Annotated in this window: 52 protein-coding genes and 1 pseudogene (1 of these 53 running past the window's edge); 29 read left to right on the forward strand and 24 right to left on the reverse strand. The window is 39.1% G+C overall.

The window, feature by feature from the left end; all coding sequences use genetic code 11:
- From odhB to sucD, 3 genes are all read left to right on the forward strand, one after another.
- A protein-coding gene (gene odhB, locus I6E82_RS09335; RefSeq protein WP_007586871.1) for a 2-oxoglutarate dehydrogenase complex dihydrolipoyllysine-residue succinyltransferase crosses the window boundary here: on the forward strand, window positions 1-1,102 show its 3' portion. It extends 416 nt beyond the left edge of the window; the window shows 1,102 of its 1,518 coding nt (coding positions 417-1,518); its start codon lies beyond the left edge, outside the window; the stop codon is at window positions 1,100-1,102.
- 177 nt (window positions 1,103-1,279) lie between these two features.
- Complete coding sequence (sucC, locus tag I6E82_RS09340; RefSeq protein WP_007586870.1) at window positions 1,280-2,446, forward strand: ADP-forming succinate--CoA ligase subunit beta; 1,167 nt, start codon at window positions 1,280-1,282, stop codon at window positions 2,444-2,446.
- A complete protein-coding gene (gene sucD / locus I6E82_RS09345; protein ID WP_010552674.1) occupies window positions 2,446-3,318 on the forward strand; it encodes a succinate--CoA ligase subunit alpha in 873 nt (290 codons plus the stop codon). Before sucC ends, sucD begins: the two co-directional genes overlap by 1 nt.
- 60 nt (window positions 3,319-3,378) lie before the next feature.
- Here sucD and I6E82_RS09350 read toward each other — a convergent pair whose 3' ends face one another.
- Complete coding sequence (locus I6E82_RS09350; protein WP_024592581.1) at window positions 3,379-4,449, reverse strand: DUF3083 family protein; 1,071 nt, start codon at window positions 4,447-4,449, stop codon at window positions 3,379-3,381.
- Between the two features lie 218 nt (window positions 4,450-4,667).
- Between I6E82_RS09350 and glnS the strand changes: the two genes are divergently transcribed.
- Window positions 4,668-6,326 (forward strand): glutamine--tRNA ligase, encoded by a 1,659-nt coding sequence (gene glnS / locus I6E82_RS09355; RefSeq protein ID WP_197117672.1) that lies wholly within the window; start codon window positions 4,668-4,670, stop codon window positions 6,324-6,326.
- A gap of 306 nt (window positions 6,327-6,632) precedes the next feature.
- Here glnS and fur read toward each other — a convergent pair whose 3' ends face one another.
- The 5 genes from fur to I6E82_RS09380 all read right to left on the reverse strand — a co-directional run bounded on the left by fur (window position 6,633) and on the right by I6E82_RS09380 (window position 9,170).
- Complete coding sequence (gene fur, locus I6E82_RS09360; RefSeq protein ID WP_197117674.1) at window positions 6,633-7,076, reverse strand: ferric iron uptake transcriptional regulator; 444 nt, start codon at window positions 7,074-7,076, stop codon at window positions 6,633-6,635.
- Between the two features lie 186 nt (window positions 7,077-7,262).
- Complete coding sequence (fldA, locus tag I6E82_RS09365; RefSeq protein WP_007586856.1) at window positions 7,263-7,790, reverse strand: flavodoxin FldA; 528 nt, start codon at window positions 7,788-7,790, stop codon at window positions 7,263-7,265.
- A gap of 14 nt (window positions 7,791-7,804) precedes the next feature.
- Window positions 7,805-8,083 (reverse strand): LexA regulated protein, encoded by a 279-nt coding sequence (gene ybfE, locus I6E82_RS09370; protein WP_002962928.1) that lies wholly within the window; start codon window positions 8,081-8,083, stop codon window positions 7,805-7,807.
- 2 nt (window positions 8,084-8,085) lie between these two features.
- On the reverse strand, window positions 8,086-8,307 hold the full coding sequence (locus I6E82_RS09375) for a DUF2788 domain-containing protein (RefSeq protein WP_002962930.1): 222 nt from the start codon (window positions 8,305-8,307) through the stop codon (window positions 8,086-8,088).
- Between the two features lie 95 nt (window positions 8,308-8,402).
- Window positions 8,403-9,170, reverse strand: a complete 768-nt coding sequence (locus I6E82_RS09380; protein ID WP_197117676.1) for an alpha/beta fold hydrolase — start codon at window positions 9,168-9,170, stop codon at window positions 8,403-8,405.
- 220 nt (window positions 9,171-9,390) lie between these two features.
- On the opposite strand from I6E82_RS09380, the gene seqA reads away from it, so the two are divergent.
- From seqA to I6E82_RS09415, 7 genes are all read left to right on the forward strand, one after another.
- The gene (seqA, locus tag I6E82_RS09385; RefSeq protein ID WP_165721944.1) at window positions 9,391-9,987 is read left to right on the forward strand and encodes a replication initiation negative regulator SeqA; all 597 of its coding nucleotides are present in this window, start codon (window positions 9,391-9,393) and stop codon (window positions 9,985-9,987) included.
- Between the two features lie 9 nt (window positions 9,988-9,996).
- On the forward strand, window positions 9,997-11,634 hold the full coding sequence (pgm, locus tag I6E82_RS09390) for a phosphoglucomutase (alpha-D-glucose-1,6-bisphosphate-dependent) (RefSeq protein WP_197117677.1): 1,638 nt from the start codon (window positions 9,997-9,999) through the stop codon (window positions 11,632-11,634).
- Between the two features lie 119 nt (window positions 11,635-11,753).
- The gene (gene astE / locus I6E82_RS09395; RefSeq protein ID WP_197117679.1) at window positions 11,754-12,806 is read left to right on the forward strand and encodes a succinylglutamate desuccinylase; all 1,053 of its coding nucleotides are present in this window, start codon (window positions 11,754-11,756) and stop codon (window positions 12,804-12,806) included.
- 265 nt (window positions 12,807-13,071) lie between these two features.
- Window positions 13,072-14,286, forward strand: a complete 1,215-nt coding sequence (locus I6E82_RS09400) for a thiamine pyrophosphate-dependent dehydrogenase E1 component subunit alpha (RefSeq protein WP_197117681.1) — start codon at window positions 13,072-13,074, stop codon at window positions 14,284-14,286.
- Window positions 14,286-15,263, forward strand: a complete 978-nt coding sequence (locus tag I6E82_RS09405; RefSeq protein ID WP_166419620.1) for an alpha-ketoacid dehydrogenase subunit beta — start codon at window positions 14,286-14,288, stop codon at window positions 15,261-15,263. The genes I6E82_RS09400 and I6E82_RS09405 overlap by 1 nt, the downstream gene beginning before the upstream one ends.
- A gap of 8 nt (window positions 15,264-15,271) precedes the next feature.
- The gene (locus I6E82_RS09410) at window positions 15,272-16,855 is read left to right on the forward strand and encodes a dihydrolipoyllysine-residue acetyltransferase (protein WP_197117684.1); all 1,584 of its coding nucleotides are present in this window, start codon (window positions 15,272-15,274) and stop codon (window positions 16,853-16,855) included.
- Between the two features lie 149 nt (window positions 16,856-17,004).
- Window positions 17,005-17,370 (forward strand): DUF805 domain-containing protein, encoded by a 366-nt coding sequence (locus tag I6E82_RS09415; RefSeq protein ID WP_010552684.1) that lies wholly within the window; start codon window positions 17,005-17,007, stop codon window positions 17,368-17,370.
- A gap of 69 nt (window positions 17,371-17,439) precedes the next feature.
- Here the strand turns inward: I6E82_RS09415 and I6E82_RS09420 are convergent, their stop codons facing one another.
- A complete protein-coding gene (locus I6E82_RS09420) occupies window positions 17,440-18,615 on the reverse strand; it encodes a putative manganese transporter (protein ID WP_197117686.1) in 1,176 nt (391 codons plus the stop codon).
- A gap of 160 nt (window positions 18,616-18,775) precedes the next feature.
- Window positions 18,776-20,401: a M28 family metallopeptidase gene (locus I6E82_RS09425; protein ID WP_197117688.1), complete on the reverse strand. Its 1,626-nt coding sequence runs from the start codon at window positions 20,399-20,401 to the stop codon at window positions 18,776-18,778.
- A gap of 113 nt (window positions 20,402-20,514) precedes the next feature.
- On the opposite strand from I6E82_RS09425, the gene I6E82_RS09430 reads away from it, so the two are divergent.
- From I6E82_RS09430 to I6E82_RS09445, 4 genes are all read left to right on the forward strand, one after another.
- Window positions 20,515-21,327 (forward strand): DUF3025 domain-containing protein, encoded by an 813-nt coding sequence (locus tag I6E82_RS09430; protein ID WP_197117690.1) that lies wholly within the window; start codon window positions 20,515-20,517, stop codon window positions 21,325-21,327.
- The gene (locus I6E82_RS09435; protein ID WP_165735190.1) at window positions 21,324-22,112 is read left to right on the forward strand and encodes an ABC transporter ATP-binding protein; all 789 of its coding nucleotides are present in this window, start codon (window positions 21,324-21,326) and stop codon (window positions 22,110-22,112) included. Before I6E82_RS09430 ends, I6E82_RS09435 begins: the two co-directional genes overlap by 4 nt.
- Entirely contained in the window at window positions 22,105-23,313 is a 1,209-nt protein-coding gene (locus I6E82_RS09440; RefSeq protein WP_197117732.1) for an ABC transporter permease, read from the forward strand. The genes I6E82_RS09435 and I6E82_RS09440 overlap by 8 nt, the downstream gene beginning before the upstream one ends.
- 326 nt (window positions 23,314-23,639) lie before the next feature.
- The gene (locus I6E82_RS09445; protein WP_442960253.1) at window positions 23,640-26,651 is read left to right on the forward strand and encodes an ATP-binding protein; all 3,012 of its coding nucleotides are present in this window, start codon (window positions 23,640-23,642) and stop codon (window positions 26,649-26,651) included.
- Window positions 26,652-26,676: 25 nt separating this feature from the next.
- On the opposite strand, the gene I6E82_RS09450 is transcribed toward I6E82_RS09445, so the two are convergent.
- The 6 genes from I6E82_RS09450 to I6E82_RS09475 form a co-directional block, all read right to left on the reverse strand.
- Window positions 26,677-27,510, reverse strand: coding sequence for a UDP-2,3-diacylglucosamine diphosphatase (locus I6E82_RS09450; RefSeq protein ID WP_076924604.1), 834 nt, complete (start codon window positions 27,508-27,510; stop codon window positions 26,677-26,679).
- Between the two features lie 590 nt (window positions 27,511-28,100).
- The gene (locus I6E82_RS09455) at window positions 28,101-29,825 is read right to left on the reverse strand and encodes a proline--tRNA ligase (protein ID WP_024599556.1); all 1,725 of its coding nucleotides are present in this window, start codon (window positions 29,823-29,825) and stop codon (window positions 28,101-28,103) included.
- Window positions 29,826-29,914: 89 nt separating this feature from the next.
- Window positions 29,915-30,619 carry a tRNA (N6-threonylcarbamoyladenosine(37)-N6)-methyltransferase TrmO gene (gene tsaA, locus I6E82_RS09460; RefSeq protein ID WP_197117694.1) on the reverse strand — a complete coding sequence of 235 codons (705 nt, stop codon included), beginning with the start codon at window positions 30,617-30,619 and terminating at the stop codon, window positions 29,915-29,917.
- Window positions 30,620-30,824: 205 nt separating this feature from the next.
- Complete coding sequence (locus I6E82_RS09465) at window positions 30,825-31,394, reverse strand: outer membrane beta-barrel protein (RefSeq protein WP_197117696.1); 570 nt, start codon at window positions 31,392-31,394, stop codon at window positions 30,825-30,827.
- Between the two features lie 259 nt (window positions 31,395-31,653).
- Window positions 31,654-32,118, reverse strand: coding sequence for an acyl-CoA thioesterase (locus I6E82_RS09470; RefSeq protein WP_007586808.1), 465 nt, complete (start codon window positions 32,116-32,118; stop codon window positions 31,654-31,656).
- A gap of 132 nt (window positions 32,119-32,250) precedes the next feature.
- Window positions 32,251-33,897, reverse strand: coding sequence for an electron transfer flavoprotein-ubiquinone oxidoreductase (locus I6E82_RS09475; RefSeq protein ID WP_197117699.1), 1,647 nt, complete (start codon window positions 33,895-33,897; stop codon window positions 32,251-32,253).
- 221 nt (window positions 33,898-34,118) lie between these two features.
- Between I6E82_RS09475 and I6E82_RS09480 the strand changes: the two genes are divergently transcribed.
- Together I6E82_RS09480 and I6E82_RS09485 are read left to right on the forward strand one after the other, a co-directional pair.
- A complete protein-coding gene (locus tag I6E82_RS09480) occupies window positions 34,119-34,868 on the forward strand; it encodes an electron transfer flavoprotein subunit beta/FixA family protein (protein WP_076924607.1) in 750 nt (249 codons plus the stop codon).
- On the forward strand, window positions 34,869-35,795 hold the full coding sequence (locus I6E82_RS09485; protein WP_197117701.1) for an electron transfer flavoprotein subunit alpha/FixB family protein: 927 nt from the start codon (window positions 34,869-34,871) through the stop codon (window positions 35,793-35,795).
- A 140-nt stretch (window positions 35,796-35,935) separates the two neighbouring features.
- Here I6E82_RS09485 and asnS read toward each other — a convergent pair whose 3' ends face one another.
- The gene (asnS, locus tag I6E82_RS09490; RefSeq protein ID WP_010552735.1) at window positions 35,936-37,333 is read right to left on the reverse strand and encodes an asparagine--tRNA ligase; all 1,398 of its coding nucleotides are present in this window, start codon (window positions 37,331-37,333) and stop codon (window positions 35,936-35,938) included.
- 297 nt (window positions 37,334-37,630) lie between these two features.
- On the opposite strand from asnS, the gene I6E82_RS09495 reads away from it, so the two are divergent.
- The gene (locus tag I6E82_RS09495) at window positions 37,631-38,065 is read left to right on the forward strand and encodes an ATP-binding protein (RefSeq protein WP_007586798.1); all 435 of its coding nucleotides are present in this window, start codon (window positions 37,631-37,633) and stop codon (window positions 38,063-38,065) included.
- Window positions 38,066-38,153: 88 nt separating this feature from the next.
- On the opposite strand, the gene I6E82_RS09500 is transcribed toward I6E82_RS09495, so the two are convergent.
- From I6E82_RS09500 to bioA, 5 genes are all read right to left on the reverse strand, one after another.
- Entirely contained in the window at window positions 38,154-39,170 is a 1,017-nt protein-coding gene (locus tag I6E82_RS09500; protein ID WP_197117703.1) for an ABC transporter ATP-binding protein, read from the reverse strand.
- Window positions 39,171-39,184: 14 nt separating this feature from the next.
- The gene (locus I6E82_RS09505; protein ID WP_197112880.1) at window positions 39,185-40,684 is read right to left on the reverse strand and encodes an ABC transporter permease; all 1,500 of its coding nucleotides are present in this window, start codon (window positions 40,682-40,684) and stop codon (window positions 39,185-39,187) included.
- Window positions 40,684-41,724, reverse strand: a complete 1,041-nt coding sequence (locus I6E82_RS09510) for an extracellular solute-binding protein (protein ID WP_024593496.1) — start codon at window positions 41,722-41,724, stop codon at window positions 40,684-40,686. The genes I6E82_RS09505 and I6E82_RS09510 overlap by 1 nt, the downstream gene beginning before the upstream one ends.
- Window positions 41,725-42,537, reverse strand: a complete 813-nt coding sequence (locus I6E82_RS09515; protein ID WP_197117704.1) for a hypothetical protein — start codon at window positions 42,535-42,537, stop codon at window positions 41,725-41,727.
- Window positions 42,538-42,683: 146 nt separating this feature from the next.
- The gene (gene bioA, locus I6E82_RS09520; RefSeq protein ID WP_197117705.1) at window positions 42,684-43,988 is read right to left on the reverse strand and encodes an adenosylmethionine--8-amino-7-oxononanoate transaminase; all 1,305 of its coding nucleotides are present in this window, start codon (window positions 43,986-43,988) and stop codon (window positions 42,684-42,686) included.
- A gap of 94 nt (window positions 43,989-44,082) precedes the next feature.
- Between bioA and bioB the strand changes: the two genes are divergently transcribed.
- The 7 genes from bioB to I6E82_RS09555 all read left to right on the forward strand — a co-directional run bounded on the left by bioB (window position 44,083) and on the right by I6E82_RS09555 (window position 51,439).
- Window positions 44,083-45,123, forward strand: coding sequence for a biotin synthase BioB (gene bioB, locus I6E82_RS09525; RefSeq protein WP_169043691.1), 1,041 nt, complete (start codon window positions 44,083-44,085; stop codon window positions 45,121-45,123).
- A 12-nt stretch (window positions 45,124-45,135) separates the two neighbouring features.
- On the forward strand, window positions 45,136-46,293 hold the full coding sequence (locus I6E82_RS09530) for an aminotransferase class I/II-fold pyridoxal phosphate-dependent enzyme (protein WP_197117706.1): 1,158 nt from the start codon (window positions 45,136-45,138) through the stop codon (window positions 46,291-46,293).
- Window positions 46,290-47,165: a methyltransferase domain-containing protein gene (locus I6E82_RS09535; protein ID WP_197117707.1), complete on the forward strand. Its 876-nt coding sequence runs from the start codon at window positions 46,290-46,292 to the stop codon at window positions 47,163-47,165. Before I6E82_RS09530 ends, I6E82_RS09535 begins: the two co-directional genes overlap by 4 nt.
- A 28-nt stretch (window positions 47,166-47,193) precedes the next feature.
- Window positions 47,194-47,877 (forward strand): dethiobiotin synthase, encoded by a 684-nt coding sequence (gene bioD / locus I6E82_RS09540; RefSeq protein WP_197117708.1) that lies wholly within the window; start codon window positions 47,194-47,196, stop codon window positions 47,875-47,877.
- Window positions 47,878-47,999: 122 nt separating this feature from the next.
- A complete protein-coding gene (locus I6E82_RS09545) occupies window positions 48,000-49,583 on the forward strand; it encodes an FAD-dependent oxidoreductase (RefSeq protein WP_197117709.1) in 1,584 nt (527 codons plus the stop codon).
- A gap of 213 nt (window positions 49,584-49,796) precedes the next feature.
- The gene (gene htpX, locus I6E82_RS09550; protein WP_197117710.1) at window positions 49,797-50,660 is read left to right on the forward strand and encodes a protease HtpX; all 864 of its coding nucleotides are present in this window, start codon (window positions 49,797-49,799) and stop codon (window positions 50,658-50,660) included.
- 269 nt (window positions 50,661-50,929) lie between these two features.
- On the forward strand, window positions 50,930-51,439 hold the full coding sequence (locus I6E82_RS09555) for a hypothetical protein (RefSeq protein WP_231616910.1): 510 nt from the start codon (window positions 50,930-50,932) through the stop codon (window positions 51,437-51,439).
- A gap of 63 nt (window positions 51,440-51,502) precedes the next feature.
- Here I6E82_RS09555 and gloA read toward each other — a convergent pair whose 3' ends face one another.
- Window positions 51,503-52,030 (reverse strand): lactoylglutathione lyase, encoded by a 528-nt coding sequence (gene gloA / locus I6E82_RS09560; protein WP_197117711.1) that lies wholly within the window; start codon window positions 52,028-52,030, stop codon window positions 51,503-51,505.
- A gap of 255 nt (window positions 52,031-52,285) precedes the next feature.
- Here gloA and I6E82_RS09565 point away from each other — a divergent pair, with 255 nt between their 5' ends.
- The gene (locus I6E82_RS09565; RefSeq protein WP_165735173.1) at window positions 52,286-52,828 is read left to right on the forward strand and encodes a hypothetical protein; all 543 of its coding nucleotides are present in this window, start codon (window positions 52,286-52,288) and stop codon (window positions 52,826-52,828) included.
- A 5-nt stretch (window positions 52,829-52,833) separates the two neighbouring features.
- Here the strand turns inward: I6E82_RS09565 and I6E82_RS09570 are convergent, their stop codons facing one another.
- Together I6E82_RS09570 and I6E82_RS09575 are read right to left on the reverse strand one after the other, a co-directional pair.
- On the reverse strand, window positions 52,834-54,423 hold the full coding sequence (locus I6E82_RS09570) for an MASE1 domain-containing protein (RefSeq protein WP_197117713.1): 1,590 nt from the start codon (window positions 54,421-54,423) through the stop codon (window positions 52,834-52,836).
- Window positions 54,410-55,039 (reverse strand): response regulator transcription factor, encoded by a 630-nt coding sequence (locus I6E82_RS09575; protein ID WP_197117715.1) that lies wholly within the window; start codon window positions 55,037-55,039, stop codon window positions 54,410-54,412. The genes I6E82_RS09570 and I6E82_RS09575 overlap by 14 nt, the downstream gene beginning before the upstream one ends.
- 258 nt (window positions 55,040-55,297) lie before the next feature.
- Here I6E82_RS09575 and I6E82_RS19930 point away from each other — a divergent pair.
- The 3 genes and pseudogenes from I6E82_RS19930 to I6E82_RS09590 all read left to right on the forward strand — a co-directional run bounded on the left by I6E82_RS19930 (window position 55,298) and on the right by I6E82_RS09590 (window position 56,573).
- Window positions 55,298-55,629, forward strand: a pseudogene (locus tag I6E82_RS19930) (DUF302 domain-containing protein).
- A gap of 97 nt (window positions 55,630-55,726) precedes the next feature.
- Complete coding sequence (locus I6E82_RS09585) at window positions 55,727-56,026, forward strand: hypothetical protein (RefSeq protein ID WP_231616913.1); 300 nt, start codon at window positions 55,727-55,729, stop codon at window positions 56,024-56,026.
- Window positions 56,027-56,060: 34 nt separating this feature from the next.
- Window positions 56,061-56,573 carry a DUF421 domain-containing protein gene (locus tag I6E82_RS09590; RefSeq protein WP_197117717.1) on the forward strand — a complete coding sequence of 171 codons (513 nt, stop codon included), beginning with the start codon at window positions 56,061-56,063 and terminating at the stop codon, window positions 56,571-56,573.
- A gap of 90 nt (window positions 56,574-56,663) precedes the next feature.
- On the opposite strand, the gene I6E82_RS09595 is transcribed toward I6E82_RS09590, so the two are convergent.
- Window positions 56,664-57,281 carry a trimeric intracellular cation channel family protein gene (locus I6E82_RS09595; RefSeq protein ID WP_076924633.1) on the reverse strand — a complete coding sequence of 206 codons (618 nt, stop codon included), beginning with the start codon at window positions 57,279-57,281 and terminating at the stop codon, window positions 56,664-56,666.
- Window positions 57,282-57,671: the final 390 nt, after the last annotated feature.

The following is a 57,671-nucleotide window of genomic DNA, read 5'->3' on the forward strand; positions in this document are numbered from 1 at the left end:
TGACGCGGTAACACGCGACCAAAACTTGGTAGATATTGAAACAGATAAAGTTGTTCTTGAAGTAGTAGCTCAAGAAGATGGCATCATGGGTGATATCATTCATGGCGAAGGCGATACTGTATTAGGCGAGCAAGTAATTGGTTCGGTTAAAGCAGGCGGTGCACCAGCGGCTCCAGCTGCAAAAGCAGACGCAGCGCCAGCAGCAGATTCAAGCGAAAGTTCAGATGTGTTAACACCATCAGTTCGTCGTTTAATTGCTGAGAAAGGCCTAGACGCTTCTAAAATTAAAGGCACGGGTAAAAATGGTCGTGTAACTAAAGAAGACGTTGATACTTTCTTAAAAGCACCAGCGCCAGCGGCTAAAAAAGCAGAAGCTTCTGCTCCAGCTGCACCGATGGGCGATCGTACTCAAAAACGTGTACCTATGACTCGTTTACGTAAAACGATTGCGACACGCCTTCTTGAAGCTAAAAACTCAACTGCAATGTTAACAACATTCAACGAAGTGAACATGGGACCAATCATGAGCCTTCGTAAGCAGTATCAAGAAACGTTTGAAAAGCGTCACGGCATTCGTTTAGGTTTCATGTCTTTCTATGTGAAAGCTGTAACTGAAGCTCTTAAGCGTTTTCCAGATGTAAATGCTTCAATTGATGGTGACGATATTGTTTACCATAACTATTTCGATATCAGCATTGCAGTATCTACTCCACGTGGCTTAGTTACTCCAGTACTTAAAGATTGTGACAAACTATCTGTTGCTGAAATCGAAAAAGGTATTCGTGAGTTAGCACTTAAAGGTCGTGATGGTAAGCTTACGCTTGCTGATATGACGGGTGGTAATTTCACTATTACTAATGGTGGCGTATTTGGTTCATTGCTATCTACACCTATCATTAACTTGCCACAGTCTTCAATCTTGGGTATGCATAAAATTCAAGACCGTCCGATGGCTGTAAATGGTAAAGTTGAAATACTACCTATGATGTATTTAGCACTTTCTTATGACCACCGTATCATTGATGGTAAAGAATCTGTTGGTTTCTTAGTAACTATTAAAGAGTTACTTGAAGATCCAACTCGCTTATTGCTAGATGTTTAATCTAGTTGTATGAAATGTAAGCTGTGAATGAACATTCACAGCTTTTTTTTTGCGCCTTTGGTCGTACTGGGGTTTTCATGTTAAGCCTTGGGATCTATACTAGGTGCGCAATTTGGGATAGTTGTTTATTTGAAAAAATATTCAGCTCTTTTAGTATAAAAAATTGGATAAAGCATCATGAATTTGCATGAGTATCAGGCAAAACAACTTTTTGCCGAATATGGTTTACCCGTTTCTACAGGTTACGCTTGCGATACACCTGAAGAAGCTGCTGCAGCTGCTGAAAAAATTGGCGGCGATATGTGGGTTGTTAAAACTCAGGTTCACGCAGGTGGGCGTGGTAAAGCTGGCGGTGTAAAGCTAGTTAAAACTATCGAAGAAGTAAAAGCGTTTGCAGCTAACTGGTTAGGTAAAAACCTAGTTACTTACCAAACAGACGAGAAAGGCCAGCCAGTAGCTAAAATTTTAGTAGAAAGCTGTACTGACATTGCTAACGAATTGTACCTAGGTGCAGTAGTTGACCGTGCATCTCGTAAAGTAGTTTTCATGGCGTCTACTGAAGGCGGCGTTGAAATTGAAACTGTTGCTGAAGAAACACCAGAGCTTATCCACAAAGCAGAGATCGACCCGTTAGTAGGTCCTCAAGCTTACCAAGCACGTGAACTAGGTTTCAAATTGGGTCTTAACCCAGTACAAATGAAACAGTTTGTTAAGATCTTTATGGGTCTTGGTAAAATGTTCACTGATTTTGATTTCGCACTACTTGAAATCAACCCGTTAGTAATTACAGATGAAGGCAACCTTCACTGTCTTGACGGCAAAATCGGTATTGATGGTAATGCACTTTACCGTCAACCTAAAATCCGTGAATTCCACGATCCATCTCAAGAAGATGCTCGTGAAGCACATGCAGCAAGCTTCGAACTTAACTACGTTGCCCTAGACGGTAATGTTGGTTGTATGGTTAACGGTGCAGGCCTAGCAATGGGTACTATGGACATCGTAAACCTACACGGCGGCAAGCCGGCTAACTTCTTGGATGTTGGTGGCGGTGCTACTAAAGAACGTGTTTCTGAAGCATTCAAAATCATTCTTTCTGACGACAATGTTAAAGCTGTTTTAGTAAACATCTTTGGCGGCATCGTTCGTTGTGACATGATTGCTGAAGGCATCATTGGCGCAGTTAAAGAAGTTGGCGTAACCGTACCAGTAGTTGTACGTTTAGAAGGTACTAATGCTGAATTAGGTCGTGAAGTTCTTAAGAACTCTGGTCTAGATATCATTGCTGCTGAATCACTAACAGACGCTGCTGAAAAAGTTGTTGCTGCTGCGGAGGGCAAATAATGTCTGTATTAATCAATAAAGATACAAAAGTTATCTGTCAAGGTTTCACTGGTGGCCAAGGTACTTTCCACTCAGAGCAAGCGCTTGAGTACGGTACACAAATGGTTGGTGGTGTTAGCCCAGGTAAAGGCGGTCAAACGCACCTTGGTCTTCCTGTATTCAACACAGTTCGTGATGCTGTAAAAGAAACTGGCGCAACTGCTTCAGTTATCTACGTACCAGCTCCTTTCTGTAAAGATGCAATCTTAGAAGCTATCGATGCTGGCATCGAGCTAATAGTTTGTATTACTGAAGGTATCCCTACACTTGATATGGTTGATGTTAAAATCAAACTAGATCAAACAGGTACTCGTATGATCGGTCCTAACTGCCCAGGTGTTATTACTCCTGGTCAAACTAAGATTGGTATCATGCCTGGTCATATCCACAAACCTGGTAAAGTAGGTATTGTTTCTCGCTCTGGTACTTTAACGTACGAAGCAGTTAAGCAAACTACTGATGCTGGTTTTGGTCAGTCTACGTGTGTTGGTATTGGTGGTGATCCAATTCCAGGTACTAACTTTATCGACGTTCTAGAAATGTTCGAAAAAGATCCACAAACTGAAGCAATCGTAATGATTGGTGAAATTGGTGGTACTGCAGAAGAAGAAGCTGCAGAGTACATCAAAGCTCACGTAACTAAACCTGTAGTATCTTACATTGCTGGTGTTACTGCACCAGAAGGTAAGCGTATGGGTCACGCTGGCGCAATCATTGCCGGCGGTAAAGGTACTGCTGATGAGAAATTTGCTGCATTAGAAGCTGCGGGCGTAAAAACTGTACGTTCACTTGCTGATATCGGTAAAGCACTTAAAGAGAAAACAGGCTGGTAATCGCTTGTTTTTCTTTAAAAAGGCCCGCATATGCGGGCCTTTTTGTTATTAGATGAAAATTTAGAAAGGGTAACTAATATGCTGGAAAAAACGTACAGATAAGTCTTGGCGTTGTTTATTTATAGCCAGCTCATTACACAGAGTATAGATTGTTTTTTCTACTTGGTTCATAAATCGACCGTAGCCCATTTCATGTTTATCCTGCTGCGTTGCGACTACTACAAAATGCAGCGTTTCTACCAATTTACTTGCTTCATAAAAGTGCTTAATTTGATTTTCATTAGATTCAATATCAAAACTTAACTTTTGAAGTTCATCATTGCCTTCACTTTTATCTATTTTACTGTTGCGTATAATAGGCGTTGCACCGTTAGCAACCATAGCGCCATGGTTTAAGTTATTATTTTGACACGCCCGTATAAATGCATAAGCAAAGTAGTCATAAAATTTAGCATAATCGTTTGTGTTCATTAGTGTTTGAAACTGCGTTTTAATAGCGCGCGAAACCGGTATAGTAAAAGTGGCGTAAGTCATCTCTGCATAATCATTGGGTATGCTGCATTGTCTTGATTGGTAGCGAGGGTAGAGACTTCTTAATTTGTAACCATAGCTTTCCTTGTTGCCTTTTTCTTTAGCAAATAGGTCATACGTTAAGTGTTGATGGTCGCGTAGTTTAAACTGGGGCTGATTTATTAAGAGTTGTCCTTGTAAAGTGTCTAACACTTTTTGGACTTTATTATGAAATTCTGCAGAATTGGCTCGTAAATCATCGCCTGTTGCTAAAAATAGAATGCGTATTTTTTTACTTGGTGTACCTTCAGTGTAATAAATCTTATGCGCTTCGTGATAACGGGGATTATAAAAAAAGAGCATTTGTTTATCTGTTTCTAATTGATAAGACTCATCATTAAATCTTACAACGGGTAGTTTATCATTTGCTAATAAGTGCACATTATAAAGCTCATACTCATCACAAGAAGCAAACAGCTGGCGTGCAATACGTTCATAGCAGCAATTTATATCACTAAAGCTTTTATAAAAATCGTGATTAGGGGTTATTTCAGCTAAAAGGTAGTGGTTAGCGCGTGCATTAGTTGGAATATATACACGATGTTGATTAAGTGTCGCCATCTTTAAATCCTTATAATGTAGGTTATTTACCTACTATAAACTGTTTAGATGACTTAAATATTGCGTTAAAACAAATTTTATTCATAAACAATGGTTCAGCTGAATTAAAGTTAAGCAATATCAAAAATAAACCTTAATCTAGTGCTGTATGTTAGTGTATGTTTTTGTAATAATGCATTAGTTTTGTTATTACGTAATATTTAGAGGACTGCACTCCTATGGCGGAAATTGAGAATCGCCCAAGTAACTTTATTAGAACCCGAATTGATGAAGACTTAGCAAGTAAAAAGCATGCAACAACGCATACACGTTTTCCACCTGAACCAAATGGCTTTTTGCATATTGGTCATGCCAAATCAATTTGTTTAAATTTTGGCATCGCAAAAGATTATAACGGTTTATGTAACTTACGTTTTGACGATACAAACCCAGAAAAAGAAGACATTAACTACGTTAATTCTATAAAAGAAGACGTACAGTGGTTAGGTTTTAACTGGGATGGCGATATAAAGTATTCTTCTAACTATTTTGATACTTTATATGGTTACGCTGTTGAGCTTATAAATAAAGGCTTAGCGTACGTTTGCTTTTTAACAGCAGACGAAGCACGCCAATACCGTGGTACATTGAAAGAGCCAGGTAAAAATAGCCCGTACAGAGATACATCAGTTGAAGAAAACCTAGCGTTATTTGAAAAAATGCGTGCTGGCGAATTCAAAGAAGGCGAATGTGTCCTGCGTGCTAAAATTGATATGGCTAGCTCATTTATGGTGCTTCGCGATCCAATTATTTATCGCGTACGTTTTGCTCATCATCATCAAACAGCAGACAAGTGGTGCATTTACCCAATGTATGACTTCACGCACTGTATTTCTGATGCACTCGAAGGTATTACACATTCATTATGCACACTCGAGTTTCAAGATAACCGTCGTTTGTACGACTGGGTACTTGATAACATTAGTTTAGAGTGTCACCCACAGCAAATTGAGTTTTCACGTTTAAATCTTGAATACACAATTATGTCTAAGCGTAAGCTAAGCGATTTAGTGGTAAATAACCATGTAGAAGGGTGGGATGACCCACGCATGCCTACAATTGCAGGCCTACGTCGCCGTGGTTATACACCAGGTTCAATCCGTGAGTTTTGTTTGCGTATTGGTGTAACAAAACAAGAGAATATGGTTGAAATGGGTATGCTTGAAGCATGTATCCGTGAAGATCTAAACGAAAATGCACCACGTGCAATGGCCGTACTCGATCCTGTTAAAGTTGTTATTGAAAACTACGATGCAGACAAGGTTGAGGTTTTATCTGTGGCTAACCACCCAAATAAAGAAGAAATGGGTCGTCGTGATGTACCGTTTACTCGCGAAATCTATATAGAACGAGAAGACTTTAAAGAAGAAGCAAATAACAAGTTTAAACGTTTAGTGCTTGATAAAGAAGTACGTTTGCGTGGCGCTTATGTTATTAAAGCACAGCGTGTTGAGAAAGACGAAAATGGCGAAATTACAACTATATTCTGTACTTACGATACTGAAACATTTGGTAAAAATCCAAGTGATGGACGTAAAGTAAAAGGTGTTATTCACTGGGTTTCAGCACCAGAGTGTATTACGGCAGAAGTTCGTTTATACGATCGTTTGTTTAGTGTTCCAAACCCAGCAGCCGCTGATGAGTTTGAAACAACATTAAATCCAGAGTCACTGGTTGTTTTATCAAACGCTAAATTAGAGCCATCGCTTGCTAATTCACAAGCAGAGCAGGGCTTTCAGTTTGAGCGTACGGGTTATTTCTCTCGTGATTCTAAATCAGAGAACGTTGTATTTAACCAAACAGTGGGTCTTCGTGATTCATGGTCTAAGACTCAATAAGTAATATCTAAAAACCTGAACCCTGGATAATAAATCTATCTCGAGCAGCTATTTTCAGCGCTAACTGCGTTGAATTTACTTGCAATAGGCCAGCTATTGACGCGTGAATTCGCCTTGTTTTTACTTAAAATCTCTGGCTAGAGAAATAAATTTAAATATCACCATGATTCAATACGTTGGTAAATCTCTTAACCAGAGTTCAGGTTTAATATCCCCAGTATTTACTGGGTATATTCATTACAAGCGTATTTTAGACACAAAAAAACCTGCACTTAGCAGGTTTTTTATTGCTTTTTAAAAGCGGTATTAGCTGTTAGCGTCGCTAAATTCTTTACACGCTGCTTTATCATTACACTCACCGTATAAATATAAAGAATGGTTTGTAAGTGTAATACCATTTTCTTCAGAAATTTCAAGTTGACGACGTTCAATCATCTCATCTTCAAACTCTACAACTTTGCCACACTTCAAACATACTAAATGATCGTGGTGTGTGCTTCCTGAAAGTTCAAATACTGATTTGCCACCTTCAAAGTGATGACGGTTTACAATACCCGCATCATCAAATTGGTTAAGTACGCGATATACAGTTGCAAGACCAATTTCTTCACCTAGATCCAAAAGAATTTTGTAAACATCTTCAGCACTGATGTGTTGGTTATCTGGAGATTGTAAAATCTCTAATATTTTAATACGCGGTAAAGTTACTTTTAAACCGGCTTTTTTAAGTTCCAAGTTATGATCAGTCATTAAATCTGTCTCAATTTTATTTGGTTATACTAGACATCTTGCAAAGATGTACACGACACATTAGCAACAAACAGGATAACGTGCCTAAGCGTTAAGTGCAAAGAACAATTGATTTATATTGCCACTAAAGCTTAAAACGCTAACTGTTTGATAATTATTTAAACAGCTAGCGATATATGCAGTAAATTAGTCAGCTAATTCACTTAAACACATTTCTTCATATACTTGAGCAGACCATGCTTTAACACGTTGTTCTGTAAGCTCTGGTTGACGGTCTTCGTCGATACCCAAACCTACAAAATGCTTATCATCAGCCATGCCTTTAGATGCTTCAAAGTCATAGCTTTCGCTCGGCCAATGACCAACAACAATAGCGCCACGTTCAGTAACGATATCGTTGATCATGCCCATCGCATCTAAAAAGTACTCAGCGTAATCTTCTTGGTCTCCACAACCAAAAATAGCAACAAGTTTACCTTCAAAGTCTACTTCTTCAAGTTCTGGAAAAAAGTCATCCCAGTCACATTGTGCTTCGCCGTAGTACCAAGTAGGGATACCGAATAAGATTAAATCAAATTCAGCAATCTCTTCTTTAGAGCTTTTTGCAATATCATGAACAGCCACTAGCTTTTTACCCAATTCTTTTTGGATCATTTTTGCTACGTGTTCTGTGTTACCTGTGTCACTTCCGAAAAAAATGCCTACACTTGCCATGGATTTAAAACCTTTTATGTATCAATAGCCAATCTTTCTTGTAAAATCGTTTCAATCAGCGCACTGCGGCTAATATTTTGTGCATCTGCCATATCACTCAATGCTTGATATAACTGCGATGAAACTTTAAATTCAACACGCTTTAAGCCACGTGCTTTATCTCTTTTTATTTGATTACGTTTATTTACCTTTAACTGCATATCCCGTGAAAGGGGATTGGTTTTAGGTCTGCCTGGGCGTTTTTCGTATTCAAATAAATCGAGTGTAGTTCTATCTGTTTCTGACTTCGCCATGCTTAACCTACACCTGCGCCTTGCCAAAATACTTGAATAAGACCTTTAGCAATAAAGCCTGAACAACCTAAAAAGAGCACACCCCAGACAATGTATTGTCCGAACTTAGGCACATTGCCACTTTTTAGTACGTCTTTAATTGCCATGCCGATGAATATGAAAATACCGGCTAAGCCAAAATACAACCCTAGGGTATCAAATTCGTTAATTAACTGACTGACCATCAACGTATAACCTTTAAATTAAACGGCGCGTACTATAGCATATAATTATTCATATATTTAGTGCGCAAAATCAAAAACACGCGATTAAAATTGCTTTAAACCGCAGTTAAAAAGTCGTTTACCGCTTTATTTACGGCAAGTGGCTTTTGAGCATGAAGCCAATGGCCTGCGCCATGAATTATTTTAGCCTTGGTATTTTTAAAGCGGGCTTTAATTGCAGTACGATGCTCGGGCAAAATATAGTCAGAATCATTACCTTTAATGAAAAGAGTATCGCATAAACAAGAATTGTTTTCATTAACATTGGATGTAATTGTAGAATATTTTTCGTCAAGCACATTTAAATTAAATCGCCATGCAAAATGACCTTCCTCATTTTTAGCGAGGCTTTTAAGTAGAAACTGTCGAACTCCCAGTTCTTCTATGTAAGGCTGCATTAGAGCATCAGCTTGTTTTCTATCGTCAATTGATTGTGCTGAAACCGCTTTTAATGCCTGTAATATTTTTGTGTGCCGAGCAGGGTAACTAACAGGTGCTATATCAAGTACAACAAGCTTATTTACAAGTTCAGGATGTGTAAGCGCTAATTCCATTGCCACTTTACCACCCATAGAGTGCCCAACTAAATGTGCTTTATCTATGTTCAAATGTGCTAATAACTCAACAATATCTTGTGCCATTGCCGGGTAGTTCATTTCATCACTATGAGGAGAAAGCCCGTGGTTACGTAAATCAACGTTAATAACAGTAAAGTGTTCACTTAATGGCTTTGCTATTACATTTAGGTTTTCTAATGATCCAAAAAGCCCATGTATCAAAATAACATTAGGACCTTGCCCTTGTTGCTTGTAATTTAACTGCATACTCGCCTCCTGAAAATTTCGCCATAGTTTGCCGAGCATTGCTCTAAAAAGCAAAAAATACAGCGACTATTTATTAAATTGGGCTTTTGTTTGTTAAATCAACAACAATGAGGTAAATATTAATATGTTTACGGGAGTGCTTGTTGTAACTCGCATTTCTGATTGGTTTGGGTATAATCACACGGGAGAAAAAAATGTGACCCGTAATGACAGGAAGAACATGAAACAAATCGACATAGACGACGAGTTATATCAATATATTGCAAGCAATACGCAAAGTATTGGTGAAAGTGCATCCACTATTTTACGTCGTTTATTAAATCTGAGCGGCGAAAAAATTCAAACCGCAAACGTAGAACTAACTCAAAATAATCAAACTGCGACTACGTCTACCGCCACATTAAAAAGCTCAGAGCCATCTGCTGCTGAGACTTCAAAAAAACAAACGCCTGTAGCTCATGCACTCGTGAAGCAAAAAAGCGATAATGTTTTTAATGTATTAAATAAAGAAGAGCTGGCAATGCAAAAAGGTGTTGTTGGACGCTTTTTGTTTATTTTAAGTGCATTTTACCGCACACATAAAACTGATTTTTCTGCGGTATTAGACATAAAAGGGCGTGACCGTGTTTACTTTGCTACTAGTAAAGAAGCTTTAGTAAATAGCGGTAGTAGTATGAATCCTAAAAACATAACCGATAGTGAATATTGGGTTATGACTAATTCTAATACAACGCGTAAAAAAATGATGCTTCATGAAGTTGCTCTTTGCCTTGGATATAGTGCAGAGCAAGCTGAAAAAATTCGCGATTACCTGTAAGGAAATATAATGGCTATTCACTCAGGCGCAGGCAAAACTGCTCCACAATCGGCACTGGTTAACGTACCTAAATTAGTATCTGCGTATTACTTAAATGAACCTGATCTTGAACAAAATCCAGAGCATTGTGTTGCCTTTGGTACCTCAGGGCACCGTGGTTGTTCTTACGATGTTAAATTTAACGAGTCACACATTTTAGCGATTACTCAGGCTATTTGTGATTACAGAAAACAAAATGACATATTTGGTCCGTTATTTTTAGGCAAAGACACACACGCATTGAGTGAAGCGGCATTTAACTCGGCTATTGAAGTATTAGTTGCTAACGAAGTGCAAGTGATAACGCAAGAAAACGGTGATTTTACACCAACGCCAGTTATCAGCCACGCTATAGTGAGCCACAATAAACTACACCCAAATGAATTAGCAGACGGGATTGTTGTTACGCCTTCGCATAACCCTCCTGAAGATGGTGGCTTTAAATACAATCCACCTAATGGCGGACCAGCTGATACCGACGTAACTAAGTGGATTGAAGACAGAGCTAATCAACTTTTATTAGAAGATTTAGTTGAAGTTGAGTTATTCCCATTCGCTAAAGCATCGCGTTCGGGCTTTATCCGCTACGAAGATTTAATGACTCCTTATATTGATGACTTAGCAAATATCGTTAATCTAAAAGCAATCAGCGATGCAGGTATTAAAATTGGTATTGATCCATTAGGTGGTTCAGGTATTAATTTTTGGCCAGTCATTGCAAAAAAATATAATTTAGATTTAACCGTAGTTAATGATGTTGTTGATCCACGTTTTGCTTTTATGCCACTTGATAAAGACGGCAAAATTCGTATGGATTGTTCATCACCTTATTCAATGGCAAATCTTATTGCACTAAAAGATGATTTTGATGTGTCTATTGGTAATGACCCTGACTACGATCGTCACGGTATTGTAACGCCAGATGGCTTAATGAATCCAAACCACTTTTTAGCAGTGGCAATCGATTACTTACTTAAACACCGTGATTGGAATGAAACCGTAGAAATTGGCAAAACATTGGTTTCTAGCTCTATGATCGACAAAGTAGCTGCTCGCAACAACCGTAAGGTTAAAGAAGTACCAGTAGGCTTTAAATGGTTTGTTGAAGGCTTAAGCAAAGGCAAGCTTGCCTTTGGTGGCGAAGAAAGCGCAGGTGCTGCATTCCTACGTTTTGATGGCTCTGTATGGTGTACAGATAAAGATGGCTTCATTATGGGTCTATTAGCCGCAGAGATTTTGGCTGTGACAGGTAAAACGCCATCAGTGCTTTATAAAGAATTAGAACAAGAGTTTGGTTCTCCAATTTATAAACGCCTAGATGCACCAGCCACAAGCGGTCAAAAAGCACGTTTAAAAGCATTGAGTGCTTCTGATGTTAAAGCAGATACACTTGCTGGCGAGCCTATTTTGCAAAAATTGACTCATGCACCAGGTAACGATGCCGCCATTGGTGGTTTAAAAGTGGTAACTGAGAACGGCTGGTTTGCAGCGCGTCCATCAGGCACTGAAGATATTTATAAAATATACCTTGAATCATTTAAAGGTGAAGAGCATTTAGCATTACTTGAAAAAGAAGCTAAAAAGCTTGTAGATTCAGTTATAAGCTAACTTAATCTAATAATTTTAAAACGGCTGATTTATTCAGCCGTTTTCGTTTCTATACCTTGTGTATATAAAAATATATTCATAAGAGTCTACTCTCACATTATTTTTTAAGGGCTTATTATATGTCAGCCAATCCATCTTACTTAAATGAATTAAAACACACTGGCGATTTTTTAACGCTTAGTTGTAATAACGAATGGCATTTAGATGCAGGTGAGTTTGTTTTAGATAATGGGACTCGTGTAAATATACACGATACCGGTGTAATCGAGTTTCAACCTGCTGTTACAACGTCGAAAGATGTAGTTTATTCAAGCGCCGTACACGGTAACGAAACTGCGCCAATTGAAATTTGTGATGCACTTATTAAACAAATTATAAAAGGCGAGTTGATACTTAAGCAGCGCGCTTTGTTTATTTATGGTAATCCACAATCAATTAATATTGGCCTGCGTTTTGTAGAAGAAAACTTAAATAGATTATTTAATGGTCACCATACAGTTGAAGGTGTACCAATGAATAATGAGCGTACCCGTGCTGCAAAGCTTGAGCAATACGTAAGCGATTTTTATACGCGTGGCGAGCAAGGCAGTAGCCGGTGTCACTACGACTTACACACTGCAATTAGAGGCTCTAAAAACGAAAAATTTGCTGTGTATCCATTTTTACATGGTAAGCCTTGGAAAAAGTCTCAGTTACAATTTTTATTGAGTTGTGGTGTAAATACCGTACTTATGATGAAATCTCCTGCAACAACATTTAGCTATTATTCGTCATTTGTACATGGAGCTGATTCATTTACCGTAGAGCTAGGTCAAGTTAAACCATTTGGTCAAAACGATATGGCTCGCTTTGAAAAAACAAAGCAAACCTTAACTGCATTAATTAGTCAAAATGAAGTTGAATATCCTGAATTTAATGCAAACGATTTTGAGTTATTTGCTGTCCATCGCACAATTAATAGAACACAGAACGATTTTAGTTTTCCTTTTTCTGATAATGCTGAGAACTTTACTGGCTTTGCGAAAGGTGAACTACTTGCAACCGACGGTGATAAAGCGATTTACGCTGACGTTGAAGGAGAGGCTATTATTTTCCCAAATGCGAGCGTAGCATTAGGGCAAAGAGCACTCCTTACTGTTATTCCAATGGATATTGATAGCAATTTCGTCTAATTTAACTCATCAGACCACTATTAACTTAAAGTTAACTATATGATTACTATTAAGTAAAGTGATCGTATCGTTAACTTGCCACTTATTTAACCAGTATTTGCTTTTGTTTCGTCCCAGATCTGTTGAATAACACTTTACGTTAACGTAAAGTGTTGGCAGCTTTAATTAAAGATAGTGCAGATGTTGCAAAGTTTAACCAGCAACAATCACCCACAATAATAATTTAAAGGGGCACTGTTTTACCGACAACAAAAGAAGGTAGGTTATGAGTAATCCAAATAACGTATCGCTGAATATTAACCACGAGCTTGAATTTATTGATGGTCAAGCACTTAATATTCCAACCCTTAGTATTTTAACTGAGGACGGCGACATTCATCCTAGTGCAACCGCACCTGACATTTCAAAACATACCGCTATTAAGTTATATGAAACAATGCGTTTTATACGTTTGTTAGATGAACGTATGCAAGGCGCGCAGCGCCAAGGCCGTGTTAGTTTTTATATGCAATGCCTAGGCGAAGAAGCCGCAGTTACAGCCTCTGCTGCTGCACTTGATCAAGACGATATGATCATGGCTCAATATCGTGAACAGGCAGCCCTGCATTATCGTGGCTTTACGCTTGATCAATTTATGAACCAAATGTTTTCAAATGAATTGGATTTAGGCAAAGGCCGTCAAATGCCAATTCATTATGGTTCTAAAGCGCTAAACTACATGACGATTTCATCGCCATTGGGTACGCAAATACCACAGGCAACGGGTTATGCATATGGCCAAAAAATAAAGCACATCGACGTTAAAACAGGCGAGCTTGCCAGCACAATTGACAATGTGACTATTTGTTACTTTGGTGAAGGTGCTGCATCTGAAGGTGACTTTCATGCCGGTTTAAATATGGCCGCTGTTCACAGAGCGCCGGTTATATTTTTTGCACGTAATAACGGCTATGCAATATCAACCCCTGCTGATGAGCAATTTAAAGGCGATGGTATTGCCTCGCGTGGTGTGGGTTATGGCATTAAAACAATTCGTGTTGATGGCACAGATGCACTTGCTGTGTATGCGGCAACTAAAAAAGCACGCGAAATAGCTTCAACACAAGGTGAGCCTGTACTTATTGAATCGATTGCTTATCGTTTAGGAGCGCATTCTACGTCAGACGATCCAAGTGGTTATCGTTCTAAAGATGAAGAAGCGAATCATCAAACGTGTCCTATTGATAAATTTAGAAAATGGCTGGTCAAGCAAGACTGGTTAAACGAAGAAGACGATTTAAAAGCAAAAGAGTCGATTCGTGAAGAAATTTTAGCAGCGCTTAAACGTGCTGAAGTTGTTGCGAAGCCCGCTTTAGAAGAACTGGTATCTGACGTTTACGATACACCAATTCCATTATTGCAACGCCAGTACGAGCAACTAAAAGAACATATAAAACAGCATCCAGATGCTTACCCAGTAACCGCAGGGAGAATTAAGTAATGGCTAAAATGAACATGCTCCACGCAATTAACTCTGCTCTCGATATTACGATGAATGAACACCCTCAAGCCTGTATTTTTGGTGAGGATGTTGGTTACTTTGGTGGTGTATTTAGAGCAACATCGGGCTTGCAAGAGAAGTACGGTAAACATCGTGTTTTTAATACGCCTTTAACCGAGCAAGGTATTTTAGGCTTTGCTAATGGTTTAGCGGCATTTGGTGCACCTGCATTGGCAGAAATTCAATTTGCGGATTATATTTTCCCAGCGTTTGATCAAATAGTAAATGAAGCCGCTAAATTTCGTTATCGCAGTGGTAATGAATTTAATGTAGGTAACTTAACTATTCGTACACCTTATGGTGGCGGTATTGCCGGTGGTTTATACCATTCACAATCACCCGAAGCGTATTTTGCGCACACACCGGGTTTGAAAGTAGTTGTACCGCGTAACCCTTATCAAGCTAAAGGTTTATTACGTGCATCAATTAAAGACGATAACCCGGTCATATTTTTTGAGCCTAAGCGTTTATATCGTGCATCAACAGGCGAAGTGCCAGAAGAAGATTATAGTATCGAATTAGGCACGGCTGAAGTAGTACAAGAGGGTACCGATATTACGCTTTTAGCGTGGGGTGCTCAAATGGAGATTATTGAAGATGCAGCAAAGCAAGCAAGTGAGCAAGGTATAAGCTGTGAAGTTATTGACCTTCGTAGTATTTTACCATGGGATGTTGAAACGATTGCTAAATCGGTTATTAAAACCGGCCGTTTAATCGTGAGTCATGAAGCGCCTATAACCAATGGCTTTGGTGCAGAGATAGCCGCGACAATACAACAAGAGTGTTTCTTGCACTTAGAGTCGCCAATTTTACGTGTATGTGGTCTAGATACCCCATACCCGCTGGCACTTGAAAAAGAATACGTACCGGATGCACTAAAAGTGTTGGCTGCAATTAAACAATCAATGGATTTTTAGGGGTTACCATGGCTAAAGATTTTATATTACCCGATATTGGTGAAGGCATTGTTGAATGCGAAGTAGTTGAATGGCTAGTACAAGAAGGCGATACCGTATCTGAGGATCAACCAATTTGCGATGTTATGACAGACAAAGCATTAGTACAAATTCCGGCAGTGCATGATGGCGTAATTTCAAAGTTATATTATCAAAAAGGAGAGATTGCTAAGGTACACGCTCCTTTATTTGCTATGGATGTAGCCGGTGAAAGCATTAGCAATGAAGTAGTACAAGAGCCAGTACAAGCTGAAAATAAAACTAATGATGCAGCTGATGTGGTTGAGGACTTTATATTACCGGATATTGGAGAAGGTATTGTTGAGTGTGAGATTGTTGATTGGTTAGTTGCTGAAGGCGACGAAATAGAAGAAGACCAAGCGGTTTGTGACGTAATGACCGACAAAGCATTAGTACAAATTCCGGCAAAATATACAGGCACTGTACAAAAGTTATATTATCAAAAAGGCGAAATAGCCAAAGTACATAGCCCGTTGTTTCAAATGACAATTGCAGGCAGTGCAGTAAAACCAAGTGTTGATATAAACCAAGCGGTCGTAAAGGCTCAAACTAATGCCGTCGCTGAAAAAGTTGCCCCAGTTAAAACAGAGCAAGCTGCTAAAATTATCAATCAAAAAGCGGTGGCATCGCCTGCGGTTCGTCGTAAAGCACGTGAACTAGATGTTGATTTAACCTGTGTACCAGGTAGTGGTAAAAATGGACGTATTTACAAGCAAGATATTGAAGAGTTTGTAAAAGGCGAAGTGCCAAATACTATTGATACTTCACCGCTTGATAGCGATGCTTCTCAAAGTGCAGTACAAAACCAAACGCAGAATCAAAGCGGTGGCGTAAGAGTCGAGCAAATTAAAGGCATTAAAGCGGCCATGGCCAAGCAAATGGTAGCGTCGGTTTCAACTATTCCGCACTTTACGTTTAGTGATGAAATAGACTTAACGCAGCTTATAGCTTTGCGTAGTTCTTTAAAAGAGCAGTACAAAGCACAAGGCGTAAAGCTCACTATGATGCCATTTTTTGTAAAAGCATTGTCGCTAGCAATGAAAGAGTACCCTGTACTTAATTCAAAAGTGAACGATGAATGCTCAGAGCTTACCTATTATAACGATCATAATATCGGTATAGCGGTTGATTCTAAAATTGGCTTGTTAGTGCCTAATATTAAATCGTGCCAGAGTAAGAGCATTGTTGATGTGGCAAATGATTTAACCCGGTTAACTCATTCAGCGCGAGAAGGGCGTGTTGCACCGGATGATTTAAAAGGTGGGACAATTAGCATCTCTAACATTGGTGCGATTGGCGGCACTATTGCGACCCCTATAATTAATAAACCAGAAGTGGCTATTGTTGCGCTTGGTAAACTACAGCATTTACCGCGTTTTGACGAAAGTGGGCAAGTTGTAAGTAAAGCTATTATGCAAGTGAGCTGGTCTGGCGATCATCGCGTTATTGATGGGGGCACTATTGCTCGTTTTAATAACCTATGGAAATCGTACTTAGAAAATCCATCAGCAATGATGATGGCTATGAGTTAATAGCTAAATTGTTAATATGTAATAAAAACCAGCTTTTAGCTGGTTTTTTGTTTTAATTTGAGCTGTTTTTAATTAAGATACAAATGTTACTAAAAAGTAATAAAGTTAACCCCGTTAGGGAATATAAAAAATAACACTAAGGAAATTTCATGGAACATTATATGAACGCGTTGCGTAGCTACGCAGATTTTTCAGGTCGTAATCGTCGTAAAGCATATTGGATGTTTATATTATTTAACTTCATTTTTTCAGTAGTTTGTAATGCGATTGATGGTGTACTAGGTACAATGTTCATTGGCTCTATTTATAGCTTAGCGCTATTAATTCCTGGCTTAAGTGCGGGTGCACGTCGTCTTCATGACACAGGCCGTTCAGGCTGGTGGCAGTTACTTTGGTTAGTACCAATCATCGGTTGGATTGTTTTAATTGTTTTTCTTGCGCAAGATTCGCACGAAGGCGAGAACGATTTTGGTCCAAATCCAAAAGAATTAGCAGCAGAACCAACTACTGTATAAGTAAGAATAACTTAACATGTTAAAAGCTCAGCAATTGCTGAGCTTTTTTGTATTTTTAAATCTCATTTTTTAAATTTCAGCAAAAAAATATAACCCATAACCAACTATTAATGCGGGAATAGACGTATAAAGTGTAGCTATAACTGCAGCTTTAGGCGCCATTGCTATTGCTGGGAATAACGCATCACCATCGTTAGAAATTGCGTTTCCTGCTAAAGCACTAAAGGGAATAATGCCTTGAATATAAAGCGTTGTAACAATTATTTGCGGGCCACAGCCAGGTAAAAAACCAATAAGCACTGCAATTAATGGGGCTAAATAGGCGTAATGTACAAACCACGTTTTTAAATCAAGCCCTGCAATGTTAACCAAAATCTCAAATAGCATAAAAGAGGCTACAACCCATGCCGTAACAAAATGGGTATCTTGTAATACTTTTATTATTTTAGAAGGAGGGTGACATGTATCGTCTTCTGACGTTACTTCTTGATAGCTTTCACCTCTTGACGAAAGTGCCCAAATACTAACAATAAATAAAGCCATTAATGCACCAAATAGTGTAATTACAGTGCTTGTGTTTGAACCAAACTGTGAAAAATCAACATTTAACGCAATCAAAAAGGCAATTATAAGGCTTGGGATAATTGCTACCATCCAAACCGGTTTACTGATTTTAATAATGTTAGTTGAGAGTATTTTAATTTGATGCTTTTGTTCTTGCACTGTTGGGCGTAAAAAATCTTTTTTGTGTATTGTATTAACCAGTAAACCACTGAATGTACCCACAACTAACCCTATCCCCATAATTAACAAACCTTCAGTAGGTCGGGTAGCAAGTAATAAAAACGCTGCATCGCCCATTGTAGCTGTTAGCACAGCAACAATAGCACCAAAGCTTGCTTGGCCTTTTGTAAATTGAGTAACCACAATAATAGCCCCACCACAGCCAGGTAATGCACCTAAAAGCGCTGCAAAGCTAATTTCTAAAATAGGGGACTTGGCACTTAAATAACTAAGCTCTAATTGAGGTAAGTGTTCTATAGCGTAGTAATAAATTAAAAGGGTAGCAGCAACAAACACACTTACTTGAAAAAATGCATCACTGAGTGCGGTCATTGTTATTTCGCGTAATTGCGGTATTGCAAGGCAAGTTAAAATAAATAAAGGCAGCAGTAAGCGTTTATTTTGGCTCAAAAATCGTTTTGAGGCAGGAGTAATAAAACCAATGTGAGGAAGTGAAATCATACAATGCGACCTAATAAATTAACTAGGTCACACTGTATATTTTAATTAAATGATAATCAATATCATTTGCATCTATTTAAATCGATTACTCTGTTTGAGTTTTTCGATAGCCAAATCTAAGTTAGTTTAAATTTGAATTAAAGGCTGTGATTAAATTGGGCTACTTACGCTGAAATTCAGAGTTTGTATTCCAGGTTGGCCACTGTTCTGTTTCAGAAATATCAAAACCTACCTTATAAAATAATTGTAAGTCTTGAACAGCACCCGATAAATCCCATTCATCACGGTAACGGTCACATGGTTGATGGTAACAACCGCGAAGTACTAAGCTCATACGTTTACGGTAATTAGCCGTTTCTTCATCAGCAGCCACGGTGCCGCCACCTGCGTACATAGCCGGAATACCCATGTTAGCGAATGCAAAGTGATCAGAGCGGTAATAGCCACCAGATGACGGTTTAGGATCGCCTGATATTGTTCTGCCTTGCTCTTTAGCTGCAGTTTCTAAAAACTCATCCATTTGTGATTTACCTATACCAACCACATTCATGTCTTTTACTTTGCCTAATAAATTTAAGCTATCCATGTTTATGTTAGCGACTGTTTTATCCGCTGCAATTACTGGGTTTGCCGCATAGTATTTAGAACCTAATAAGCCTTGCTCTTCAGCAGTTACCGCTAAAAATGTCATTGAACGGCTAGGGTGCTTAGGTAGTTTAGTAAAGGCTTCAGCTACTTCAATTAGCCCAGCGGTACCCGTTGCATTGTCGTGAGCACCGTTATAAATTTGATCGCCTTTACGTGTTTTGTCTGTACCTAAGTGATCCCAATGAGCCGAGTAAATAACATGCTCATCTGGTTGCTCGCTTCCTGGTAACGTAGCGATAAAGTTATACGACACCGATTTTTTAATCGTGTTTTTAATACTAACAGAAGCAGTTAAATCGCCCATATCAACATGGTAAGCACCTTTAGCAGCATTCGTTTTAACGGTATCAAAATCTAAACCTGCTTTAGTAAAAAGCTCTTTTGCTACGTCAGTTGTAACCCAGCCTTCAACGGCTACGCGGTCCATATTGTTGTTTTCTTTTTGAAAACCAAACTGCTCGCCGCTCCACGAGTTTTCAACAACCGACCACGGATAAGATGCAGGTGCTGTTTCATGAATAATAATTGCACCTGCGGCACCACGGCGACTCGCTTCTTCGTATTTGTATGTCCAACGCCCATAATAGGTCATTGCGTCGCCAGTAAATAAAGCAGGGTCTTTTGTTGCAAAACCCGGATCGTTAACCAGCATTACAACCGTTTTGCCCTTTACGTCTAAACCTTCGTAATCATTCCAATTGTATTCAGGTGCGTTAACGCCGTAGCCCACAAATACAAGTTCAGAGTTTTCTATGCCTTCTTGAGCACTTATCCGACTGCTACCCATAACCATGTCTTTTTTGTATTGGTAGTCTTTACCGCCAATACTAAGCACCATGTTCGAATCAGCTTCTAAAGAAACTAATGGCACTTCTTGTAAGTAACTGTCGCCATTACCTGGTTTTAAACCTAAAGCTTTAAACTGCGCAGTTAAATAATCAAGCGTTAGCTTTTCGCCTGGTGATGAAGGAGCACGACCACCAAATTCGTCCGATGCGAGTACTTTTACATGTTTAGCCAGTTTATCAGCTTGAATACTGTTATAACCATTTGTTACATCAGTAGGTGTAATACTTGTTGTTGCGCAACCTGCTAAAACAGCAGTGGCAAGGAGTGTGAGAGAGAAATAATGTTTCATGTCAGCTCTTTTTTTGTTTTAAGTTGTGATTAGTATATTAACTTCTATTAAGTAGAACCAGTTTTTGCGGTAAACTTCTCGTAAATTATAGGCATAAATAGTTAAAGGTTTAAATGAAGCGTTTTACTCCCCCCGAGCAGTGGCAAATCAGTAGTTTAGAAACAGGTGCATTTGCGCATTTACGTGAGCTGTTTAAAGTTAACGAACTAACAGATTGGCCGGTGCCGCAGTGGTTTTCTCCATTTTTAAACGCTATTAATGCGAATAATATACCTATTACTTTTAAAGATGATGCAAAAGTAGATTTTGGCGATCGTTATTACGAACAAGTTATTTTTGAAACGGGTGTTGTACCTACACGCAGTGAGAATTGGCATGACTTATTTGGAGGCTTTATTTGGTGTTTATTTCCTAAAACCAAAGCACTTATAAACCAGCGGCATGTACAAGATATAGCTGAGCATGGTTTGCAAAAGCGTACCAAGCATCGTAATGCACTAACGCTCTTTGATGAATGTGGTGTTGTACTTGCAATAAGCGATACTAAATGGCAAGAGTTGCTTCGCGATCATCAATGGAAAACAGCATTTGTTGAACACAAACATGAGTGGGGTAAAACAATAAAACCTTTTATGTTTGGTCATGCAAATTACGAAATGCTTACTAAACCTTATATAGGCTTAACAGGTAAAGCGTTATTTGTTTGTGTACCTAATGAAATATTTTGTAAAGATTTAGTAACTCAATACCAGTACCTTGACCAAGCCCTTTATGAGATGATTAATACAGATAACTGCTTAGCTGATAACAAACAGCTTTCACCACTGCCTTTATTAGGTGTGCCTGGCTGGCATGACGAAAACAAAGACGACTCTTTTTACAACAATACAGATTATTTTAGAGCGAAACGAAGGATACGAACATGATAGAAGTTGCTGGGCTTAAAAAGAAATTTAAGCTAACTAAAGATCACAAAAAAAATAAAATAGACGACATCGACCCTCGTGAAGATAAAGATTATTTTCACTCAGTACGAGATGTGAGTTTTAGCTGCGCAAAGGGTGAAGTACTTGGATTGCTAGGCCCAAATGGTGCGGGTAAAACAACGACACTTAGAATGATTTCAACCGCGTTAAAGCCCGATGAAGGCTCAATAACAATTGCCGGAAACGACATTGTAAAAAAACCGCTACTGGGGCGTAAGTCTATCGGTTTTTTATCGGGCTCTACCGGTTTGTATGGCCGCTTAACTGTAAAAGAAAACATAGAGTATTTTGCAAAGCTCCACGGTATGAGCAAAAGCGATATAGCAACGCGTTGTGATGAGCTATTTACATTGCTTGATATGCATAAGTTTGTAGATAAACGCGCAGAAAATCTATCAACAGGTATGAAGCAAAAAGCAAATATTGCGCGTGCTGTTGTGCATCGCCCAGCAGTTGTTGTGCTTGATGAGCCAACAACGGGTCTCGATATAATGACCACGCAAACCGTTATTCAATTTATTAAAGGCTTAAAGGCGCAAGGTACACCTGTTATTTTTTCGACCCATCATTTAGATGAAGTTGCACTTTTATGTGACCGAGTCGCTGTAATTAACGAAGGTATTAGCTGCTTTGATGGAACAGTAGATGAATTTAAACAAGCAGGTAATAGTGATGAGCTTAATCAAGCGTTTATGAACATATTAACGGAGAAACATGATGTTTGAAGTATATAAAAAGGAATTAAAAGAGCTCCTTCGCGACAAAAAAACCCTTATGTTTGTTGTGTTGCTGCCAGTACTTATCTTCCCAATAATATTTGCTATTGTTGCTTTTATTGGCACCCAAGCTGCACTTGACGCCGATCAAAAAGTAAATACATACGTAATTATTAACGGCGAATATGCACAAGAATTTACTGACAAAGTGTTTTACCATAAAAGCTTTGAACTTTATAATGGCAGTAAAACCTTTAATACAATAGAAGATCTCAAAGCAGGTGTTACCGCCGGCGACATAGATATGGGGATTTACTTGCCAAGTAATGCCGTAAAAACTCTCGACAATGGTGAGCAAAGCAAATGGCAAGTTGTATTTAACGATGCTAAATCAATAAACTATTTATTCGATCGGGTTAAAGAACTTGCTCAGGAATACAGTGACGTACTGCAAGCTGATAAGTTAAAAAGCTTTGGGATAAAAGAGTCTGCGCATAAAGCTATTCTTGACCCTATTGAAGTTGTTAAAGTAGATACAGCCGATAAACGTGAAAACTTAGGTGAAAAAATAGGCGCCTATTTACCTTATTTACTTATCCCATTGGTTTTAATGGGGGCTACTTACCCAGCAATAGATTTAGGTGCAGGCGAAAAAGAGCGCGGCACGCTAGAAACACTCCTACTAACACCCATTACACGTACAGAATTGGTGCTCGGTAAATTTATAACATTACTTACTACCTCTATTGCATCAACCACTATTACGATTGTGAGTATGGGGTGTTGGGTTGCAGTTGCATTAGCATTTGCTGACTTAGATTTCATTAAAACGGCCTTCGGTACGCTAGCGGTTAGTGATTTACTGATGATTTTTTTACTTTTACTTCCGCTGGCTGCCATATTCTCTTCTTTAGCGTTAGCTATTTCAATTTATGCGCGTACATTTAAAGAGGCACAAAATTATATGCAGCCTTTAAGTATGGTCGTATTTTTCCCTATCATTATTTCAATAATGCCAAATATGGAATTGACTGCTAAAACCGCGTTTATCCCGGTAACAAACGTTGCATTAGCCATTAAAGACATAATTAAAGGCACTGTTGATTATACCTTTGTAGGGCTAATATTTTTAGCAACCGTACTTATTGCAGGTGCGTTACTAGCATTTTGTGTTAAATGGTTTAACCGAGAAGATGTATTATTTAGATAATTATATAGATTTAGCATTCTGAAAAAATATAAAAGGTAGCATTGGCTACCTTTTATATTTTAAAGGGACGATTGGTTGAAACAACTATTTTATAGTCTGTGTAAGTCGATATGGTTACTCTCATTCATTTATAATTCATATAGAGAGAGTGCTCTAAATAAAACTAATGATTTAGTCTTTTTATTATAAAAATTATAACGATAACCGATTAGTTAGATGGTCCAATTCTTTCGTTAATGCTCTATACTAATAACAATAAAAATTTATGGTGAAGGTAAATGTTGAAAAAGAATAATTTTTTGAATGTGACAAAAAATAATAGACTAATGCTCGTTGCAACAATAATATTTGTTCTTATAGCTTTACCATCTCTGTATTTGTTTGACCAAAAAGTAAGAAGTGATGTTTATAATTCAGCCCAAATAGAATTAAAACGTGAGCTTGAAACAAAAAGCCTTTCACTAAAAAACCATCTTAAAGATAGTGTTACCGCTATTCGCTTTTTAGACGCAACGCCCCCGATTAAAGGCATTACTCGCGCCACTGAAAACAAGAAAATAGATCCCTTGTTAGGCACGCACATTGACGTTTGGGAAGAGCGCTTAGCGAGTATTTTTAGTGGTTTTATGCGCACAGACGACAGCATACTTCAGGCTCGCTATATTATTCTCGCAGATGGTGGGCAAGAAGTTGTCAGGGTTGATAGAAACCAACTTGGAGAAATTAATCGACTGCAAGGCCTGCAATTACAAAAGAAAGGCCAACGCGATTACATGATAAAAGCGAGTATGCTCGATAATAAAAGTGTTTATATTTCTCCTATTAACTACAACCGTGAAAATGGGCAGATACAAGAACCTTATATAAGCACTTTTCGTGTAGCTAAACCTGTTTTTGATGAAAAAAATAAAATTTTTGCAATATTAGTCACTAACTACTTTGCTGATAAATTAATAAAAAGTTTAACGGTTGAATCTCCACAAGGAACACAAATTTACCTAATGAATAATGAAGGTGAATTTTTATATCATCCAAACCCTCAATTACGCTTCGGTTTTGAATTTAATAAAGCAAAAACATGGACTGAAGAATTTTCTACTGCAAGCACAATGGCAGAGCAAGGCACTTTACCGCTAAGTAATTACCCAATTGCTTACACGTTAAAAAAACGTATTTCGCTTGATGGTGATATTGCGATGTTACCTTTGGAGCTTGGTGTAAGTGTTGATACTAAAACGTTGTTTGCAAAGGTGAACGAAAGGCGTCAAAACTTTATTGCAATGCTAGTGGTATTCTTTAGCGTATTTTTAGTTATTGCCTTTTTATACCAACGTTTTATAAACCGTAAGTTGTTAATTAATTCTCTAAAAGAGCAAAACAATAAAGTAATAGAAAATTCTTTGGATGCTATTTTTACAATTGAGCAAAACGGCGAAATTGTTCACTTTAATAATACAGCTAAAGAGGTTTTCGGTAATTCAATCTCAGGCACTAGCCCTGACTTTGTTTCTTTATTTAACTTAAATGAAGCCGATAATAACTGTATAGAAGAGACTATTTCAAACGGATCAAAAATGCCGTTTGAAGCTATCTACACAGATGGTTATGGCAACAAACAATACTTTTCAATTACACTCAGTAGTATTTTTGATGTCTACAATAACCGTTATCAGGTAGCGGCTATTTTAAGAAATATTAGCTCATTAAAAAATACTCAATCAGAGCTTGAAGGCTTAAACAGTACTTTAGAGCTAAAAGTATCACAAAGGACTGTTGAGCTAGAGCGAGCAATTGATCAAGCATTAGCAGCGAGCCAAGCAAAAAGTGACTTTGTAGCAAATATATCTCACGAAATACGCACACCGATGAATGGCGTTTTGGGTATGCTTGAAATGCTCAAAGAAGATGGCTTAAGTGAACAACAATACCATTACTTAAAATTAGCTAATAGTAGTGCTAACTCTCTGATGAATTTGATTAACGATATTCTCGATTTTTCTAAAATTGAAGCGGGTAAGCTTGATATTGATAATCATACATTTGATGTTGTTACAGTATGTAGCGATATGATTAGCTCTTTAGCGTTACAGGGCCAGCGCAAAGGTCTTGAAGTATTCTTAGATACAAAAGATGTAGTAGATAGAATGGTTATTGGCGACAGCCATCGACTAAAACAAATTTTAATTAACTTAGTTAATAATGCATTTAAATTTACCCACCGAGGCGAAGTAAGTTTAACTGTCGGCTCTAAGTACATTACCGACTCAAAGTTATTAATGAGCTTTACAATAAAAGATACCGGAATTGGTATAGCGCCAGAAAACATAGACAAACTATTTGAAGTGTTTACACAAGAAGATTCAAGTACAACCCGTCATTTTGGTGGTACAGGCTTAGGCTTATCTATATGTAAAAAACTTGCTCAGTTAATGGGTGGTAATATCACTGTTATAAGTGAAAAGGGCGTTGGTAGTACATTTACAGCAACGGTTGAGCTACACGTCGCACAAGAGAAAAAACTAAATACAGGTATTGAACTTGCTACTAGCATTAGCGTAGCTGCATTAATAGCGCGCGATAATGTCTATCAAAATGTGTGCGATTTGTTGCTATTAACTTGTAAAGTAAATGCAGAAAACATTATAAGACTCGACTACTTTAGTGAGCATAAAGAGTTTGAGGCTGACTTATTATTGATTGATGATGAACACCCTCAAATTGATGCCCTTATTAATTACTGTAAACAGTTTAATAAAAAGTACGTCTTAATTTTACGCGACATGGTGACCGATAAACCAACTAAACTGGTGTTACCTGAAGGTAGCCATATTTTAAATAAACCGCTTACCCAAGATCAATTCAGCTATAAATTAGCAAGCTTATTTGGTGCTAGTAATGACTGTATTATAGCGCCACCCAAAGGCTTAACAGAAGAACAAGTAGAGCCTGACCTTTCTGCTTATCATATATTATTAGTAGACGATAATATGATAAACATTGAAGTAGCTAAGGCGATTTTAAAACGAACTAAAGTAAAAATCACCTGTGCATCAGATGGCGTAGAAGCATTAGAAGCATTGAGAGAAAACACAGAACAATCCTTTGATGTAATTTTAATGGACTGCCAAATGCCTAATCTAAATGGGTACGATACAACAAGTGAAATCAGAAATAGTAAAGCCGGAGTCGATTACACACACATTCCTATTATTGCTATGACAGCAAGCGCGATGGAAGGTGATAGAGAGCGTTGTTTAACTGCAGGCATGAACGACTATATTACTAAACCAATCAAGCCAAGAACGCTAAAAGATAAGTTAATCACCTGGCTAAGTTAATAGTTATTAATTGTGAATCAGCTGCTTATGCAGCTGATTTTTTTGGTTTAGCATCCGTCGATATATTTAACTTTGTTATGTCGGCGCTATCGAGTACGGATTGTGTGTCTGACCAATGTAGTAATTCAATTTTTCCATCTTGCTGCTCTACCAGCGCTGTACAGCTCTCAATCCAATCTCCATCGTTACAATACATAATTCCGTCATCTACTTTTATTTTGGGATGATGAATGTGTCCACAAATAATACCGTCTACGTTTTGCTTTTTAGCTTCATGAATTGCGGCATCTTCGAAGGCTTTAATTGCTTCACGTGCTTTGTGTACGCGAGCTTTTATCCATGATGCAAGCGAGTAGTAATTACCACCAAATAGCTTTCGAATACGATTGGTCCAGCGGTTTAAAAATAATAAAAAGTCGTATCCTGCATCGCCCGCGATACTAATAAGTTTGTTATAGCGTGTCGCTGAATCAAAATCATCACCGTGTACGAGTAAAAAACGTTTATTAGCTTTAGTGGTGTGAATAAACTGCTGGTGGATTTCAATACCAAATAACGTTTGATTTATATAGTTCCTAAACGTTTCGTCATGATTACCGGGTATATAAATGATGCGTGTACCATTAACTGCTTTTTGTTGTATACAGCTCAATACTTGATAATGCGAAGGGTGCCAATAAAACTGTCTTTTCATCGACCATAAATCAATAATATCACCCACTAAATAAAGTGTGTCGGATTCTACCGAGTTTAAAAAATCGAGCAAATAATCGGCTTTACAGTCTTTGTAACCTAAATGAACATCTGATATCCAAATAGTAGGGTAGTGTTGTTTCTTACGCTGTTGATTGTTTGTCATGCCCGTTATCCATAGTGTAATAGTTAACACTGTAGATAAACCCAATGACACTTATGAGACACTTTAGCGAAGCCTCTATGACAATTTATACAAAGTCATGCAATTAAAATACTTATATAGAGCTAGGGCGTGTTGACCTTTCGTGATTGATTTTACAGCAGGCTGTTTGGTTTTTAGGCAAGGAAGAGCATATGTAGCGTGGTTATTCCCCATAAATAGGCGATAACGCAGTATAAATGCCAAACATGCGCTGCCCTTTGAGTTCTTAAGGGACTATTAGCTCTTTGTTGCCTACATAGATGTCGGTAAGGGCCGTAAGCAGGACGCGGAAGCCTTGCTCGGCTTTACTTATTCTTACATGGATGTAAGTCAGTAGAATAACGCAGGAGCAGTTATCGAGTCTACTAGGTTACAAACTTCGCGCTGCGATTAAATCGTCCCTAGATTGAGCGAATTTCGATCCACGAGATCAATGCGCCTTAGGAAAGGTGAGTTGATGATCAGCTACCATTACGCATTGCTATTAATTGCGCATAAAAAAGGCCGCATTTTAAATGCGGCCTTATAGTCTGTTCTAAGCGTGGGTGTTATTAACCTTTAACGGCTGCTTTAATTGCATCAATTGCTGTATCGATATCAATCATTAGCTTTTCACCTGTACGGCGGTTTTTAAGCTCAACTTTATTCTCGTCAAGGTTACGTTCACCAATTACTAGCGTAAATGGCACACCAATTAGCTCCATGTCATTAAACATAACGCCAGGGCGCTCTTTACGATCATCAAATAACACATCAAGACCTGCATCTTTTAAACCTTGGTAAAGGTTATTTGCTATATCAGGAATACGATGCGATTTGTGCATGTTCATTGGAACAATTGCTAAATCGAATGGCGCGATTGATTTTGGCCAAATGATCCCGTATTGATCGTTGTTCTGCTCAATAGCAGCGGCAACAATACGTGAAACACCAATACCGTAACAACCCATAGTCATGGTTTGGTTTTTACCACCTTCGTTTAACACGCCGGCTTTCATGGCTTCTGAGTATTTAGTGCCAAGTTGGAAAATATGCCCAACTTCAATACCGCGTTTAATTTGCAAAGTACCTTCACCACATGGGCTCATATCGCCTTCAACAATATTACGAATATCAGCAACGTCGTAATCAGTTACGTCACGATCCCAGTTAATACCGCTGTAATGCTCGTCGTCTTTATTTGCACCGGCAACAAAATCAGCAAGTATGTTAGCTGTTCTATCAACAATAATAGGCATTGATAAGCCAACAGGGCCTAATGAGCCAGGCTTTGCGCCAATAGCAGCAACAATATCCGCCTCTGTTGCCATTTCAAGCGGAGAGTCTACTAATGGGTGTTTTTCAGCTTTTAGTTCATTTAATTCGTGATCGCCACGAAGTACTAAGGCAACTAAACCACGTACTTCATTTTCATCAGGCGTACCATAAACAATTAACGTTTTAACACCGCGATGTGGCTTAACACCGTAGTGTTTTTTAAGCTCGTTAATAGTTTTAGCGTCAGGTGTTGGAAACGCTTTAAGCTCTTTTGATGCTTCAGGGCGAGCTTCAATAGGTGCCAGTGCTTCAGCTTTTTCAATGTTAGCGGCGTAATCACTGCCATCACTAAATGCAATGGCATCTTCGCCCGATTCAGCAAGTACATGAAACTCATGCGATACGCTACCACCAATAGAGCCTGTATCGGCTATAACAGGGCGGTAATCAAGGCCTAAACGCTCAAAAATGTTACAGTATGCTTTGTGCATTGCTTGATAAGTTGCATCTAAACACTCTTCACTTAAGTGAAAAGAGTAGGCATCTTTCATTGTAAATTCACGAGCACGCATTACCCCAAAGCGAGGACGACGTTCGTCGCGTACTTTAGTTTGTACTTGGTATAAAGTAACCGGTAGTTGTTTGTAGCTGCTTATTTCTTTACGAACAAAATCTGTAATAACTTCTTCGTGTGTTGGGCCAAGTGCAAACGTACGGTTATGACGGTCTGTAAAGCGCATAAGCTCAGGACCAAATTCATTCCAACGACCAGACTCTTCCCACAAATCAGCAGGTTGAATAACAGGCATTAGCATTTCAATGGCGCCAGCTTTGTCCATTTCTTCACGTACAATGTTTTCTACTTTACGTAGCACGCGTAAACCAGAGGGTAACCAAGTGTATAAACCCGAAGCGACGCGACGGATCATACCGGCTCTAAGCATTAACTGATGCGATACAATTTCAGCATCTGATGGCGTTTCTTTAAGTGTTGCGAGTATATATTGGCTTGTACGCATGTTTTTTCCGAAATAGAGTAATTATATTCTTTTAATAGAGCTTAAGTTTACCAGCGGATGCTTTTACACTAAAGCGCTAACTGAGTTATTTAGTTTTTTTCTATGCTTGTTACTAAGTTATGTGCATCATTAACCTGCCAGCGAATATTATAATTATACAAAGTCATACCATAGCTCTGCTCGCCGTCTTTTTGTTTTTTATATGCAGGGCGGGGATCTTGTTTTAAAACATTGGCAATAAAATCATGTAAATCTGGGTATTGTGTTTGCGCATTAACAAACTCAATTGCTTGAGGGCTAAATTCAACCGTCATTTGTGTTTCAGGGCGCGTGTCAGCAAAGCCAGCGCTTGCATCGGGCATTGAGTCTGAATAAGGCAAATACGGTTTTATATCAATGATTGGTGTGCCATCAAGTAAATCAATCCCAGCAAGTAATAAGCTAAGCTGTCCGTTTTTATATTCAATGCCTTCAAGTTTTACTGCGCTCATTCCAATCGCGTTGGGTCTAAATGTAGCGCGGGTAGCGAATACGCCTTTTCGCTCATTACCACCTAATCGTGGAGGGCGTACCATAGCAGAGTAACCTTTATCAGCTGTTTCGTGAAAACGAAATAGCAACCAAATATGAGTAAATTCATCGAGCCCGCGTACAAATTCTTCGCGATTAAAATCAGGTGCAAAAATAAGCTTTGCTTTAGCTTGGGGCACTAAACGCGGTTGCCTAGGTATAGCAAACTTTTGTTTATAAGGAGATTCAATGTGGCCAATAGCCGAAATGGTGTAATCGCTCATAGTACTCGGGTACAAATAAAATAGAGCGCTATTCTACCCGCATTTAATCTTTATCGCATTAAGGTAAGAAAGTTTATTACTTATAAACCGCTCGGTTTAAATCTTTAATTAGACTGAATGGTTTATATTGGTGTATTAATTAAAAAGAGCCTGAAACAAAAAAGGTAAGCCCTTAGGCTTACCTTTTATACATGTTAAATATTAATTAAAACATGTACTGAACTGATACAGATGCTACATCCATATCTGGATCAATATCGTCATCAAGTTTGTAGCGTTCGTACTCTAAACGAAATTGTACATTTGTTGTAAGTGCGTATTCAATACCCGCACCGTAAAATGCATCACCACCATCTGTAGAAGCTGTTACACCGCCTACTGGTAAATCTTGTGTGTAATCTGCATCCCATTCAAGCCAACCGCCTTTTGCATACACAGAAAAGCTTTCTGTTATAGGGTAGCCCAAACGTGCGGCAAGCGATACGCCATCAATTTCAGCTTTGCTGTCTATATCACTTACTTCATCAAAGTTTTGATAAGCAAGCTCTAAGCTTAAGTACTCGTTAAATTGTGCACCAACGTAACCCTTAAGCATTTGTGCATCGTCGTCAAAGTCAGTGTCGTTGTCACTGTCTTCAAATTCAAAAGAATATTGACCGTAACCGATACCAGTATAAATACGTGGAGAATCGAAATCAGAAATGTCAGCGTGTGCTGCAGAGTTAAAACCCAGTGTTGCTAGTGCAATAGCTGAAAGAGAAAGTGTTTTAATCATTGAATAGCTCCTTTACAAAAAATAATCAAATGCTTGATTTCATTAATCAAACTTCAATTATCTACTTGCAGCGAGCGTGCCAATATTAAAATGGATTAAAAACACGCCTTAATTAATTCTTTTGTATTGGTTTTTACGGTGTTTAGCGTGTTTTATAATCAAAGTGAACTTTTGTGTAATTGTGTACTCTAAAATAAGTTGTATGTTTTACAAAGTATAATGAGTTTTTTACATAGCCTGACTTTATTTAAACTAGTAATTACACTGTATGAAGTAAGTTTTCTGTTTCAATTGCTATTTCTTTCATTTTTATAGCGTAATTTTCTAATTTAATATCTTCTTCTGTTACAGCTTTAAAAGAAGGCACTTCTATAGGGTAGCCCGTTTCATCCATTGCAATAAAGCTGATAACACAATGATTTGTTTCAACCATATTTTGTGTTTTTGGATCGCCACAACGCACTTGTATAAATATTTGCATGCTACTTCTACCCGTATGGGCAATTTTAGCTTCTACTTCGACTATTTGACCCACTAAAATTGGGCGTCTAAATTTAACACCCGCAACCGAAACCGTTACGCAGTAGTGACCACTCCAACCCGCAGCACATGCATAGCCTGCTTGGTCAATCCATTTCATGACGGCCCCACCATGAACTTTACCACCAAAATTAACATCGGTAGGCTCTGCTAAAAAACGAAAAACAACTTTTGACGACGGCATAGATAACACTCTTATTATTAAAACTACTATTAGCATAACGTAAAAAAGGGGCCGAAGCCCCTGCAATTTAGGATATGTTTATAATTTATATGTAAAAAAAGTGACTATATGTGTATATAACGCATAATTTAGTTACATATTTGGGTAGTTTGGCCCACCAGCACCTTCTGGAGTTACCCAGGTAATGTTTTGGCTTGGGTCTTTAATATCGCAGGTTTTACAATGCACACAGTTTTGAGCGTTAATAACAAACTCTTTATTGCCTGCTATTTCTTGTACTTCGTAAACGCCTGCTGGGCAATAACGCTGTGCGGGTTCATCAAATTTAACTAGATTTACGTTAATAGGAATTGACGCATCTTTGAGTTTTAAATGACAAGGCTGTGATTCTTCGTGGTTAGTATTTGATAAAAACACACTTGAGAGTTTATCAAAGCTAAGCTGCCCATCTGGTTTTGGGTACGCTATTTTGTCAGCGGCGTTAGCATCAACAAGGGTTGAATGATCGGGCGTATTATCTTTAAACGTAAATGGTAAACCACCATTAAAAATGTTTTGATCAAGCGTGTTATACGCACCACCTATAAATTTACCTAATTTGTGCATAGCAGGGCCAAAGTTACGAGATTGATATAACTCTTTATATGCCCAAGATTGCTCAAACGCAGTTTGATAATGAGCTAAATCGGTATTTGCCAACTCATTTTGCAATGCTTCAAAAATAACCTCAGCGGCAATCATTCCTGATTTCATTGCGGTGTGATTACCTTTAATTTTTGCAAAATTAAGTGTGCCTGCATCGCACCCTACAAGTAAGCCACCTGCAAAATGCATTTTTGGTAATGAATGTAAACCGCCCTTAGCAATAGCACGCGCACCGTAAGCAATGCGTTCTGCGCCTTCAAGTACGTTTTTAAATACTGGATGGTGCTTCATTCGCTGAAACTCATCGAACGGGCTTAAATGTGGGTTTGAGTAATTTAAGTCAACAATTAAACCTACAACGACTTGGTTGTTTTCACTGTGATACATGAATGCACCACCATTAGTATCGCCGCTAAGTGGCCAACCTGTACCATGAACAACTTTGCCAAGCTCATGCTTACTTTCATCAATTTGCCAAATTTCTTTAAAGCCTAAACCGTAATGCTGCGGCGATGAATCTGCATCAAGTGCAAACTCATTAATTAGCTGCTTACCTAAATGACCTCGGCAGCCTTCTGCAAATATAGTGTATTTTGCACGAAGCTCCATGCCAGGCATGTAACCGTCTTTTTCATTACCGTCTTTGTCGACACCCATATCACCAGTAATAATGCCTTTTACTGCTTTATCTTCAATTATTAAAGAGTGTGCGCTAAATCCTGGAAAAATCTCTACGCCTAAGCTTTCAGCTTGCTCAGCAAGCCATCGACATACATTACCCATAGATACAATGTAGTTACCGTCATTATGAAATGTTTTTGGCGTAGCAAAGTGGGGGATTGATGTCGATTTTTGCTCGTTATTAAACCAATAAATTTCATCGTTAGTTACTTTGGTTGTAACCGGTGCGCCAAGCGCTTGCCAATTTGGTAGCAGTTCATCCAAAGCTTTGGTTTCAAAAACAGCGCCAGAGAGTACATGTGCACCCACTTCGGAACCTTTTTCGACTACGCAAATCATGCACTCTTGTTGTTTTTCTTGTGCTAATTGCGCGAGTTTAATTGCACTTGAAAGCCCCGCAGGGCCAGCGCCAACAATTACTACATCAAATTCCATGGTTTCACGTTCGACCATAATAACCTCTTTATCTATGACGGACTTATTCGAATGTTTACTACGCATTTAAATAAGGTGTACAGCCTATTTTTAACCTTGCAAATTAAACGTTACAGACTGTGAATAGTTAAAGGTTATTTTAGGTTGACGTTTACGTCAACAGGAAGTAGTCTAATTTCATAAAATAAATAAGTTGACGTGCACGTTACCTTGTAGGTTTAAATAATTATGGAGTTCCTATGAAAGTTCTCGTACCAATAAAAAGAGTGATTGATTACAACGTAAAAGCACGCGTTAAAAGTGATAACAGCGACGTTGATTTAACCAACGTTAAAATGGCAATGAACCCGTTTTGTGAAATTGCTATAGAAGAAGCAATACGCCTTAAAGAAGCCGGTACAGCCAGTGAAGTTGTTGCTGTTACTATTGGTCCAAAAGCATCGCAAGAGCAATTACGCACAGCATTAGCACTGGGTGCCGACAAAGCCATTCACATCGAAACCGATGAAAAGCTCGAGTCACTCCATATTGCAAAGCTACTCGCTAAAATTGTAGAGCAAGAATCTCCTGAACTTGTCATTTTGGGCAAACAGTCAATCGATTCAGATAATAACCAGACAGGTCAAATGCTAGCGGCTTTAACTAAACGTGGCCAAGGTACATTTGCATCCAAGGTTGTTATTGAAAATGGCAAAGTAAACGTGACCCGCGAAGTTGATGGGGGCCTGCAAACGGTAGCACTTAACTTACCGGCGGTTGTTACAACTGATTTACGCTTAAACGAGCCTCGTTACGCATCACTGCCAAATATTATGAAAGCCAAACGTAAGCCGCTTGAAGTAATAGCAGCTGATTCGCTTGGTGTTGATTTAACACCGCGTATTCAATTAATAAGTGTAGAAGAGCCAGCTAAACGTACCGCAGGAATTATTGTTGAAGACGTTGCACAGCTTGTAGAAAAATTAAAAACAGAGGCAAAGGTGATTTAAATGAAAACACTCGTAATTGCAGAGCACGACAACGGTGCCTTAAAACCAGAAACCTCAAAAACTATTAACGCTGCAGTAAAAATGGGTTTTCCTGTTGATGTACTTATTGCCGGTAACAGCCTAAGCGCAATGAGCTCACAAGTGGCCAGCATTGATGGCGTAGCTAATGTTTTAGTTGCCGATAATAGCGTTTATGAACATCAGTTAGCTGAGAGCATGACCGATTTAGTTTTATCGCTTAGCGACACCTACAGCCACATTGTTGCAAGTGCTACTACAACAGGTAAAAACTTTATGCCACGTGTTGCTGCGTTATTAGATGTTGCGCAAATTTCTGAAATTATCGCAGTAGTGGACGCCGATACATTTAAACGTCCAATTTATGCAGGTAATGCAATCGCAACGGTTAAATCACTCGACAGTAAAAAAGTAATTACCGTACGTGCCAGTAGCTTTGATTTACAAGGTGAGCAATCAGCTGCTGCTATAACAAGTATTGATACAGTGTCTGATTCGCAATTAAGTAGCTTTGTAAGTGTTGAACAAACAGAGTCTGAACGACCTGAACTTACGGCTGCCACTGTGGTTATATCGGGTGGTCGCGGTATGCAAAACGGTGAAAACTTTGCACTACTTAATGGTATTGCCGATAAACTCGGTGCTGCGATTGGTGCGTCGCGTGCAGCAGTTGACGCTGGCTTTGTACCTAACGACATGCAAGTAGGGCAAACAGGTAAAATTGTAGCGCCTAATTTATATATTGCAGTAGGTATTAGCGGTGCTATTCAGCATTTAGCCGGTATGAAAGACTCAAAAGTAATCGTCGCGATTAATAAAGACCCTGACGCACCTATTTTTCAAGTTGCAGATTACGGTTTAGTGGCTGACTTATTTGAAGTACTGCCACAGCTCGAAAGTGCTTTATAGCGCTTAATTAAGCAAAATTCATTCTGGTTGAAAGCCGTGGTGCTCTTTGAGTGCTGCGGCTTTTTTATTCGGTAAATTAAAGACACAAAAAAACCAGCCAATTGGCTGGTTTTTAGTATTTATAAACGACTTACTGAATATTAGTAAGTGGCGCTGCCTTTAGTACGTGGGAAGGCAATAACGTCACGTACGTTGCCCATACCTGTTACATAAGCAACTAAGCGTTCAAAGCCTAAACCAAAGCCTGAGTGCGGCACGCTACCGTATTTACGTAAATCGCGGTACCAGCTGTAATCTTCTTTGTTTAAGCCCATTTCTTCTAAGCGTGCATCAAGAACATCAAGGCGTTCTTCACGTTGTGAACCACCAATGATCTCACCAATACCTGGTGCTACAATGTCCATTGCGGCAACGGTCTTACCGTCTTCGTTTTGGCGCATGTAGAATGCTTTAATGTCACGTGGGTAGTTTTTAATAACTACCGGTGCTTTAAAGTGCTCTTCAGCTAAGTAGCGCTCATGCTCAGACTGTAAATCTACACCCCATTCAACAGCGTACTCAAACTTTTTACCACAGTTTTTAAGGATCTCTACTGCTTCAGTGTAATTTACCTGCGCGAAGTCTTTTTCTACAAATTCTTCTAAACGCGTAATTGCAGTTTTTTCTACACGTTGTGCAAAAAATTCCATGTCATCACGACGCTCTTCAAGTACGGCTTTAAACACATACTTAAGCATATTTTCAGCAAGTTTTGCGATGTCTTCTAAATCAGCAAATGCAACTTCTGGCTCTACCATCCAAAATTCTGCAAGGTGGCGAGATGTATTTGAATTCTCTGCACGGAATGTTGGGCCAAACGTGTAAATTTTTGACATTGCAGAAGCGTAAGTTTCGCCATTTAACTGGCCAGATACAGTAAGAAATGCTTCTTTACCGAAGAAATCTTCGCTGTAATCAACTTCGCCTTTGTCTGTAAGCGGTAAGTTTTGCATATCAAGCGTAGACACACGGAACATTTCGCCAGCGCCTTCACAGTCACTTGCCGTAATAATTGGCGTGCTGATCCAGTAAAAGCCTTGCTCGTGGTAAAAACGGTGAATAGCTTGTGCTAAACAGTTACGTACACGAGTTACCGCGCCAATCATATTTGTACGAGGGCGAAGGTGAGCGTGCTCACGTAAGTACTCAATGCTGTGGCGCTTTGCCGACATTGGGTATGAATCTGGGTTTTCTACCCAACCTAATACAGTCACTGTATTAGCTTGAATTTCGTAAGATTGACCCTGACCAGCAGATTGTACTAAAACACCAGTAACCGACACAGAACAACCGGCTGTTAAGCTAGTAACTTCATCATAATTATTCAGTGAATTAGGAACTACCGCTTGAATAGGATCAAAACACGAACCGTCATGAACGGCTAAAAATGAAATTCCTGCTTTTGAATCGCGGCGAGTACGGATCCAGCCCTTAATTGTTACTTGGCTGTCTACCGCAACATTGCCTTTTAATAGCTCTGAAATCGCTAAATGGCTCATCTTCACTCCAATGATATAAGTTGCCTAACTATTTTATTTTAACTGTGCGCAACACTCGGGCATAAATTGCACATAAACGGCGCTGCACTTGAACCCTGTATCTTACCTAGTAAAGTTGAATAAAAAAACTATTGTGGGCAACTCTTTAAAAGTTTTTATGCATGCGGTTTATTTTTAAACAGTTTTTAGAGTTTAATTGCTACTATTATGATTTGTTGCTCTTAAATTTAATGATTTTGTGGCATTATTAACAAACAAATCAAATTAATATTTATTCACACTTAAAAAATCGATGCTATGAAACAAGTTTTTATTTTACGAGGACTACCAGGAAGCGGTAAGTCTTACTACGCGCAAAGCCTTGCTGACGAATTAGGTGGAGTTGACGAAAGCCAATACCTAATCTGCTCAACTGATGATTACTTTATTAATGAGCAGGGCGAATATCATTTCGATAAATTTAAATTGTCGCAATTTCATAATTTAAATTTAGCGCGCTTTATAAATGCACTTGCTCAAGGTATGCCATTGGTGATTGTAGATAACACCAATATTAAAAAGTGGGAATTTATAGCTTACACTCAAGCTGCTGTTGCTTTAGGTTATCAAGTAAAAGAAGTAATAGTGGGTGAAGTGAAAGACAAATCAATGCAGCACTTATATGCTAAACGTAATTCGCATAATGTCCCGCTTAAAACCATAAGCAAAATGGCCTACATGTTTGAGTGGTAGTGCTTCGAATTTAGTTAGTAACATACATAGCAATACCTATTAAAAAGCCCATATATGGGCTTTTTGGTTTATGTAAGTAAAAAAGTAGTTAAGCTTCTTGTTTATAAACCGCTAGTGGGTGCGAGGTACTTAGTGATACATGCACTTCGTCGCCAGGGTTTACCACAACTTCATGGCTTACTCGGCTGGTTACAACAGTAGAGCACGCAAGTTTTACAGCGCACAAGCGGCTGCCACCTTCAAAACGTACCCAAATTACTTCGCCGTTATTGCCAACACTGCTTTGTACAAGTAACACATCGTCTGGTCGAAGTAGTACATCAACGTCGCCACTTTCACAGTCAACGCCATGAGCTGGCGCATTACCAATTGAGGTAGTGGCTTGTCCTTGGCTAAATTGGCCGCTAATAAAGCTAGCTTCACCTAAAAAACGTGCCACAAAGCGATTGTTTGGGGTACTAAAGCAGCGCTCGGGTGTATCGATTTGCTGAATTTTGCCGCCTTTAAGTACACCAACACGATCGCCAACTGAGAGTGCTTCTTCTTGGTCGTGTGTTACCCAAATCGCAGGCACGCCAGCGGCTTTAAGTGCGTTTCTAATATCCCAACGAAGCATGTCTTTAAGGGCGGCATCTAAGTTAGAAAGCGGTTCATCAAGCAAAACAAAGTCAGGTTGGTGGGCTAGGGTGCGCGCAAGTGCTACACGTTGCTTTTGTCCGCCAGAAAGTGTTGCTGGTTTTTTATCTCTAAAATCGCTCAGTCCAAGTAGGTTTATCCAATACTCAGCAGGGGCTGTATCTTTTAATCTAAAGCAAATGTTTTGCTGTACGGTTAAGTGCGGAAATAACGCAAAATCTTGAAACACCATACCTACACTGCGTTTTTCAGGAGGTAGTGTTAATTTGGGTGTAGCGCGCCATTTACCCGTGTTTATTTCGCCTTCGCTAATAGGTATAAGGCCAGCAAGGGCTTGTAAAATTGTACTTTTACCACAACCTGTTGGCCCTACAAGCATAAGGATTTCGTTTTCACCCAGCGATAAGTTTAAATCGCTTACTACGCGGTTACTGCCATAATCTATAGACAACTGACTTACAGATAGCATTGTTTCTTAAATCCTTAATGTTCAAACTGGTTGCGTTTTTCGCCAGACATCATAATAGCTAACCCGCAGGCAGATATCACTACTAACAATAATCCTGGAATAGCGGCGCGACCAAAATAGCCCGCTTCGTATACACGCCATAAATAGGTAGAAAGGGTTTCAAACCCTGTTGGGCCAAGTAATAGCGTGGCTTCGAGTTCGCGCATTGACTCTAAAAACACCAGTGCTGCACCGGCGATAATACCGCGCATAGTTAAAGGCAGTGTTATACGAGTAAATACTTCACGTGGGCTTGCCCCTAATACGCGCGCAGACTTTACTAAGCTTGGATCTAAGTGTTCGGTGCTTGTTCTAACAGAGCCTACAGCAAGTGGTAAAAATCGCAGCATATAAGCAATAATAAGCAATCCCAGTGTTTGGTATAAAAACGGTAACTGCAAACCACCGTAAACAAGCGCTGTGCCCATTACTATACCCGGAATACCAAAACCAAAGTAAGTAACACGTTCCATTATACGACCCGCTTTTCCACTCAGTGCGGCATGTGCAACGGGGATCGCAACGATAACGGCTACAATTGCCGCAATACCCGATGCATACGTAGAGTTCCACGCAATATTAAAATCAAATGAGCTAAAACCATCACGAGCTAACCAAAGCGAAAATATAGCCAAAGGCAAGCCAATAGCGAGTAGCAAAACAGGTGCAAACGTAACAAACATTGCACTTAACTGTAGTTTGCTTGGGAATAAAATTAACGGGCGACCTTGGCGCTCAGGGGCTGTTTTTATTTGTGATTCAACTAAAAGTAAAAAGCCAACAATAACCATCAGTTGAAGCGAAAGCATAGCTGCGCGCCCTAACGCAAAAGCGTTGTATTCAACGTAAATTACGCGGGTAAACGTATCTAAGCGCATCATTGCGGGCGTGCCAAAGTCTGATAACGTATAAAGGGCGACTAACAATGAGCCTGCTGCAATACCGTTAACTACGCGCGGTAATATAACTTTAAATATACTTTGCGTCATCGACATACCTAGCGTTCGTGCAGCGTTAACCATGCTCGCGTCAAGGCTCAGTAGGGATGAGCGAGTCGTCATCATTACAAACGGGAAAGTATAAAGTGTCATTACAATGGCGGCACCTGTTAGGCCATACATTGATGGTGTTTCTATTCCTGTTAAGGTGTTTATTTCGCCACCGGGGCCAAAAGCAGCATAAAGTGTAAACGCGCCAATATAACTGGGGATTGCCAGCGGCGCCGCAAATACAACTAGCCAGAGTTTTTTAAATGGCAAATGCACATACGCGCTAATAAACGCCAGTGGCACACCAATTAAAATAGATCCGAGTACCGTCAAACCCATTAACGATAACGTGTTGCCTAAAATTTGAAGATTGTGGGTGTCAAATACTGAGCTTGCATCGCTTGCAAGCACTATTAATACATAAACAGGGGTAAGCGCAACAAGCGCTGCAAGCAGCGCCATTGGATAAGAGGCAGGTATTCTCATTACAATACGCCGCTGCTACGCATCAAATCTATAGTAGGGCGTAAATCAGCAAGCTGTGTTAAATCTACTTTAGGTGGAGAAATATTAGCAAGTGACGGTAGACCCTCAGGTTGGGTAATACCATTTACTAACGGAATTTCGTACGCTTCACTGGCTAAGTAACCTTGTACTTCTTTACTAAGTAAGTAACGCATAAAGTTAGTAGCAAGCGGATCGTCGTTAAGCGCTAATACACCCGATGCATTAACTAAACAGCCCGCATCATTTTGTGTAAATGCTAAATCAAGCTTAGCATTAGGCTTGCCTGATTTTAAACGCAATGTGTAATAATGATTAGCAAAACCAATATCAACTTCACCGCGTTCAACGCCCATAACAACACCTAATTCACCAGCGTATGTTTTAGCACGTTTTTTAATCTTTTTAAGCCACTTAGCAGTTTTGTCGTCGCCTTCTAAAATTCGCATTGCGGTTACAAACGATTGAAAAGAAGCGTAGGCGGGCGCCCAACCAATACTTAAATCGCTGTCGGCAATTTCCATAATACTTGTTGGAATTTGATCTTTGGTCAAACGCGACGTGTTATATGGCAATGTACGAATACGGCCAGTTACTGGAGCCCACTCTTTATATCTAAACTGTGGTTGTAACTGAGCAGATAAATCACCTGGGATAGGTTGTGCAAGGCCTGCATCGGTTACTAAACCAATCGCGCCTGAATCAACTGCCCAAAACAAATCAGCGCGGCGAACGCCGGCTTTAGCTTCTGCAACAATCGTATTTGCTAAAGCAGCAGTAGGACCTCGGCGTATACCGAGTTTAAAGTCTGGATTTTTTTTCTGGATTGCTTGCAATACGTTTTCATACAAACCACCTTCGCCTCGGCCTAAATAAAGGGTTAACTCGCCTTTAAGCTTTGGTAAATCATCAACAGAAACTGGGTTTGCTATATCAGCGGCTAGCGCACGAGAAAGAGGTAGTGGCAATGAGCCAACCACCCCTAACGCAGCTAGGCCTTGAATAAAGGTCCTACGCTTCACTTAAAATACATCCTTACGGGCTTTTTCGGCTTTTTCTATTAAAACCTTAGCGCGGTCTAATTTTGTTTGCATATCACTGATCACATCGCGTACTTCATCGACGCTTTTGCTGTTTTTAATTGCTAGTGGCAGTGTTACGTTAAAGTCTTTTTCCAGCACTTCAACTAGGTTAGCGTCTTGCTCAATAAGTGTACCTTCAACGCCTTCAAACAGGTGTAGATAAGTATCGTGAACAATTTCAGTTGCTTCGTCTTGTAAACGCTCAGCAAATTTAGCTACTACACGGTCTAATTTGTGCTTAATTTCATCAATTGTGGCACTTTGTGTCATTTCTTTTGTAGCGGTTGCTTTTACAGTGTCTAACAAGCCTTTTTGCTGGAATTTTGCAGCAAGCTTAACAGCCCCAAGGCCTTGCCACAAGGCTATGTTCATCGCTTTTTTTTGTTTACGAACTTCCTCAGCAGGCTGTTTATTATCAATGGCCATTTTTACGCCATAAAGACCCTGCCAAATAGAAGCGTATACCGGTACAAAGTTAGTTTCTATTGCGCTGTGAAACTTAACTGATTCCCAATATTCAATTAAATCATCAGTTTTTACTGCTTTTGCGCCTTTAGTGTCGTAGTCGCTTACCATGGTATCAACTTTGCCTACCATCCATTCTACTTCTTCTGCGTAACTTTTAAGGTTAGCTTGAAGATGATTAACATGCTCGCCAATAGGGCCGTTAGCTAATACTGGTTGAGCCATAAACGCCGAGGCTAGTAAAAGGCTTGCACCTAAGGTTTTTGCTGGTTTAAATAATAAATTCATAGCAGAAAAGTCCAAAAAGAGTAATTGTAAATGATAGCCATTATCATATAGCTTATGGTTAGCGAGATCAATAACCACAAACTCGCTTAATAGATAAAAACACTAAATGTAGCGGTAGGTTACAGTAAATAGCGCTATAACTTGTATTAGGAAGCGTAATGCTTGCCTTTAATGGCATTATAAATGGCATCACACAGTGTTTTTATACTGGTGTTATCACTTATATACGGTGGCATAAGGTAAATTAGTTTACCGAATGGGCGTATCCATACGCCTTGCTCTACAAAATAAGCCTGAATTTTAGCAACATCAACATTGCCAGCAGCCTCGTTTAGTTCAACAACGCCTATTGCACCTAAGGTACGCACATTAGCAACCTCATTTAGTTCACTGCATTTATTAAGTTGTTGTAGTTGGGTATTTATTTGCTTTATTCGTTGTTGCCAGTTTTGCTCAAGTAATAAATCAATACTTGCGCAGGCCGCAGCACAGGCAAGCGGATTACCCATAAAAGTAGGGCCGTGCATTAAAACACCTGCTTCACCTTCGCTTATGCCAATGGCTATTTTATCGTTAGTGATAGTGGCCGATAGCGTCATTGAGCCGCCAGTTAATGCTTTACCAATACACATTATATCGGGCTCTATATTGGCGTGCTCTACAGCAAATAATTTACCTGTACGGCCAAAGCCGGTGGCTATTTCGTCGCAAATTAGCAGTACATTATATTGGGTGCACAATTTACGAACGCAGGCTAAATAATCGGGGTGATAAAAGTTCATCCCACCCGCGTTTTGTACAATAGGCTCAATGATAAAGGCGGCTACTTGGCTGTGGTTTGCTTTAAAGTATTCTTCAAGCTCTTGTGCTTCTGCCTGGTTAAACTCGCCCCCAAATTGACTAACCGGTGCAGGTACAAAAACGTGTTCAGGTAAAAAGCCTGAATATAAACTATGCATTGAGTTAACGGGGTCGCATACGCTCATGGCTGCAAAGGTGTCGCCATGGTAGCCTTTGTAAGGCGTCATTAATTTTTGTTTTGTTGTAATGCCTTGGCTTAACCAATACTGCAGCGCCATTTTTATTGCTACTTCAACACTTACCGAACCGCTGTCGGCTAAAAACACTTTAGTTAAACTAGGCGGCGTTATATTTACTATTTTTTTGCACAGCTCTACCGCGCTGTTATGCGTAATGCCGCCAAACATAATGTGGCTCATATTATTAATTTGCTCAATCATGGCGTTATTTATAACAGGGTGGTTATAGCCATGTATTGCGCTCCACCACGAGGCCATGCCATCGATTAATTGCTCGCCAGTTTCGAGGTGAATAATATTGTGATTTGCATGTGTAACGGGGTATACCGGAATTGGCTTGGTCATAGATGTATATGGATGCCAAATGTGCTCACGATCAAAATCAAGGTCAATCGCATTCTTTTTAATCATATGTAAACTTTAACTTGGTTGAGTTCGTTGACAATGGTACTTCAACTCGTAGACTAAGCCAATATCACCGCTGAGAAAAAAATAAGAGAGTATTATGGAACTTGCACCTGTTCGTCACAATTGGACCCACGATGAGGTTAAAGCATTATTTGAAATGCCATTTAACGATTTACTTTTTAAAGCCGCCTCGGTTCACCGTGCTAACTTCAACCCAAATGAAGTGCAAATTTCTACGTTGTTATCAATTAAAACAGGCGCTTGCCCAGAAGACTGTAAGTACTGCCCGCAGTCGGGGCATTACCGAACAGATTTAGAACGCGAACGCTTAATAGAAGTAGAAAAAGTAGTAGAGCAAGCACGCCTTGCAAAACAAAAAGGCGCGACGCGTTTTTGTATGGGCGCAGCATGGTCAGATCCAAAAGACAGAGACATGCCATACATTTCGCAAATGGTTAAAGAAGTAAAAGAGCTAGGGTTAGAAACCTGTATGACGCTAGGTAAACTCACTAACGAAAAAGCACATGAGCTTAGAGACGCAGGGCTTGATTACTACAATCATAATCTCGACACGTCACCTGAGTATTACGAGCAAATTATATCAACCCGTACTTTTCAAGATAGATTAAATACCATTGATCACGTACGCGATGCCGGTATGAAAGTATGCTCAGGCGGAATAGTGGGTATGGGCGAGCAAGCAAGCGACCGTTATGGGTTACTTATGCAGCTAGCTAATTTGCCACAACAGCCAGAAAGCGTGCCTATTAATATGTTAGTTAAAGTTAAAGGCACACCGCTTGAAAACGCAGACGATTTAGATCACTTTGAATTTGTACGTACCATAGCAACAGCGCGTATTATGATGCCACACAGTTATGTACGTTTATCGGCAGGGCGTAATGCTATGAACGAGCAAATGCAATCTATGTGCTTTTTTGCAGGCGCTAACTCTATATTTTATGGTGATAAACTACTTACCACCGAAAACCCAGACGCTGATGCCGATATGAACCTAATAAAAAAACTAGGGATGAACCCCGAAAAGCGTCACGACTATTCAGATGAAGCCGTAGAAGCCTCGCTTTCATCGCAAGTAGCAGACAAAGCAACCTCTGAATTGTTTTACGAAGCGTAGGCTTTTATATCTATGCCTTTTGATTTTATAAACACGCATCTTGAGGCTCGCCTGCAAGATGCACTGCTTCGTAAACGCAATGTAGTAGAGCACGCTACAGCGCGCACCATAACGGTTAATAATAAAACCTACCTTAACTTTGCCAGTAACGACTACTTAGGTTTTGGAGATGAGGCTGTGAACCTTAATGACTCCTACGCATTAGGCAGTCACAGCTCAGCATTGGTTACCGGTTATCAGGCGCAGCAAAAAGCGCTTGAGCAATACTTATGCGAGCAATTTGGTTATGGCGCAGGCATGTTGTTTAACTCAGGGTTTAGTGCAAATAGCAGCGTAATTAAAGCGTTGTTTCAAGATAAAGCTGCTGCACAAAACAGTGCTATTTTTCAAGATAAGTTAAATCATGCAAGTCTGATTGACGGTGCTATGCACTCTAACGCTGCATTAGTGCGTTTTAATCACAACGACCTAAACCACCTACGTTCACGGCTCGAAAAATCAAAAGCGCAAAACAAGCTTATTATAAGTGAAGGCGTGTTTTCGATGGATGGCGATACCGCACCTCTTAAAGAATTACTCGCACTTGCAAAACAGCACAACGCATGGCTAATGATTGACGACGCACACGGCTTTGGTGCATTAGGTAAAACCGGTTTAGGCAGTTGCGAAGCATTGCTAGATCAGGGGATAGTACTACCCGAGGTACTGGTTATTACCTTTGGCAAAGCCGTTGCCAGTAGTGGCGCGTGTGTATTGGGCTGCGAGCAGTTTATTGATTACATGCTGCAGTTTAATCGCGATTATACCTATTCAACTGCTATGTCGCCGCTTATGGCAAGCCACACACTTGCGCGTATTAAAAGCATAAAAACAGCTGATGATAAACGCGATAAGCTAAATGCCAATATTGCATTATTTAAGCAACTCGCTAAAAGCCATAATATTGCTGTAATGGAGTCAAACACAGCCATACAACCCATTGTATTAGGCTGCGCTGAGCAAACATTGCAAGCGGCAGATAAACTTAAGCAACAGGGTATTTGGCTTACCGCAATTAGGCCGCCGACGGTTGCGCATAACACCTCACGTTTGCGCATTACTTTAACCGCCGCACATACCGAGCAAGACATAACGCACTTAGTTAAGCACTTAGTAGGTGCAATAGCATGACTGCTCAGCCAGTATTAAAAACAGGCTTAATGAAAACATGTAAAGTAAAACCGTGCCTAGTGAGTAACGAGTTAAATAAAGAGTTAACTAGCGAATTGGATAAAGAGCTAAGCAAGGAGCTTAAAAAGTCCACCCAAAGTAAGTTTTCAAAGGCGGCGGCGAGTTATAACACTCATGCAAATGTACAAAAACACGCAGCGACCGATCTATTTAAACTTATAAAACTAGGCTTTAATAAAAATAAAGTATGTGTTGATTTAGGTGCAGGTCCGCTTGTTAATACACACACATTACAAAGCATGTTTTCTAGCGTTGTGGCAATCGATTTGAGTTTAAATATGCTGCAAAGTAGTGATTTAACCGCACCAAAAATATGCGCCGATATGGATAACTTACCGCTGCAAGCAAACAGTGTTGATGTTATTTACAGTAACTTTGCAGTGCAGTGGTCTGCTAATTTTTCGGCTTTAATGCAATCACTTTACAGCATATTAAAACCAGGCGGGCAGGCGTACATAAGCACTGTGGTAGAGGGCTCACTTAACGAAATAAAAACAGCGTTTGCCGCGCTTGATTCAAACAGCCACATAAATACTTTTAATAGTGAATTGCATATAAACCAATCAGTCCAAAATGCAGGGTTTATTATTAACAGTGCTAAAAAATGTATTTATACCGATGAATACACAACACCTTTAAAAGCGATTGCTTCAATTAAAGCTATAGGGGCAACTATGCAAACTCATACTAATACACGCCAAGGGTTACTTACCAAATCTGCGCTACAAAAAGTGTGCAGTGCGTATCCGCTTATAAATAACAAAGCATGTGTGTCTTATCATGTTGTGCTGTTATCATTAGAAAAACACTAAATAAGCCCAAAGACATTAAAGGCAACGCATGAAAGAATTTTTTATAACAGGCACCGACACCGATGCCGGAAAAACCCACGTTACCAGTTTGCTATTAAAGTTACTTGCCCAACATAAAAAACAAGCCATTGGCTTTAAGCCCCTTGCTGCTGGCTGCGAAATGGCGTTTGAACAGCTAGTAAATGCTGATGCCCTCATACTAATGGAAAGCGCAACAGTAAGCGCTAAATACGACGTAGTAAATCCGTTTGCGTTTGCACCCCCTATTGCGCCGCATATAGCTGCTGATCAAGTTGGAGTAAGTATAACTGTCGATAAACTAAGTGACGCTTATAAAAACGTAAAACAACAGGGTGCTAATTACATACTTACCGAAGGCGCGGGTGGATGGGCACTACCTATTAACAATACGGAGTATTTATACGATTGGGTAAAGGCTGAGCAGCTACCAGTAATACTCGTTGTTGGTATGAAGCTAGGTTGTTTAAATCATGCATTACTAACCGCTGCGCATATGCAAAGCATGGGTATAAACTGCGTTGGCTGGATTGCAAACCAAGTAGATAAAAATATGGACGAGTACCAAGCAAACCTTGATTCACTAAAAGCACGTTTACCGTTTCCAATACTTGCCATAAGCCCTTACAGCGAGCAAACGCCTAAGTTACAAATATACAAAAGCTTGCTTAGTGCGTTATCTATAAACACTTAAGCGGTTTTAGAAAGATTTACTTTTTTAGGTAAATATTGAAATAGTCAGCCTTAGTACACATATAAACATTTATAAATACAAAGCTTGCTCAAAAACAATGTTACTAAGGACATAACGACTATATGACGCACCCATTTATTGAAAGCTACGCCCCAAATTCGCACGTAAGTGCAGAGCCAAAAGCACTAAACAAGGGTTTACCTAAAAAACGCGTAGGCATAATAGGTGGGGGCACTGCGGGCTCAACAATAGCCATCAGGCTTGCTGCGTTAGGGTTAGAAACTTACGTATTTGAAAAGAAAAAGTCGTTAATTGATGGCCCTCCAATGTGCCATTTGCACGCAGGTGGCAATTTATATCGCGAAATACCCGACGAAGACTGCATAGATTTACTCAAGCAATGTATAGATATTGCTCGCCTTTATCCTCACACCATCGATGTTCGCCCCACAGTATTTGCAGTGCCTAAACGAGATGACGACTCACCAGAGGACTTATTTCCGCGTTTAAATAAATTAGTAAAATCCTACAGCGAGCTTGTTGAACAAGACAGCGCTAATAAAGTATTAGGCGAGCCAGAGCATTATTATCAGTTATATAGTTATGAGCAAATGCTAAAGCTTGCTAAACAAAAACAAGTAGCCAAGCCCACGTCGTTAGATGAGTGGATGATACCCGTTGCTAAGCATTTAACTTTAGATAAGCTAAAGTTTCCGCTTATTGTTGCACAAGAATATGGTTGGAATATATTTCGTTTATCGGCCAGTGCACAACTCGCCCTTGCACAGTACAAACACGCTCACGTTTTAACAAGCACCAGTGTTAAAAGTGTATCGCCAGTTATAAATACCAATAATGATAAGCAAACACTTAAGTGGCGCATTGAATACCAATCAGATCCAAGCCTTGATGAACAACCTGATACTCAAACCGATACACAAGCCGATACACAAACCATTGAGGTAGATTACCTAATTAATGCGTGTGGTTTTCAAACCGGTATTATTGATGACTTGGTTGGCGTAGATGTTAAACGTATGGTTGAATTTAAAGCCTCTTACATCACTCATTGGCAAGGTGCTGGTGGGCAAATACCCGAAATAATTATTTATGGTAACCGTGGTACGCCAGAAGGTATGGCGCAGCTGACGCCTTACCCTAATGGTTACTTTCAAATACATGGCATGACTAACAACATTACATTGTTTAATGATGGCTTAGCTGATGCAACACTAATGAGCGCACAACCTAAACTCCCCGATAAATATCTGCATTATATTAAAGATGGCTGGGATAAAGCAGCGTTGCAAACACGCACCCAAACAGCAATTGATTATGTAGCCGAGTTTGTACCTGCGTTTAAAACTGCTAATACACAAAATAATGCCTTGTTTGGCGGGCAACAAATCCCAGGTGATGACGACACTTTGCGCGTAGCCGATGTAAGTTTATATTCGCATATTAGTTATGCGCGGGCCGAAAATGTTAAAGCATCGTCAACGTTAATAGCTGCAGATCAAATAGTGTCTGAGTTTATAAAATTAGGAATAATAAGTAGCGATCCTGCTGTAAACCATCACCGCAGTTCCCACCAATGGTCGTACCTTAAACACAATAGCTGCGAAAATATTGGTGAAGTTGCGCGCATATTGGCAGGTGAACGTGGTTTTCCAATTGATATGGCAGAGCTAAATAACAGCTTGTAATAAACTGATTTATAAAGAAACTTCAGTCTTAAATTTGCTATAAAACGCCTCTCAAAAAAATTATCAATAAACACATAAATAACACTTGTGTTATGACATAGTTTGTCACAAAATAGCGCTAACGTTATGACATAGTGTGTCATAACGTAGTGATTGCTTTAACCTAATTTATTTTAAGCGTTCGGTGATCAATATTAATTTTGTGAGGACAATATGAAACGTGTATTTTTGTTTTTATTAACTAACCTAGCGGTTATGTTGGTATTAGGTGTAGTGCTTTCAATAATAATGAGTGCGCTGGGTTTAAGCCATCGTAGCCTTGGCGGAATTTTACTTATAGCCACTGTGTTTGGTTTTGGTGGATCGTTTATTTCGTTATTTATGTCGAAATGGATTGCTAAAAAATCAACCGGCGCGCATGTAATTACACAGCCCCGAAACGAAACCGAACGCTGGCTTGTACAAACGGTATCTGCGCAAGCACAAAAAGCAGGTATTAAAATGCCAGAAGTGGCTATTTACGACAGCCCAGAAATGAACGCATTTGCAACCGGCCCAAGTAAAAACAACTCGTTAGTGGCAGTAAGCACAGGCTTAATGCACAACATGACCAAAGATCAAGCCGAAGCCGTACTTGCCCACGAAGTATCGCACGTGGCTAACGGCGACATGGTAACGCTTACCCTAATACAAGGCGTGGTAAACACCTTTGTAATATTTGCTGCAAAAGTATTGGCAGGCATAGTAGATAACTTTATTAATAGCGATGAAGAAGAGGGTGGCAGTAGCTGGACATACTTCTTATTCGATATGTTATTCCAAGTATTATTTGGTGTGCTAGCAAGCATAGTAGTGGCAAGTTACAGCCGTAAACGTGAATTTGCAGCCGACAGCGGCGCGGCTAAATTGGTAGGTGCCGATAAAATGCGATCAGCCCTTGAGCGTTTAAAGCAAAACCATCCTTCGCAATTAGAAGGTTCAATGATGGCCTTTGGTATTGCAAGTGGGAAAGGCGTTGCTGAGTTGTTTTCGTCGCACCCACCGCTTGATGCTCGAATCGACGCACTTCGTAAGTAATTATGTAAATTAGTTAATATACTAAGCCAGCTTAATCGCTGGCTTTTTTATGTTTACGCAAAATGCTAAAAACAACAGCACTGTTTGTATATACAGTTGTTTTTAATGCCAGCTAAAATCGCTACTTATTTAGGCTATATGTGTTTACGGAGTTACTATGTATGAGTAAACTAAAATACCTTAAAGCCAGCAATACTACTGGTTTTAATACTTAACATTTAATACTTAACATTTAATACTTAACAAGGATGCTTATTGTAGTGGAAAAGATGCAGCAAACTAAAGAATGCATTATGTGTTTTAGCGCTATAGATTCACGCGCTAAAAAATGCCCGCAATGCACCTCACTTCAAGCTAAATATTCTAATTTAGAAAACAATCCCATTATTATTGGTGCATTGGCCTTAATTATTGTTGGTATTTTTGGGTTTGTTTTTTATCAAAATATATATGTAGCAGGGCTTGAAGAACAAGCACAAAAAAACCTAACTGCTAATGTAAACCAAATTAGCACTAAAAATGAAACCGATGGTTTGTATGTTGCCTGTATAGGGAAAATAAAAAATGAATCAGATTTTTCGTTTAAAAATATAAAGTTTAAGGTCGATTTTTTAACAGATCAAAACACTCTAGTCGATACGCTATCAATAACCGACGAAGACCTAATTATACTACCTAATGATTCAACAAACTTTAGAGTAAGAGGTATTGCGCAAATACAAGCGGCTAGTTATAACAATTGCCAAGTAACAATAACCGATGCTTGGGCCTATAAATAAAATGAATTTTTACGATTAAAAAAACCAGCTAAAAAGCTGGTTTTTAATATAAATAAATCGTTATTACTGAGAAAGGATAATCTCGGTAATTCCCTCAGCAGAGAGTATTTCAATCCAGTAGCCGTCAGGATCTTTAATAAAGGCTAAGCCTTTCATTGAGCCATCATCTGGTTTTTTTACAAACTCTACATCGTATTTTGCAAAGCGCTCACTGGCCGCGTAAACATCCGGCACGCTAATACCAATATGGCCAAAGCCTTTAGGTTCTTGATTACCGCTGTGGTAGCCCTCAAAACTGTCATCGTTTTCAGTGCCCCAATTATGGGTTAACTCAATTAACGCAGGGCGACGAAACACCCATTCAGCTTTTGCCTTATCATCGCCTTCTGGCAACTCTTGTTCGTAGCCTAAAAAGTAAAGCGTAAACTTCATACCAGGAAAGTCATACTTACCTAAAAGCTTCATACCTAATACATTTTCATAAAATTCTAAAGACGGCTTTGGATCTTTAATACGCAACATAGTTTGCTGCATCACATAGCCTTGCGTGGCTTGTTCAATTTGCTCTGGAGATTCGTTATAGCTAGACATGGTGATCCTTACTGAAAATAATAAAGCGAAAGCATAGATATAGTACTTAACTTATCATAATCAACCGTATTATAAATTTAAACCACTGCTTTACTTATTAACCATTAATAGTGGAATTGACTGTCAAAACGGAGCTTTATAAATAGCACGTGTTATTTTCTAAGCCATTTTCCTAGGTTGATTAGGAATATGGATGATTTTTTACTTTCATAATTGCTAATAAACTATTGAAAACTGGGACGTTAAGATACAAATATGACTTTATTAGATGAAAGTACAAAAGAATTTGGCAGTATGAGCGTATTACTTCATAACACCAATACAGCAAGTTACTGTATTGAGTGGTTTAGTAAAATGACCGGAGCGTCGATTACCTTAGCAAGAGTTGAAGCTGGCAAGTATTTAGTTACCCGAAAGTGGGCAGCAGGGCGCGAACTAGATGATGTTACCAGTGACTTTAACCGCGCTAACCAAGCCATTATTCATTTTTTGAATAATGTTGATATAGCTAAGATGAACGAGCAAAGAGTCGCCGCAGCTAAACTTTACTGTATAAATTTATTTGTAAAAGCAGAAGGTTTGAGGCCTGTTACTAACCCTAATTTACCAAAACCAAGGCTGCAAGACGCTATAGGTAAAAAGGTAATAGTAAAATCAACCTTGGGCAATTGCCAAATAGCTACCGGACTATTGCTACAGCTGGTGGGTAACCAAGTTGAAATTCAGGTAAACCCAGATAGCGCATTTGATGATCAACCAAGGCAAAAGTTTTACACTAAGCAAGTATCAATTTGTTAAAGTGTTTATCGGCCAATATTTATAGGCAGTTTTACCTTAATGGTAAAGCCGCCTTGATTAGTAACCTTAAAGCTACCACCTAGCGCAATAGCTCGCTCTTGTATAAAAGCTAAACCATAGTGACCTGAGTTTTCTGTTGGTTTTACTTCGCTTCCGTTATCACTAATTTCTAATTTTATAAACTGACTATCCGTTTTAATATTTATAATAAGTTTGGTCGCGTTACTATGCTTAATACAATTGGTAACAGCTTCTTGGCAAATTCTGTACACGGCAATTTCATGCTCTTTAGTGAGCGTATCATCTACTTTAAAATTAACCTCATAGCCTATACTGGCTTTTGTAAGTAAACTTTTTAATCGCCCTTGAGTCATCGCATTTTGTAGCCCTAACTCGTCTAATTCACGAGGGCGAAGGTAGTGCATTAATTGGTAAACAGAATCGTACATAGAGTTTGCATTGCTTTTTAACGTAGCCACAAACGATTGCGTTTTATCGTCACAAAGGTGCGACAAAATAGCTAAGTCGGTTTTTAAAGCCGTTAAGTTTTGCCCAAGTTCGTCGTGTAACTCTTGTGAAAGGTGCTTACGCTCGTTTTCTTGCACGCTCACCATTTTAGCCCCAAGAAGGGTATTTTGATTAAGCTGCTTAGTCAGTGCGCGGTTAATCTTTTTTAATTCAGTATTTTTACGTTTAAGCTCTGTAATTGCCGCGCCTAACACCATGCTGGTAATCGCATTAGCCAAAATAAACAACTGGCTAATATAGGTATTGCTAGGCTCATGGGTCATGCTTGCTTCAACTATTATGAGTGCATTTATAAGTGTCGCACTACTTACTGCGCCTAATACGCCAAAGCGATACGAAAACCAAATAATAGGTAATAACGATGCAAGGCGTAGTAATGGGTAAGTATCGGGCCGTATCAGGTATACAAGCATCGCAACAAGTAAAAAAGTAGCTAACGTAACCGTTAAATTAGTTACTTTAAGTAATGCCGGGCGCTTTAACGAAAGGTTTAAAGAGTGAAGTAGCATAATAAACGGCGCAACTAATAACGAGCCTGTTATATCGCCAAGGCACATATTTAACTGATACTGTAATAGCTCTTTAGCAACCAATATGTTTGTAAATTCAAACGCACTAGAAAACAAAAACCACTTTATTGAGGTGCTCGCAACACACAATAAAATCAACGAAAGTATACCTAAACTATTATTAATACTTGGTGGCCAGCGGCTATGTTTAAACACATACACAAGGGCAAAAAAGCAAAGCTCCTGCCAAAAACCATGCAGTAAATTAAACTCCCAAACCCCGGTCATTGTATAACCTAAGTGAGCAGCCAAAGCACGAGACGATATCCACAACGTAATCCAATACCGAGTTGGCGAAAGCAAATAAAAAGCAATTTTTATCCCTGCAGGAATAAATATAGCGCTACTTTCAGGGACAGTTTCTAAATTAGCCCCAACCCAAAAAGCAGCAATACAGGCAATAAAATAAATTACGCCAACTAAAAACTGCTTTGTAATTTCTTTAACGGTTGCTGCAATAGAAAAATTAAAAGCAGGTAATGTACTAGGTAAGTTCATCTAGCTGAATTACTCCCGCATCAATCGCTATTTTTAGCAGTTCAAACGATGTTGTTACATTAAGCTTGCTGTAAATATTTGCCTTATGCACATGCGCTGTTTTAGGCATTATTTCTAATTTTTGTGCTATTTGCTTTGCATTAAAGCCCTTTGCTAACAGTGGTAAAGCTTCGAGCTCTCGGTTAGTTAAAATAGTTAACGCTGAGTTTGGTGTATTTAAAGCAAAATTTACATCTTCACTTATATAGCGTTTACCTAATGCAACCGATTTAACTGCATCAATTAACTCCTCCGACGCAGAGCGTTTAGACACGTAACCAAGTGCGCCTAATCGTAGCGCATTACTTACATAAGGTTCGTAATCGTGCATGGAGGCAACAATGGTTTTAATTTCAGGGAAATTTTCGTTAAGGTAGGTTAAAAATGTAAGGCCGGTTTCTGATTCATTAAGTGATATATCAACAATAAATATATCGGGTTGTTCAAGCTCAACAGCCAGTTTTGCTTGGCTAACATTGCAGGCTTCTATTATTACTTCCCAGTCTGCTTGTAGCTCTAGTAGTTTTGTAAAACTGTCGCGTACTAATTGATGATCTTCAATTATTCCAATGTGCATGTATTTCTCCCTTTAAATTTATTATACATTGAAACAGATAACCATCAGCCAAAAAATTTATTAAATTTAATTACCTAGCAAAAATCTAAATTGTAAAAATTAAAGGAGCAATAACGCTCAGTATTTATATATTTAAACGGAGACACTATGAAAACACTAAATATTATTTTTGGACTCGCATTACTCTTTGCTATTACAAATGCTGACGCAGTAGAGGGACTAATTTCAGTAAAAAGCCCATTAAGCGCAAAAGCTACTATGGATAAGTTTGAGAATTTGGCAAAACAAAAAGGGCTAAATATATTTGCACGAATAGATCACGCAGCTGGAGCTAAAAAAGTAGAACAACAACTACGCCCAACAGAGGTTCTTATATTTGGTAACCCCAAAGGCGGCACACCTCTTATGCAGTGCGCACAAACGATTTACCGCTAAAAGCACTGGTATGGGAAGACGCACAATCGCAAGTGTGGTTAAGTTATAACGATCCTACTTATATAGCTGAGCGCCATAACGTACCAAACTGTTTAGTTGCTACAAAATTAAGTAAAGTATTAGCTGCACTGTCAGATAAAACCGTTGGGCCATAAAACTAACTTTAAACAATGTATTAGCTAAATTAAGGATGATTTTGAAACAATCTTCAATCGTATTTTTAGCCGTAGTAAGCCTGTTTTTCAGGCTTTTTTGCTAATCTCGCTAATTAGTTTTTTTACAGGTATTTATAATGCTTATGTAGCATTTGCTGGTGGCGATCCTAAATTAATAGCAGGGCATATTTCATCAGGTATTGTAATTTCGTTAATACAAATTGCACCAGCAATAGTTGGCTATTTTATAAATTACATATTGCTTAAAAATAAACGTGTAAATGACTTTGCATTGCTTAAATCTACTTTAAAGTTTTATGCGTATCTATGGCTTTTATTTATCCCTATTGGTACGGTTTTAGGTGCAAAGCTATTAACTCAATTAAAGAAGGGTTAAATTTAATAGCGGCTTTAAAAATAAAGGAGTAACCATGTTTTTTGATGATGTTCAGGGTTTAGTGCGCGTACTTATTATTGGTGTACTGGGGTATGTAGCGCTGGTGTTTTGGTTGCGTGTATCGGGCAAGCGAACACTATCTAAATGGAACGTGTTCGACTTTGTAGTTACCATTGCGCTGGGCTCTATATTAGCGTCTGTTATTATTTCAAAAAGTGTCGCGCTGCTTGAGGGCATATTGGCCTTTGTTGTTTTAATAGGGCTGCAATATTTAATTACCTGGCTTAGTGTGCGCTCGTCAAAATTTGCAGGCTTAATAAAAGCAGAGCCCACGTTGTTACTGAGTGATGGTGAATATTGCACGACAGCCCTTAAATCACAGCGCGTAACAAAATCAGAAATTCGCGCTGCTATTCGTGGTGCGGGTATATTAGCCATAGAAGATGTAGCCGCAGTAGTGCTAGAAACCGATGGCAGTTTTAGCGTAATGCCGCACAATAACAGTGGCTCTAAAACCGCGTTAAGCGATGCAGTGAGTGTTAAATAGTGATAGAGAGCATTAAAGAATAATAAAAGAGGAGACAGGTGAGATTGCCTAGCAGATTCAAGCCTGTCTCATTTAATTTATTTAAGTTACTTACTTAGCGGGTTCTAATAAACTAAAGGTAGGTAAGCGCCATTTAAAGCGTATTGATGCCATACGTATTAAGTAACCTGCAACCAAGCTCACAATAATGCTTATGTTGTCGTCAATATTGTAATGGTGCAATGCTAGGTATAAGCACGCTACAATTAACGATACACTCGCGTATAGCTCGTTATGTAATACTAACGGTGCTTGGCGACATATTAAATCGCGCAGTAACCCACCAAATACGCCAGTAACAACGGCTGCCACTACACAAATACCGTAATGTAATCCCATATTTAGTCCCACTTGGCAGCCAATAATACTAAAGGCAGCTAAACCAAGGGCGTCTAAGCGCATAAATATACCTTTAAATTTAACCACCCATTTAGCCAGCCAGGTAGTGACAATACCGGCAATACAGGTAATTAATAAATACTCTGGGTGTTGTACCCACGTAAGCGGGTAATTGCCTAGTAATATATCTCGTACGCTACCACCGCCAATTGCGGTGGCGCTGGCTACCAGCACTACGCCAAACCAATCCATTTTCATTCGCCCTGCGCTAAGTGCGCCGGTCATGGCTTCTGCGGTAATACCAATAATATAAACAACGGTTAGTAGCATAAGATAATCACTTGAAATTCGTGCGTAAAAATAAGGTGTGGATTGTATAGATAAATTAAGTAAATAACGAATGAAAAATCATACTAAAAAAGCATCATTCAGATAGAAATAACTAATAACAAAAACCAGTGTAAACAAGCTGTTAAGTTAATAAGTGGATGCGCAATGATTCATATGAATTAAAGGACATATGGCCGTAAAGTATAAATAAAACAGGTTGGATTTAGTTGTTTTTTAGCGCGTTTGTTTTTCAGCTAAGTTTAATAGATAAAGCGCAAAAATTAACGCAATATGAATAATTGGTTGCATGGTTTTAATTTAGGAACGTATAATAACAAGTGTTAACTAAATGGAATTTGCGTAAAACGCAGCTTAAGCAAAATAGGCAGA

Source organism: Pseudoalteromonas sp. NZS11 (assembly GCF_015864765.1).
GTDB classification, from domain to species: Bacteria; Pseudomonadota; Gammaproteobacteria; order Enterobacterales; family Alteromonadaceae; genus Pseudoalteromonas; species Pseudoalteromonas arctica.

Excerpts from the sequence above, each read along its gene's own strand:
- sucC (WP_007586870.1), top strand. The coding sequence starts at position 1,280 with ATGAATTTGCATGAGTATCAGGCAAAACAACTTTTTGCCGAATATGGT.
- sucD (WP_010552674.1), top strand. The coding sequence starts at position 2,446 with ATGTCTGTATTAATCAATAAAGATACAAAAGTTATCTGTCAAGGTTTC.
- I6E82_RS09350 (WP_024592581.1), bottom strand. The coding sequence starts at position 4,449 with ATGGCGACACTTAATCAACATCGTGTATATATTCCAACTAATGCACGC.
- glnS (WP_197117672.1), top strand. The coding sequence starts at position 4,668 with ATGGCGGAAATTGAGAATCGCCCAAGTAACTTTATTAGAACCCGAATT.
- fur (WP_197117674.1), bottom strand. The coding sequence starts at position 7,076 with ATGACTGATCATAACTTGGAACTTAAAAAAGCCGGTTTAAAAGTAACT.
- fldA (WP_007586856.1), bottom strand. The coding sequence starts at position 7,790 with ATGGCAAGTGTAGGCATTTTTTTCGGAAGTGACACAGGTAACACAGAA.
- ybfE (WP_002962928.1), bottom strand. The coding sequence starts at position 8,083 with ATGGCGAAGTCAGAAACAGATAGAACTACACTCGATTTATTTGAATAC.
- I6E82_RS09375 (WP_002962930.1), bottom strand. The coding sequence starts at position 8,307 with ATGGTCAGTCAGTTAATTAACGAATTTGATACCCTAGGGTTGTATTTT.
- I6E82_RS09380 (WP_197117676.1), bottom strand. The coding sequence starts at position 9,170 with ATGCAGTTAAATTACAAGCAACAAGGGCAAGGTCCTAATGTTATTTTG.
- seqA (WP_165721944.1), top strand. The coding sequence starts at position 9,391 with ATGAAACAAATCGACATAGACGACGAGTTATATCAATATATTGCAAGC.
- pgm (WP_197117677.1), top strand. The coding sequence starts at position 9,997 with ATGGCTATTCACTCAGGCGCAGGCAAAACTGCTCCACAATCGGCACTG.
- astE (WP_197117679.1), top strand. The coding sequence starts at position 11,754 with ATGTCAGCCAATCCATCTTACTTAAATGAATTAAAACACACTGGCGAT.
- I6E82_RS09400 (WP_197117681.1), top strand. The coding sequence starts at position 13,072 with ATGAGTAATCCAAATAACGTATCGCTGAATATTAACCACGAGCTTGAA.
- I6E82_RS09405 (WP_166419620.1), top strand. The coding sequence starts at position 14,286 with ATGGCTAAAATGAACATGCTCCACGCAATTAACTCTGCTCTCGATATT.
- I6E82_RS09410 (WP_197117684.1), top strand. The coding sequence starts at position 15,272 with ATGGCTAAAGATTTTATATTACCCGATATTGGTGAAGGCATTGTTGAA.
- I6E82_RS09415 (WP_010552684.1), top strand. The coding sequence starts at position 17,005 with ATGGAACATTATATGAACGCGTTGCGTAGCTACGCAGATTTTTCAGGT.
- I6E82_RS09420 (WP_197117686.1), bottom strand. The coding sequence starts at position 18,615 with ATGATTTCACTTCCTCACATTGGTTTTATTACTCCTGCCTCAAAACGA.
- I6E82_RS09425 (WP_197117688.1), bottom strand. The coding sequence starts at position 20,401 with ATGAAACATTATTTCTCTCTCACACTCCTTGCCACTGCTGTTTTAGCA.
- I6E82_RS09430 (WP_197117690.1), top strand. The coding sequence starts at position 20,515 with ATGAAGCGTTTTACTCCCCCCGAGCAGTGGCAAATCAGTAGTTTAGAA.
- I6E82_RS09435 (WP_165735190.1), top strand. The coding sequence starts at position 21,324 with ATGATAGAAGTTGCTGGGCTTAAAAAGAAATTTAAGCTAACTAAAGAT.
- I6E82_RS09440 (WP_197117732.1), top strand. The coding sequence starts at position 22,105 with ATGTTTGAAGTATATAAAAAGGAATTAAAAGAGCTCCTTCGCGACAAA.
- I6E82_RS09445 (WP_442960253.1), top strand. The coding sequence starts at position 23,640 with ATGCTCGTTGCAACAATAATATTTGTTCTTATAGCTTTACCATCTCTG.
- I6E82_RS09450 (WP_076924604.1), bottom strand. The coding sequence starts at position 27,510 with ATGACAAACAATCAACAGCGTAAGAAACAACACTACCCTACTATTTGG.
- I6E82_RS09455 (WP_024599556.1), bottom strand. The coding sequence starts at position 29,825 with ATGCGTACAAGCCAATATATACTCGCAACACTTAAAGAAACGCCATCA.
- tsaA (WP_197117694.1), bottom strand. The coding sequence starts at position 30,619 with ATGAGCGATTACACCATTTCGGCTATTGGCCACATTGAATCTCCTTAT.
- I6E82_RS09465 (WP_197117696.1), bottom strand. The coding sequence starts at position 31,394 with ATGATTAAAACACTTTCTCTTTCAGCTATTGCACTAGCAACACTGGGT.
- I6E82_RS09470 (WP_007586808.1), bottom strand. The coding sequence starts at position 32,118 with ATGCCGTCGTCAAAAGTTGTTTTTCGTTTTTTAGCAGAGCCTACCGAT.
- I6E82_RS09475 (WP_197117699.1), bottom strand. The coding sequence starts at position 33,897 with ATGGTCGAACGTGAAACCATGGAATTTGATGTAGTAATTGTTGGCGCT.
- I6E82_RS09480 (WP_076924607.1), top strand. The coding sequence starts at position 34,119 with ATGAAAGTTCTCGTACCAATAAAAAGAGTGATTGATTACAACGTAAAA.
- I6E82_RS09485 (WP_197117701.1), top strand. The coding sequence starts at position 34,869 with ATGAAAACACTCGTAATTGCAGAGCACGACAACGGTGCCTTAAAACCA.
- asnS (WP_010552735.1), bottom strand. The coding sequence starts at position 37,333 with ATGAGCCATTTAGCGATTTCAGAGCTATTAAAAGGCAATGTTGCGGTA.
- I6E82_RS09495 (WP_007586798.1), top strand. The coding sequence starts at position 37,631 with ATGAAACAAGTTTTTATTTTACGAGGACTACCAGGAAGCGGTAAGTCT.
- I6E82_RS09500 (WP_197117703.1), bottom strand. The coding sequence starts at position 39,170 with ATGCTATCTGTAAGTCAGTTGTCTATAGATTATGGCAGTAACCGCGTA.
- I6E82_RS09505 (WP_197112880.1), bottom strand. The coding sequence starts at position 40,684 with ATGAGAATACCTGCCTCTTATCCAATGGCGCTGCTTGCAGCGCTTGTT.
- I6E82_RS09515 (WP_197117704.1), bottom strand. The coding sequence starts at position 42,537 with ATGAATTTATTATTTAAACCAGCAAAAACCTTAGGTGCAAGCCTTTTA.
- bioA (WP_197117705.1), bottom strand. The coding sequence starts at position 43,988 with ATGATTAAAAAGAATGCGATTGACCTTGATTTTGATCGTGAGCACATT.
- bioB (WP_169043691.1), top strand. The coding sequence starts at position 44,083 with ATGGAACTTGCACCTGTTCGTCACAATTGGACCCACGATGAGGTTAAA.
- I6E82_RS09530 (WP_197117706.1), top strand. The coding sequence starts at position 45,136 with ATGCCTTTTGATTTTATAAACACGCATCTTGAGGCTCGCCTGCAAGAT.
- I6E82_RS09535 (WP_197117707.1), top strand. The coding sequence starts at position 46,290 with ATGACTGCTCAGCCAGTATTAAAAACAGGCTTAATGAAAACATGTAAA.
- bioD (WP_197117708.1), top strand. The coding sequence starts at position 47,194 with ATGAAAGAATTTTTTATAACAGGCACCGACACCGATGCCGGAAAAACC.
- I6E82_RS09545 (WP_197117709.1), top strand. The coding sequence starts at position 48,000 with ATGACGCACCCATTTATTGAAAGCTACGCCCCAAATTCGCACGTAAGT.
- htpX (WP_197117710.1), top strand. The coding sequence starts at position 49,797 with ATGAAACGTGTATTTTTGTTTTTATTAACTAACCTAGCGGTTATGTTG.
- I6E82_RS09555 (WP_231616910.1), top strand. The coding sequence starts at position 50,930 with ATGCAGCAAACTAAAGAATGCATTATGTGTTTTAGCGCTATAGATTCA.
- gloA (WP_197117711.1), bottom strand. The coding sequence starts at position 52,030 with ATGTCTAGCTATAACGAATCTCCAGAGCAAATTGAACAAGCCACGCAA.
- I6E82_RS09565 (WP_165735173.1), top strand. The coding sequence starts at position 52,286 with ATGACTTTATTAGATGAAAGTACAAAAGAATTTGGCAGTATGAGCGTA.
- I6E82_RS09570 (WP_197117713.1), bottom strand. The coding sequence starts at position 54,423 with ATGAACTTACCTAGTACATTACCTGCTTTTAATTTTTCTATTGCAGCA.
- I6E82_RS09575 (WP_197117715.1), bottom strand. The coding sequence starts at position 55,039 with ATGCACATTGGAATAATTGAAGATCATCAATTAGTACGCGACAGTTTT.
- I6E82_RS09590 (WP_197117717.1), top strand. The coding sequence starts at position 56,061 with ATGTTTTTTGATGATGTTCAGGGTTTAGTGCGCGTACTTATTATTGGT.
- I6E82_RS09595 (WP_076924633.1), bottom strand. The coding sequence starts at position 57,281 with ATGCTACTAACCGTTGTTTATATTATTGGTATTACCGCAGAAGCCATG.